We start from the raw sequence: 46,898 nt of genomic DNA, 5'->3' as shown, positions 1-46,898 counted from the left end.
CACGCAGAGCACGCAGGAGGCCGCGCCGGCGTCGGCCGCACCGGCGCCTTCGTCGCCCGGCTCGGCGCCCCACTGCAGGCGCAGATGGCCCGAGGCGCTGCAGACGATCTGCGCGCTGTCCGCCGCCCAGACGCTGCGCGCCATCGGCAGCAGCCAGGCGGCGATCAGCACGAGGCTGAGCCAACGCAGGCTGCGCGGACGGAGGCGCCAGGAACTCATCGGGTGGGGGGCGGTGGTTGCGGCTTGAGGGGCATCAAACCGGTGACGGGATCGTAACGACGGCCTGGCAGAGCCGAAACAATGGCGGAGGGATTCGCTCGGAGCGCCGTACCGCCGTGGCAGCCGGATCAGCGCGCGGCCGGATGGCGCCGGCGCGCGCGCCAGACCCAGGGCGCGACCGGACGGGCGTCGGCCCATAGCCCGGCACGTTCACGCCGCGCCTGCCACTGCAGCGCCGGCAGGTTCAGGTCCGAGGCGTAACCCTCCATCACCCAGGCCAGGCCGGCACGCAGCTGCGCCGCCTGGGCGTCGACACCGCCGCAGCGCACGTGAGCGACAACGCGGCCGTAGCGGTCGTGGCCGGCGGCGCCGGGCAGCGGCCGCAGCTCGGCCTGGCGGCGCAGGCACAGCGCCGCGAGCTGGCGCCGCGACTGCGCTCCGAAGGCCTGGCGCTTCTCGGGTGCGTCGATCTCGGCCAGGCGCACGTGCAAGGGGCTTGGGCTGCCGGCGCAGCGCGCCGTCAGCGTGTCGCCGTCGGCGACGGCGACGACCAGGCAGGACAGGACGATCGCGCTCAGCATCGGGGGAAGAAGCGCCGGCCACGGCCGGCGCGCATCAGACCGGGGTCGGCGGCAGCCCCAGGCGCTCGGCAAAGCTGTAGGCGACGAACTCGTCGCCACGCACGAAACCGGCCAGCAGCAGGTTGCAGGAAAGCGCCAGCTCGACCGCCATCGTCGTCGGTGCCGACACCGCAGCCAGCGCCGAGGCGCCCAGGCGCGCCGTCTTCTGCACCATTTCGAAACTGGCGCGGCTGGTGATGGCGACGAAACCCTCGCCGGGCGCGATGCCGCCGCGCCGCATCGCGCCGACCAGCTTGTCGAGCGCGTTATGGCGGCCGACGTCCTCGCGCACCAGCAGCGCCGCACCGTCGCGGCTGCACCAGGCGGCGGCGTGGGTGGCGCCGGTCAGGCGCTGCAGCGCCTGGCCGGCGCGCAGCTCACGCTGCGCACGCGCCAGCGCCGCGGGCTCGAAGCGACGTGCCGGCAGCAGCGGCAGCGGCTGGCGCACCTGGCTCAGGCTGTCGGTGCCGCACAGGCCGCAGCCGGTGCGCCCGGCCAGCGTGCGCCGGCGTTCGCGCAGCCGCCATTCGCAGGCGGCCGACACCTCCAGCCGCAGCTCGATGCCTTCGGCCACCGCCACCGCCTCGACGGCGCGCAGCTCGCCGGGTTCGGCCAGGCCTTCGGTGAAGCAGAAGCCGTGGGCGAAGTCCTCGAGGTCGGCCGGCGTGGCCATCATCACCGCGTGCGAGATGCCGTTGAGCACCAGCGCCACCGGCAGCTCGTCGGCCAGCCAGTCCTCGCCGGCGCGCGCGACACCGCCACGCAGCGCGACCACGGGCACGCGGCTGGCGCCGGCGGTAGCGGGATCGGGGGCAGTCATCGGTTGGGCGGGACGCGGCGGCAGGGCCGCGATTGTCGTCCAGCGTGACGGAATGCGCCGTCGCCGACCGCGCCGCCGGGACTAGGGCAAGCGCTCTGACGCATCTTGCAACACGCTGCTAGCATCCGCCCCGCTCCCGGTCCATGCAGCATGTTCGCGGGGGCAGCGCCCGGGGCCAGTGGCCGGCTGCCGGGACGCCCCCTCACAACAAGGCCGCAGCCGCCGGGCGTCGTCGACCCACCTCTTCCACAGCCACGGGATTGCGCTCATGAAGCAACTCTCAAGGCGCCAGTTCATGAAAGTGACTGGCTCCACGCTGGCGGGTTCGAGCCTGGCGCTGATGGGCTTCTCGCCCGCCACCGCGCTGGCCGAAGTCCGCCAGTACAAGCTCGCCGCCACCACGGTCACGCGCCAGACCTGCACTTATTGCTCGGTCGGCTGCGGCATCCTGATGTATTCGCTCGGCGACGGCGCCAAGAACGCCAAGCGCTCGGTGATCCACGTCGAGGGCGACCCCGACCACCCGGTCAACCGCGGCACGCTGTGCCCCAAGGGCGCGAGCCTGCTGGACATCATCAACAGCCCGAACCGGCTGCTGCACCCCGAGGTGCGCGAATCCGGCTCCAGCGAGTGGAAACGCATTTCCTGGGACGAGGCCAACACCCGCATCGCCCAGTTGCTGAAGGAAGACCGCGACGCAAACTTCGTCGAGAAGACCGACGACGGCCTGACGGTCAACCGCTGGACCACCACCGGCATGCTCGCGGCTTCGGCCTCCAGCAACGAAGCCGGCTACATCACCCACAAGATTGCCCGTTCGCTCGGGCTGCTCGCATTCGACAACCAAGCCCGTGTCTGACACGGCCCGACGGTGGCAGGTCTTGCCCCGACGTTTGGCCGTGGAGCGATGACGAACCATTGGGTCGACATCAAGAATGCGGACGTCATCCTCATCATGGGCGGCAATGCCGCCGAAGCCCACCCCTGCGGCTTCAAGTGGGTCACCGAGGCCAAGGCGCACAACAAGGCGCACCTCATGGTGGTCGACCCGCGCTTCAACCGCTCGGCTGCGGTAGCGGATTTCTATGCCCCGATCCGTTCGGGCAGCGACATCGTCTTCCTCGGCGGGGTGATCAACTACCTGCTCGAGAACGACAAGATCCACCACGAGTACGTCCGCAACTACACGGACTTCAGCTTCATCGTGCGCGAGGACTTCGCGTTCGAGGACGGCATCTACTCGGGCTACAACGCCGACAAACGCAGCTACGACAAGACGAGCTGGGACTACGAGCTCGGCGCTGACGGTTTCGTCAAGACCGATGCGACGCTGGAGCACCCGCGCTGCGTCTACCAGCTGCTGAAAAAGCACTACAGCCGCTACACGCCGGACAAGGTCGAGAGCATCTGCGGCACGCCCAAGGCGAAGTTCCTGCACGTCTGCGAGAAGCTCGCGTCGACGGCGGTGGCCGGACGCGCGGCGACGATGCTCTACGCGCTGGGCTGGACGCAGCATTCCATCGGCGCGCAGATCCTGCGCACCGGCGCGATGGTGCAGCTGCTGCTGGGCAACATCGGTGTCGCCGGCGGCGGCATGAACGCGCTGCGCGGGCACTCCAACATCCAGGGCCTGACCGACCTGGGGTTGCTGTCGGCCAGCCTGCCGGGCTACCTGACGATGCCGATGCAGGCCGAGCAGGACTACCAGAAGTACGTCGACACCCGCACGCAGAAACCGCTGCGCCCGGGCCAGATGAGCTACTGGCAGAACTACCCGAAGTTCCACGTCAGCCTGATGAAGGCCTGGTACGGGCCGAACGCGACGGCCGAGAACAACTGGGCCTTCGACTACCTGCCCAAGCTCGACAAGCAGTACGACATGCTGCAGGTCTTCGAGCTGATGAACCAGGGCAAGGTCAACGGCTACATCGCCCAGGGCTTCAACCCGCTGGCGGCGCTGTCGAACAAGGACCGCGTGCGCGACGGCCTGGCCAAGCTGAAGTTCCTCGTCGTGATGGACCCGCTGGCCACCGAGACCAGCGAGTTCTGGAAGAACCACGGCGAGTACAACGACGTCGACGCGTCCAAGATCCAGACCACGGTCTTCCGCCTGCCGACGACCTGCTTCGCCGAGGAGGAAGGTGCGGTCGTCAGCTCCAGCCGCGTGCTGCAGTGGCACTGGAAGGCGGCCGAGCCGCCGGGCCAGGCGCGCACCGACATCCACATCATGTCGGGGCTGTTCCTGCGCCTGCGCGAGCTCTACAAGAAGGACGGCGGCACCTTCCCCGACCCGATCCTGAAGCTGTGGTGGCCCTACGCCCAGCCCGAGGAGCCGTCGCCCGAGGAAGTGGCCAAGGAGTACAACGGCCGCGCGCTGGCCGACGTCTTCGACCCCAAGGACCCGACCAAGCTGGTGCGCAAGGCCGGCGAGCAGCTCGGCGGCTTCGGCGAGATGCGCGACGACGGCTCGACGATGGGCGGCTGCTGGATCTTCGCCGGCTGCTGGACCCAGGCCGGCAACCAGATGGGCCGGCGCGACAACGCCGACCCCACCGGCATCGGCAACACGCTGAACTGGGCCTGGGCCTGGCCGGCGAACCGGCGCGTGCTCTACAACCGCGCCTCCTGCGACGTCGACGGCAAGCCCTTCAACCCGCGGCGCAAGCTGATCGGCTGGACCGGCAGCGCCTGGGCCGGCCCCGACGTGCCCGACATGGCGCCGGCGCTGGCGCCCGAGACCGGCGCCGGGCCGTTCATCATGAACCCCGAGGGCGTGGCGCGTTTCTTCGCGCGCAAGGGCCTGGCCGAAGGGCCCTTCCCCGAGCACTACGAACCCTTCGACACGCCGCTGGGCTACAACCCGCTGCACCCGAAGAACCCGCTGGCGACCAACTCGCCGGCGGCGCGTGTGTTCAAGCCGATCTGGGACACCTTCGGCAAGGCCTCGGAGTTCCCGCACGTCGGCACCACCTACCGCCTGACCGAGCACTTCCACTACTGGACCAAACACGCGCTGCTCAACGCGATCACGCAGCCCGAGCAGATCGTCGAGATCGGCGAGACGCTGGCGCAGAGCCTGGGCATCGCCGCCGGCGACATGGTCAAGGTGTCGTCCAAACGCGGCTACATCAAGGCGCGTGCCGTCGTCACCAAGCGCATCAAGGCGATGACGATCGAGGGCAAGCCGGTGCACCACGTCGGCATCCCCATCCACTGGGGCTTCAAGGGCGTCACCAAGCCGGGTTTCCTGGCGAACACGCTGACGCCCTTCGTCGGCGACGGCAACACCAACACGCCCGAGTTCAAGACCTTCCTGGTCAAGGTCGAGAAGGTCTGAGGAGCGCCCATGTCACTGCAATCTCTCGACATCAAGGCGCGCTCGGCCACGACCACGCCCTCGCCGCAGGCGCGCACGCCGGCTTCGGGCGAGGTCGCCAAGCTGATCGACGTCTCCAAGTGCATCGGCTGCAAGGCCTGCCAGACCGCCTGCATGGAGTGGAACGACCTGCGTGAGGAGCCCGGCTCCAACGTCGGCGTCTACGACAACCCGGCGGACCTGACGGCCGCCGCGTGGACGGTGATGCGTTTTGCCGAACACGAGAACACCGAGTCCGGCAACCTGGAGTGGCTGATCCGCAAGGACGGCTGCATGCACTGCACCGACCCGGGCTGCCTGAAGGCCTGCCCGGCGCCGGGCGCGATCGTCCAGTACAGCAACGGCATCGTCGACTTCCACCAGGAAAACTGCATCGGCTGCGGCTACTGCATCACCGGCTGCCCGTTCAACATCCCGCGCATCTCGAAGAAGGACCACAAGGCCTACAAGTGCACGCTGTGCTCGGACCGCGTCGCGGTCGGCCAGGAGCCGGCCTGCGTCAAGACCTGCCCGACCGGCGCGATCATGTTCGGCACCAAGCAGGCGATGAAGGACCAGGCCGAGGAGCGCATCGAGGACCTGAAGGAACGCGGTTTCGAGAAGGCCGGCCTGTACGACCCGGCCGGCGTCGGCGGCACGCACGTGATGTACGTGCTGCAGCACGCCGACCAGGCGCCGCTGTACCAGGGCCTGCCGCAGGACCCGTCGGTGAGCCCGGTGGTCGGTTTCTGGAAGGGTGCGCTCAAGCCGCTGGCGGTGGCGGGGCTGGCGATCGCCGGTTTCGCCTCGCTGTTCCACTACATCACCAAGGGCCCGAACGACGTGTCCAAGGCGCTGGAGGACGAGATGGAACGCAAGGACCGCGAAGCCGAAGCCGCCGAAGCTGACGAGGAGACGCCGCGATGAGACGCAACCCACGCGACATCAAGCGCTACGACGCGTCCGAACGCGCCAACCACTGGGCCGTCGGCTGGCTCTTCCTGGGCGTGATGCTCTCGGGGCTGGCCTTCTTCCACCCGGCGCTGTTCCCGCTGACGATGTTTTTCGGCGGGCCGACCTGGGCGCGCATCCTGCACCCGTACATCGGCGTCGGCATGGCGCTGCTGTTCGCGCTGATGGCCTGGCGCTTCTGGAAGCTCAACGTCATCGGCGCGGCCGACGTCGAGTGGCTGCGCAACGTCGGCAAGATGGTCGACGGCGACGACCACGACATGCCGGCGCAGGGCAAGTACAACGGCGGCCAGAAAGTGCTGTTCTGGGCGCTCGTCGTCTGCATGGCGGTGATGCTGCTGACCGGCATCCCGATGTGGCGCGCCTGGCTGACGCTGCCGGTGGGTGTCGTGCGTGTGGCCTCGCTGCTGCACGCCGTCGCCGGCATCGGCATGATCCTGCTGATCGTCATGCACGCCTACGCCGCGATCTGGACCCGTGGCACGATACGCGCGATGTTCTACGGCACCGTCACGCGTGCCTGGGCCAAGCAGCACCACCGCAACTGGTACCGCAGCGTCACCGGCGACGACAGCTGAAGACGCCGTGACACCAGCCGCCCGCGTGCTGCCACCGGCAGCCGCGGGCTGTTTTTTGACCGAAGAAGGAACCCGCGTGCAGCGCATCCTCCAGCCGGGCGAGATCGAGGCCCTGGACGCCATCGACTTCCCCCGCATCCGCCTGCCCCGGCCGACGGAACTGTTTGCCGAACGCGCCGCGCGCCTGCGCCAGCTGGCACCCGGCAACCCGATCGCCGACTACCTGCTGTTCATCGCCCGCGTCTGCGAGGCCCAGGCCGGCATCGCCGCGACGCTGCAGACCACGGCGCCGGATGCCGCGGTGCTGGAGCGTGCGCTCGAACACGGCATGCCGCCGCTGCCGCTGCAGGACCGGCCCGACCCGGCCTGGCAGGCTGCGCTGGCGCAGTTGCTGGAACGCGTGCTGGCCGGCGCCGCCGATCTGCCGGCGGTGCTGGTCGCCCATGCGCGCCGGCTGCAGGCGCTGGACGCCGCGGCGCTGGACCAGCTGGCCGCCGACCTGCTGAACGAAGACGGCGACGCCGACGCGCTGGCGGTGCAGCCGCTGGTGATGGCGGCGCTGCAGCTCGTCTGGGCCGACCGCGCCAGCCGGCTCGACGCCGCACGCCTGGCACCCGCGGCCGAACCCACCGTCTGCCCGGCCTGCGGCAGCCCGCCGCTGGCCAGCGTGCTGCGCATCGGCGGCAGCGCCGAAGGCCACCGCTACCTGCACTGCGGCCTGTGCGCCACCGAGTGGCACATGGTGCGTGTCAAGTGCAGCCACTGCCAGTCGACACGCGGCGTGCGCTACCTGGGTGTCGACGGCGATGGCAAGGCGGTGCTCGCCGAGACCTGCGACCACTGCCGCAGCTACCGCAAGCAGGTCGACCAGCACGCCGACCCGCTGGCCGAAGCGCTGGCCGACGACCTGGCCACGCTGCGCCTGGACCTGCTGATGGCCGAGACCAACTTCGAGCGCGCCTCGGGCAACCCGCTGCTGGCGCTGCCCGAGCCCACCGACGACGCATGACGGCGCCGAGCGTGCGCCTGCCTGCCGTCGACCGCGTGCTCGGCTGCGCCGAACTGGCGCCGCTGCTGGCCGCACACGGCGCGACCCGCACGACGGCCGCGGTGCGTGCGCGGCTGCAGCAATTGCGCGAACGCCTGCTGGCCGGCGAGGCGCCGGAAGCCGAACTCGCGCTGCCGGCCATCGCCGCGGCGGTGGCCGCCGCACTCGCCGCCGAGGACGTGCCGCGGCTGCGTGCCGTCTTCAACTGCACCGGCACCGTGCTGCACACCAACCTGGGCCGCGCGCTGCTGCCCGACACCGCGGTGCAGGCCGTCGTGCAGGCGCTCACCGCACCGGCCAACCTCGAGTACGACCTGGCCACCGGCGGCCGCGGCGACCGTGACGACGTCGTCGACGAACTGCTGCGTGAACTCACCGGCGCCGAGGCGGCGACGGTGGTCAACAACAACGCCGCCGCGGTGCTGCTGATGTTGTCTTCGCTGGCGCCGCGAAAGGAAGTCATCGTCTCGCGCGGCGAGCTGGTCGAGATCGGCGGCGCCTTCCGCATCCCGGACATCATGGCGCGTGCCGGCGCCAAGCTGGTCGAGGTCGGCACGACCAACCGCACCCACGCGCGCGACTACGAAGGCGCGATCGGCACCCGCACCGCGCTGCTGATGAAGGTGCATTGCAGCAACTATGCGGTCGAGGGCTTCACCGCCAGCGTGGCCGAGGCCGAGGTCGCACGCATCGCCCACGCGCACGGGCTGCCGCTGGCCGTGGACCTGGGCAGCGGCACGCTCGCCGACCTGGCGGCGCACGGCCTGCCGCGCGAGACCACGGTGCGCGAGACGGTGGCCGCCGGTGCCGACGTCGTCAGCTTCAGCGGCGACAAGCTGCTGGGCGGGCCGCAGGCCGGGCTGATCGTCGGCCGCCAGGATCTGATCGCGAAGATCAAGAAGAACCCGCTGAAACGTGCGCTGCGTGTCGGCAAGCTGACGCTGGCCGCGCTGGAGCCGGTGCTGCGCCTGTACCGCGAGCCCGAACACCTGGCCGCACGCCTGCCGACGCTGCGGCTGTTCACGCGGCCGCAGGCCGAGATCCGCGCCGCGGCCGAGCGCCTGCGGGTGCCGCTGCAAGCGGCGCTGGGCGAAGCCGCCGCGGTCGAGGTCGTGGCGCTGAGCAGCCAGATCGGCAGCGGCGCGCTGCCGGTGGACACGCTGCCCAGCGCCGGCCTGCTGCTGCGTCCGGCGGGCAAACGCAGCGGGCGCGCGCTGGCGCGGCTGGAAGAAGCCTTGCGCGGCCTGCCGCGGCCGGTGATCGGCCGCATCGCCGACGGCGCGCTGTGGCTGGACCTGCGCTGCATCGAGGCTGTAGACGAGGCCGTGTTCGCGGCCCAGTTCGGCGCGCTGGCCGAGGCCCTGGGGACGCCGGGATGATCGTCGGCACCGCCGGCCACATCGACCACGGCAAGACCGCGCTGGTGCGCGCGCTGACCGGCGTCGCCACCGACCGGCTGAAGGAAGAGCGCGAGCGCGGCATCTCGATCGAGCTCGGCTACGCCTACGCCCCGCTGGCCGACGGCACGGTGCTGGGCATCGTCGACGTGCCGGGCCACGAACGTTTCGTGCGCACGATGGTCGCCGGCGCGGTGGGCATAGACCACGCGCTGCTCGTCGTCGCCGCCGACGACGGCGTGATGCCGCAGACACGCGAACACCTGGCGATCCTGGACCTGCTGGGCGTGCACCACGGCTCGGTGGCGCTGAACAAGGCCGACCGCGTGCCGCCGGAACGGCTGGCCGAGGTGCGCGCCGAGATCGCCTCACTGCTGGCCGACACGCCGCTGGCCGGCGCGCCGGTGTTCGAGACCGTCGCCACCGCCGACGCCGACCCCGGCGTCGCCGCGCTGCGCGAGCACCTCGAAGCCGTCGCGCGAGAACGTTCCGAACGCAGCGCCGACGGCGGTTTCCGGCTCGCGGTCGACCGCGTCTTCACGCTCGCCGGCCAGGGCACGGCGGTGACAGGCACGGTGTTCGCCGGGCGCGTGCGTGTCGGCGACAGCCTGCAGCACTCGGCCAGCGGCCAGACCGTACGCGTGCGCTCGATCCACGCCCAGAACCAGCCGGCTGAAGAAGGCCGCGCCGGCCAGCGCTGCGCGCTGGTGCTGGCCGGCATCGACCGCGAGACCATCCAGCGCGGCGACTGGATCGCCGCGCCCGCCACGCTGCAGCGCTGCGAACGCCTGGACGCCCGCATCCGCCTGCTGCCCGACGCGCCGGCACTGGCGCACTGGGCACCGGTGCACGTGCACGTCGGCACCAGCCACCATGTCGCGCACCTCGTGCCGCTGGACGCACAGCCGCCGGCCGCGGGCGCCTCGGCGCGCGTGCAACTCGTCTTCGAGACGCCGGTCTGGGCCCTGCCCGGCGACCGGCTGATCCTGCGCAACGCCCAGGCCAGCCGCACGATCGGCGGCGGGCGCATCGTCGACGTCTGGGCGCCCGAGCGCCGGCGCCGCAGCGCCGAACGCCTGGCCTGGCTGGACGCGCTGGAAGCGGCGCAGGCCGAGCCGACGCCGGCCGCCGTCACCCGGCTGCTGGCGCTGGCGCCGGCGGGGCTGGCACGTTCTCGCCTGTTGCTGCTGCTCGGCCAGCCGCTGCCGGCGCTGCCCGACGCGGTGACGCTGGCCCTGGCCGGCGACGACGCGCTGTGCCTGGCCTCCAGCGTCTGGCAGCGCTGGCGCGAACGGGTGCTGGCGGTGCTGGCCGACTTCCACGCACGTTCGCCCGACGAACCCGGCCTGAACGCCGCGCGCCTGCGGCGCATGGTGCAGCCGGGCGCCGACGACGGCGCCCAGGCCTGGTGGCCGGCGCTGCTGGATGCGCTGCTGGCCGACGGCGCGCTGGCACGCCAGGGCGCCTGGCTGCACCTGCCCGGCCACGCGGTGAACCTGAGCGCCGACGAGGAGGCGCTGGCGCAGCGCCTGCGCCCGGCCCTGGCCGCCGGTGGCGCCGACCCGCCCTGGGTACGCGACCTGGCGGCCTCGTGCGCCGCGCCCGAGGCCCAGGTGCGCAGCGTGCTGCGCAAGCTGGCGCGCCGCGGCGAACTCCAGCAGGTGGTGAAAGACCTGTTCTACCCCGAGGCGGCGATAGCCCGCCTGCTGGCGCAGCTGGACGAACTGGCCGCCGCCGCGCCGCGCGGCGAAGTCGGCGCCGCGGCCTTCCGCGACGCCAGCGGCCTGGGCCGCAAACGTGCGATCCAGGTGCTGGAGCATTTCGACCGCGCCGGCTACACACGCCGCGTGCGCGACGCACGTGTGCGCCGCGACCGCCCGGATGCTGCAAAAGACACGGATCCGGGCGCCATGGGAGACGCGGGGCGCTGATACGATCCGGCGCCCTGTCCTGGAGCTATCCGGGATCAAGGAAGGCAAACGCACCCGGTGGTGCGCCCGGGCTTCAAACCCGGTCGGGGGCGTCAGCCGCTCCCGGGTAGGTTCGACTCCTGCTGCCTTCCGCCACGCTCAGCGCAAGGCGCGCGCGTGGTGCTCCAGGTGGTCGGCGACGAAGCTGGCGATGAAGTAGTAGCTGTGGTCGTAACCCGGCTGGCGGCGCAGCGTCAGCGGGTGGCCGGCGGCAGCGCAGGCTTCTTCCAGCCATTCGGGCTTCAGCTGCCCGGCCAGGAACTCGTCGGCCTCGCCCTGGTCGACGAGCAGCGGCAGGCGCTCGCCGGCGCCGGCGATCAGCGCCGTCGCATCGTGCGCGGCCCAGGTGCTCTCGTCGTCGCCCAGGTAGGCGGCAAACGCCTTGCGGCCCCAGGGCACACGCGCCGGCGCGACGATGGGCGAAAACGCCGAGACGCTGGCGTAGCGCCCCGGGTGGCGCAGCGCCAGTGTCAGCGCGCCGTGGCCGCCCATCGAGTGGCCGAAGATGCCGCGCCGGCCGGTCGTCGCGACCTGGCTTTCCACCAGCGCCGGCAGCTCGTGCACGACGTAGCTCTCCATGCGGTAGTGGCGCGCCCAGGGCTCCTGCGTCGCGTCGAGGTAGAAGCCGGCGCCCTGCCCCAGGTCGTAGGCCGGGTCGTCGGCGACACCCAGCGTGCCGCCCGGGTCGCGCGGGCTGGTGTCCGGCACGACGAGGATGAGCCCCAGCCGCGCCGCATGCGCCTGCGCGCCGGCCTTGGTGATGAAGTTCTGCTCGTTGCAGGTCAGCCCGGAGAGCCAGTACAGCACCGGGCAGGCCTGGCCGGCCAGCGCCTGCGGCGGCAGGTACAGGCCCAAGCGCATGGTGCAGCCCAGCGTGGACGATTCGTGGCGCCAGACCTCCTGGCGGCCGCCGAAGCTGGCGTGGTGTTCGACGCGTTCCACGGCCGGCCTCAGAAGTGCACCACGCTGCGGATCGACTCGCCCGCGTGCATCAGCTCGAAGGCTTCGTTGATCCCGGGCAGCGGCATCGTGTGGGTGACGAAAGGCTCCAGGCGGATGCGGCCGGACATCGCGTCCTCGACCATGCCCGGCAGCTCGCTGCGGCCCTTGACGCCGCCGAAAGCCGTGCCCAGCCAGCGCCGGCCGGTGACGAGCTGGAACGGCCGCGTCGAGATCTCCTGGCCCGCGCCGGCGACACCGATCACGACCGACTGGCCCCAGCCGCGGTGCGCGCTCTCCAGCGCCGCACGCATCACGTGCACGTTGCCGATGCACTCGAAGGAATGGTCGACGCCCCAGCCGGTCATCTCGACGATGACCTGCTGGATCGGCTTGTCGTGATCCTTCGGGTTGACGCAGTCGGTCGCGCCGAAAGTGCGTGCCAGGTCGAACTTCGTCGGGTTGGTGTCGACCGCGATGATGCGGCCGGCGCCGGCGAGCTGGGCGCCGTGCACGACGGCCAGGCCGATGCCGCCGAGGCCGAAGACCGCGACGCTGTCGCCCGGCTGCACCTTGGCGGTGTTCTTCACCGCGCCCAGGCCGGTGGTGACGCCGCAGCCCAGCAGGCAGACCTGCTCGGGGTTGGCCTCGGGGTTCACCTTGGCCAGCGAAACCTCGGCGACGACGGTGTACTCGCTGAAGGTCGAACAGCCCATGTAGTGGTAGAGCGGCTGGCCGTTGTAGGAGAAACGGGTCGTGCCGTCGGGCATCACGCCCTTGCCCTGCGTGGCGCGCACCGCGACGCAGAGGTTGGTCTTGCCCGACTTGCAGAACAGGCACTCGCCGCATTCGGCGGTGTAGAGCGGGATCACGTGGTCGCCCGGCGCGACGCTGGTGACGCCTTCGCCGACCTCGACGACGATGCCGGCGCCTTCATGGCCCAGCACCACCGGGAACAGGCCCTCGGGGTCGTCGCCGCTCAGCGTGAAGGCGTCGGTGTGGCAGACGCCGGTGTGGGTGATCCTGACCAGCACCTCGCCCTTCTTCGGCGGGGCGACGTCGATCTCGACGATCTGCAGCGGCTGGCCGGCTGCGAAGGCGACGGCGGCTCGGGACTTGATCATGGGGTCTCCTGGTTGGACGTTGTTCAGCGCGTGAAGGAGCGCACGAGGAGCACGAGGCGGTCGACCTCGGCCTGCGGGTCGGCCGCCGGCAGCGCGCGTTCGGCGTTCGCGCCGAAGGTCTCGCGCAGATGGCCTTCGAGCACGTCGGCCATCAGCCCGTGCGCGGCGCCGCGCAGCGCCGCCAGCTGCTGCAGCAGGTCGCCGCACTCGGTGCCGGCTTCGACCGCACGTTCCAGCGCCTCGGCCTGGCCCTTGATGCGGCGCAGCCGGGTGACGACACGTTTGCGTTCGGCCGGCGAGTGCGGCATCGGGTGGCTCCTTCGTACTGGGGGGGAGTATAGGACGCGAATCGCCGCCGTGCTCAAGCCCTGCCCTGGCCTTCGTTTCGAACACCGCCGGCCGCCGGCAGGCCGATGAAGGCCTTGATCGTGCGCAGCAGGTCCTCCAGCTCGGCCGCAGCGAGCGTGTCGTAGTGGTGATCGTCGGCCACGGCCTGCACCGTGGTCGCCGGTGACAGCCGGTAGCGGCGGCGCGCCTCGTCGGCCGAGCCGTATTCGTCGCGCTCGCCCTGCACGATCAGGAAGGGTTTGCCGACACGCTCGAGCGGCTCGGTACGGCGCGGCTCCGGTGGCCGCCCGGGATGCTGGAACGGGTAGCCGAAGCAGACGTGGCACAGCACCGGCGGCGCGCTCTCGACCAGCGCCCCGGCGATGCCACCGGCCGAATGGGTCAGCAGCACGACCCGCCGGCCCGCGAGGCTGCCGATGAAACGCCGCAATGCCGGCGCCGCGGTGTGATGGCGCTCCTGCCGGCGGGTGAGCACATAGTCCCAGCGGTCCGGGCGGCTCAGCAGCAGGGCGGCCTTGACGAGGCGGGTCAGCAGCCGCCCGGCCACCAATCCGGCCGGCAGCGCCATCAGCACCTGTTCGGCGCGGGCCTCCAGCCAGCGCCGTGTGCGGCTGGTCCGGCTTTCGTAGCGAAGCACGGCCATGCCGGCGCGGCCCAGTTCCTCGACCACACGGTTCAGCGTGCTCGACCCCCGCTTCCAGTTGTTGCGGCCGACGATCAGCAGCACGGTGCTGGCCGGATCGATCGGCGGCGGCGACAGAGAATCACGATGCATTCACGGCCCACTCCGAATCAGTTTGCGCGCGGCGCCGGCGATCGGCGCGGGCCGCCGCCCTGCAACGCGCCCTGCAGCCAGGCTGCACCGTGCCGAGGCTCGGACCCGGGCGCCCGCGCCTGGTCGCGGCACGGGCGATGCTTGCCCGTGAACCATCGAGTATCGGCGGCGGCGCCGCCACAACAGGACATCGTGATGAAGGTTTCCGTGATCGGAATGGGTGCCGTCGGCACCGAAATCGTCGGTCTGCTGGTGCACATGAGCGAGGTGACCGAGATCGTCGCCGTCGACAAGCTGCGCGAACGCGCCGAGGCCGAGATCTGGGACTTCTCCCACACGACGCCGTTCACCTACGCGAAGAACCCGACGCTGGTCGCCGGCGACTACCCCGCGACGGCGGGCAGCGACATCGTCGTCATCACCGCCGGCGCGCAGCTGCAGCAAGGGCAGACACGCGACGACCTGGTGCGTATCAACAGCACGATCCTGCGGGGCATCATCGGCAAGGTCGAACGCCACTCGCCCGGCGCCATCGTCATCAACGTGACCAACCCGGTCGACGTGATGACCCAGGTGATGCTGCGCGCCTCGAGCTACCCGCGCGAGCGCCTGCTGTCGGCCGGCACGCTGATCGACACCGCGCGTTTCCTGCGCATCCTGTCCGAGCACGTGAAGATCGACCCGAAGAACCTATACGGCTACATGCTGGGCGACCACGGCGCGACCGGCTTCATCCCCTGGAGCCTGTGCCGCGTCTGCGGCGCCGAGCTCGACACCTTCTGCCGCCTGAACAGCCTGCCGCCGGTGGACCGCGAAGACATACGCCGACGTACTCTGGACGCGGGTTTCCGCATCTTCGAACGCAAGGGCAACACCAACCACGGCATCGCCGCGAGCGTGTTCCGCATCGTGCGCGCGATCGAGGGCAACGAGCAGTCCATCCTGCCGCTGGGCGTGCTGCTGCAGGGCGAGTACGGCGTAGCCGACCTGGTGATGAGCGTGCCCTGCGTCGTCGGCCGTGGCGGCGTGCAGCGCATCCTGGCGCACGAGTTCACGGCCGAGGAGGACGCCGCGTTCCGGGCGTCGGAGCGGCATCTGCGCCATCTGCTGGCGCTCGTGTAGCGGGGGGCGCATGGCGCCCAGCCGTCATCGGCGACGCAAAAACAAAAACGGCTTGGCGCAATGCCAAGCCGTTTGTAGTTGGTGGGCCCTGAGTGACTCGAACACTCGACCAACGGATTAAGAGTCCGCTGCTCTACCAACTGAGCTAAGAGCCCTGAATTTTCACCGCCGGTTGCGTGGTGGGTCGTGCGTGACTCGAACACGCGACCAACGGATTAAAAGTCCGCTGCTCTACCGACTGAGCTAACGACCCCGTCGTCTAGCGGAGCCTCGCATTGTATGTCGGTCTCAAACGACCTTGCAAGCACTTTTTGCGGCCAGTATCTTTGCCAGAGCCTCGGCCGCGGCGACGAAGCCGAAGGTCGCGGTGACGGTGACGCTGGAACCGTAGCCGGCGCAGTTCAGGCTGCCGTCGGTGGCGCAGGCGGCGTCCACCGGCGCCGCGACCGGCTCGCGCGAAAACACGCAGGTCAGGCGCGCCGGCCCGCTGCGTGCGACGACGCCGTCGCGGCGCAGGCGCTGGCGCAGGCCGGCCAGCAACGGGTCATGCGTCGTTTCAGCCAGGTCGGCCACCTCGACACGCTGCGGCTGGGTCTTGCCGCCGGCGGCACCGACGCAGATCACCGGCACGCCGCTGGCCAGCCCCCAGGCCGCCAGCGCCTGCTTGGCGCGCGTCTGGTCGCAGGCGTCGATCAGCACGTCGACCGGGCACGGCAGCAGCGCCGGCCAGTTGCCGGGTTCGACGAACTCTTCGACGCGCAGCACCTCGCAACCCGGGTGGATGTCGGCGATGCGCGCCGCGAGCGCGTCGACCTTGGCGGCGCCCAGCGTCGCGCCCAGCGCCTGGATCTGGCGGTTGACGTTGGATTCGGCGACCTGGTCCAGGTCGATCAGCACCAGCCGGGCGACGCCGCTGCGCGCCAGCGCCTCGACGGCCCAGGAGCCGACGCCGCCGACACCGACGACGGCGACGCTGGCCTGGCGCAGACGCTCGTAGCCGGCGTCGCCGTACAGGCGGCGCAGGCCGCCGAAACGTCGTTCCAGGTCGGCCGGCGCGTCCGCGGCGACGCTCACTTCAGCGAAGCCAGGCGTTCCTTGCCGGCAGCCGCGGCCTCGGACTGCGGATAAGCCTTCAGCAGTTCCTCGATCGTGCGGCGCGCGGCGCGCGTGTCCTTGGCTTCGGCCTGGCTGTTGGCCAGCGCCAGCAGCGCTTCGGGTGCACGCGGGTGCTGCGGCGCAGCGGCGACGAAGGCGCGGAAGGTCGCGATCGCGCCCTTGTAGTCGCGCCGCCCGTACTGGGCGTTGCCGAGCCAGAAACGCGCCGAGTCGACATACCCGCTGGTCGGATAACGCGCCACGAAGCCCGAAAGCGCGCTGCTGGCCTTGTCGAAGTCGCCGGTGCGCAGCACGCCCATCGCTTCTTCGTAAGCCGCACGCTCGTCGGTGCTGACGGCGAACTCGCGACCGTCGATGCTGACCTTGGTCGGCTCGAGCTTGCGCAGCCGGTCGTCGAGCACCTGGCTCGCGTCCTTCTGGCGGCGCTGCAGGTCGGTGACGTCGCGCACCAGCTGCTCGTCGCTGCCGCGCAGCCGCGCGACCTCGGCGCGCAGCGCCTCGAGTTCATTGTTCAGCGACAGCAGGTTGCGGCGCAGCGACTCGATGGTCTCGTTCTGCTGGGCCGCGGTGGCTGCCGATTGCTCCTCGGTCGCCCGCACACGCTGGCGCAGGTCGAGGATGGCCTTGCGGGCCTCCTCGTCGTCGAACAGCCCGGCTTGCGCCGGGCCGCCGACGACGACGAGTGCCGCCAGCGCCAGCGCCGCAGCGCCGGGCAGGCGGCCCACCACACCCCGCAGGCCCGGCAGTCGGCCCGACGGAGCACTGCGGCCCATCAAGCTGCCGCCATGCCCCGGCTTTGCCGGGGCATCGGCGGCGCCCCCCTGGGGGGGAGCGCCGAAGGCGCTACGGGGGGGGTTCATCACTTGCCCTTCAGCTCGGCGCGGCGGTTCTTGGCCCAGGCCGCTTCGTCATGGCCCGGATCGGCCGGACGTTCCTTGCCGAAGCTGACCGGCTCGAGCTGCTGCTCGCCGGCACCCATCAGGGTCAGCGACTTGACGACGGCTTCGGCACGCTTCTGGCCCAGCGCCAGGTTGTATTCGCGGCCGCCGCGTTCGTCGGTGTGGCCTTCGACGCTCAGGCGCACGGCCTTGTCCAGCGTCAGCAGCTTGGCGTTGGCGTCGATGACGGGCTTGTACTCGTCCTTGACCACATAGCTGTCGAAGTCGAAGTAGACGACGCGCAGCTTGGCCGCAGCAGCGGCGGCGGCATCACGCGGCGAGAGTTCGACGGTCGTCACCTTCGACTGCGGCGTCGCGTTCGCGCCGGCACCGGCGTTCGCGTCGACGGCGGGGCGCGTCTCGACCGGGGCCTTTTGGTCGGCCAGGTCGGTCGTGGTGCCGCAGGCAGCCAGCAGCACGGCCGCGGCGGACAGCGCGGAAACGAGCGGCAGGCGGTGGAATCGGGTCATCGGGATAACTCCTCTATGGGAAACAGTAACAGGAAGAACAACGTCGGCGAGGCGCAACCGGCCGACACGGTCAGCGTTCGAACGGCCCCCAGGCAGGCTCGCGCATGTCGGCGCCGCTGGTCACCAGCCGCGTCTTGAACGAACCGTCGAGCGTGGTCGTCATCAGCACGTCGCGGCCTTGCTGACGCGTCGCATAGACGATCAGCTTGCCGTTGGGCGCGAAACTGGGACTTTCGTCGTCGCGGGTGTCGCTGAGCATGCGCACACCGCCGCCCGCGTCGAGATCGAGTGTCATCAGCTTGAAGCCGTCGCCTTGGCGCGTGACGTAAGCAAGCGTCTTGCCATCCGGGCTGACTGCGGGACTGATGTTGTAGTTGCCGCTGAAGGTGACGCGCTGCGGGCCGCCGCCGTCCAGCGGCAAGCGGTAGACCTGCGGGCCACCGCCTCGGTCGCTGACGAAAAAGATCGAGCGGCCGTCGGGCGCGTACACCGGTTCGGTGTCGATCGACAGGCTCGAGGTCAGCCGGCGCGGCGCACCGCCGGCGCGCGAGATCGTGTAGAGCTGCGAGCCGCCGTCGCGCGACAGCGTGACGGCCAGCTCGCGGCCGTCGGGCGACCAGGCCGGGGCGCTGTTGGAGCCGCGGAAGTCGGCCAGCTTGCGCCGGCTGCCGGTGATCAGGTCCTGCACCCAGACCACCGCCTTCTGCGTCTCGAACGAGACGTAGGCGAGTTCGCGCCCGTCGGGCGCCCAGGCCGGCGAGATGATGGGCTCGGGGCTGGCCAAAGCGATCTGACCACCTTCGCCGTCGGCGTCGGTGACGTTGAGCGTGAAGCGCCGGCCGGCCTTGACGACGTAGACGATGCGCGTCGCGTTGACGCCGCGCTCGCCGGTCAGGGCCTCGTAGATCGCGTCGGAGATGCGGTGCGCGGTCAGGCGCAGGTCGGCGGCCAGCACCAGCTTGCCTTGCGACACCAGCTGCTGGCCCTTGACGATGTCCCAGAGCGCGAAGCGGATGTCCAGGCGGCCGTCGGCCAGCCGCGACACCGAGCCGGCGACGACCGCGTCGACGCCGCGCGCCCGCCACTCGGGCGCGGCAACGACACTGCGTTCGTCCAGCGCGACCGGCGAGCCGTTGACGCGGAACATGCCGCTGCGTGCGAGGTCGGCGCCGACGATGCCGGAGATCGGCGTCGGCAGCTGCGTCTCGTCGCGGAACGGCGCGATGGCGATGGGGATCTGGCGCGCGCCGACGCCGGAGACGTCGATGCGGAACTGTGCGGCAGCCGGGAAGGCTGCACCCGCGGTGGCCAGGGCGGTGAGGAAACGTCGGCGCGGCCACAAGAGGCCGGAGGACCGGTTTTCGAAGGCTATGTTCAAGACAGGATGCGGCTTCGCGTCTGCAACCGGAAACACCGCATTGTAGGCAGGCAGCGCAGTGCCCCCTCGTGACACCGGTTGTAAACGCTGCCGCCGGCGCGGGTCGCCCCGGGTGGCGGCGGCGCGCGGCGGCCGGCAGACTGCCTCGTCGATGCCACTCGCCACGCCGCCCGATGCCGATCTCGCGCTACCCCGTGCCCGAACTCCGCGACCTGCCCGAAGACCTGCGCGCGCGCATCCTCGAGGTGCAGGAGAAGGCCGGTTTCGTGCCCAACGTCTTCCTCGCGCTGGCCCATCGCCCGGCCGAATGGCGCGCCTTCTTCGCCTACCACGACGCGCTGATGCTGAAGGACGGCGGCCTGAGCAAGGGCGAGCGCGAGATGATCGTCGTCGCCACCTCGGCGCGAAACCAGTGCCTGTACTGCGTCGTCGCGCACGGCGCGATCCTGCGCGTCTACGAAAAGCAGCCGCTGCTCGCCGACCAGGTGGCGGTGAACCACGGCAAGGCCGACATCACGCCGCGCCAGCGCGCGATGCTGGACTTCGCGCTCAAGGTCTGCAGTGCCTCGCACGCGGTCGCCGACGCCGACTTCGAAGCCTTGCAGGCACACGGCTTCGACGCCGAGGACATCTGGGACATCGCCGCGATCACCGCCTTCTTCGGCCTGTCCAACCGCATCGCCAACGTCATCGGCATGCGGCCCAACGACGAGTTCTTCCTGATGGGCCGCGTGCCGCGGCCGCCCAAGGCCTGATCAGGGTGCCATCAGCGCACGCAGCGTCGCCAGCGTGTCGGCCTCGTGCAGCGGCTTGTCGGGCCGCAGCCGCAGCATGCGCGGGAAGCGCACGGCGATGCCGCTCTTGTGCCGGTTGCTGCTGTTGAGCCCTTCGAAACCGAGCTCGAACACCAGCGTCGGCCGCACGCTGCGCACCGGGCCGAACTTCTCCAGCGTGGTCTGGCGGATGACACGGTCGACGGCGGCGAACTCGGCGTCGCTGAGTCCGGAATAGGCTTTGGCGAACGCCACCAGGCGCAACGCGTCGGCGTCGTCGTTGCGCTCGCCGGCGGCGATGGCCTCGACGACGGCCTGGGCCTCGGCGGCGTCGCGTGGCGCGCGGTTCCAGACGGCGAAGCTGTAGTCGGTGTAGACGCCGGCACGGCGGCCGTGGCCGGCCTGGGCGTAGATCAGCACGCAATCGACCGCAAACGGTTCGACCTTCCACTTCCACCAGACGCCTTCGAGCTTGGTGCGGCCGCTGCCGTAGGCGCCGTCGCGCTGCTTGAGCATCAGGCCTTCGACGCCGCGCTCGCGCGCGCCGGCACGCAAGGCCGCCAGCGCCGCCCAGCCGCCCGCCACCACCTCGGGCGAGACGCGCAGGGGCCCGCCTTCGAGCAGCGCCAGCAGCCGCGCGCGCCGGGCCTGCAGCGGCTGGCCGCGGCAGTCGGCGCCATCGGCTTCGAGCAGGTCGTAGGCGACGAAGACCACCGGCGTTTCGGCCAGCAACTTCTTCGGCAGCGCCTTGCGCGTGATGCGCTGTTGCAGCAGCGTGAACGGCGCCGGGCGCTCGTCGCCCGCGCGCCAGACCAGCAGTTCGCCATCGAGCACCGTGCCGTCCGGCAGCGTGGCGGCGGCCGCCGCGACCTCCGGGAAACGTTCGGTGATCAGCTCCTCGCCGCGCGACCAGATCCAGCAGCGGCCCGCGCGGCGCACCAGCTGCGCGCGGATGCCGTCGTACTTCCATTCGGCCAGCCAGGCGCCGGGCGCGCCCAGGGTCTCGGGCGGTGCCGGCAGCGGGTGCGCCAGGAAGAAGGGATAAGGCTGGCCGGCCTCGGCCGGCGAGTCGCCGGCGGGGGCGACGAGCGCCAGGTAACGCGCGCCACTCGGTGTCGCACGCGCGTCGGTGTAGCCCATCAGGCGCTGGGCGACGAGCTTGGCGTCCAGGCCGGCGGCTTCGGCCAGCGCGCGCTGCACCAGCAGCCGGCTGACGCCGACACGAAAACCGCCGCCGATCAGCTTGACGTGCAGGAAGCGCCCCTCGGCGTCGAGCCGGCTCCAGTGTTCGGCCAGGTGCGCCGCTTGTTCGGCCGGAGCCAGGCCGCGCAGCGCCAGCAGGCGTTCGACCCAGGTCGCCAGGCCGGCTTCGTCGGCCCCGCCGGCCGGCGGTGGCGGCAGCACGTGGGCGATGGTCTCGGCCAGGTCGCCGGCGGCCTGGTAGCAGGCTTCGAACAGCCAGTCGTCGAGCGCCGCGCACTGCTCGGCGGTGGCGCGCAGCAGCGCGGTCGTCACCACCTGGCGCGGCCGGCCGCCGGCGAGGAAATACACCGCCCAGGCGGCGTCCTCGGGCGGTGCGGCGCCGAAGTAGCGCACCAGCGCCGCCACCTTGTCGCCGGTGGCGGTGCTGGCGTCGAGCTGCTGGTAGAGCGCGGCGAAACGGCGCATCGCGGCGCCGCGGGCCTCAGGCTTGTTCGTCGGCGGGTTCGGCTGCCGCCGGTGCCCGCACCACGGTCACCGGCACCGGGCAGTGTTCGAGCAGCGCCATCGCGACCGGGCCTATGCCCTCGCCTTCTTCCTGGGCGCCCATGACGACGGCGTCGCAGCCATAGGTCTCGACCAGGTCGACGAGCACGTGACCAGGGTCGCCGCCAGCGACCTCGCTCTCCCAGGCCGCACCGGCGCCCTCGAGCAGGGCTTCGGCCGGCGCCAGCAGGTCGGCGCCGGCGGCGCGGCGCATGTCGTCCAGCACCGCCGGGTCGTGCGCGGTGACGACTTCGTACAGCGAGGGCGGGGTCTGGACGTTGGCGAGCACGAAGTTCGCGTCCAGCCCTTCCCGGCGCAGGCGCAACGCGTGCTGCACGGCGTGCAGCGAACTGGGGGTGCCGTCCACGGGCAGCAGGATCTTCATCACCGGACTTTCGGGTTGTGCGTCAACTACGGCGACTAGGTTAACCCTAGACTGGCCGCATGAGCACCCGCCATCTGGATTCGTTGTTCGAACCCCGCTCGGTGGCGGTGTTCGGCGCGTCCGACCGCCCCGGCAGCGTCGGCGCCACCGTCTGGGCCAACCTCGCCGGCGGCGGCTTCGACGGGCCGGTCTGGCCGGTCAATCCGCGCCGCCCCACGCTCGGCACGCACAAGGTCTATGCCCGTGCCTCGCAGCTGCCCGAAGCGCCCGAGCTGGCGGTGATCTGCACGCCGCCGGCCACCGTCGCGCCGCTGGTGGCCGAGCTGGGCGCGCGCGGCACCCGCGCCGCCATCGTCATGAGCGCCACGCTCGACGCGCGCCAGCGCCGGGCGCTCCAGGACGCCGCACGCCCGCATCTGCTGCGTGTGCTGGGCCCGAACTGCCTGGGACTTTTGAACCCGCGGCTCAAGCTCAACGCCAGCTTCGCCCATGTCGCCGCGGCGCCGGGCTCGCTCGCCTTCGTGTCGCAGTCGGGGGCGCTCGTCACCGCGATGCTGGACTGGGCGGCGGCCCGCGGCGTCGGCTTCTCGCTGTTCGCGTCGATCGGCGACCGGCTCGACGTCGACTTCGGCGACATGATCGACTACCTCGCCAGCGACCCGCACACGCGCGCGATCCTGCTCTACGTCGAGGCGGTGGAGTCGGCGCGCAAGTTCATGTCGGCGGCGCGTGCGGCGGCGCGCAACAAGCCGGTGCTGATCGTCAAGGCCGGCCGCACCCCCGCCGGGCAGCGCGCAGCGGCTTCGCACACCGGGGCGCTGGCGAGTTCCGATCTGGTCTTCGACGCCGCGATCCGCCGCGCCGGCATGCTGCGTGTGGGCACGCTGCAGGAGCTGTTCACCGCCGCCGAGATGCTGTCGCACCACCGCGGCCCGGCACGCGCCGTCGGCGCCGGGCCGCACGAGCGCCTGACGGTGCTGACCAACGGCGGCGGCGCCGGCGTGCTGGCGGCCGACGCGGTGCAGGCGGCCGAACTCGCGCTCGCCGAACCCAGCGCCGCGGTGCTGGCCGCCCTGACCCGGGTGCTGCCGGCGGGCTGGTCGCACGCGAACCCGGTGGACATCGTCGGCGACGCGCCGGTCGCACGTTATGTCGCCGCGATCGAGGCGCTGCACACCGATGCCTCGCCGGGCACGCTGCTGTTCATCCACGCACCGACGGCGATCGTGCCTTCGGCCGATGTCGCCCGCGCCGTCGTGCCGCTGCTGCAGCGCTCGCCGCTGCAGCCCATGACCTGCTGGCTCGGCGGCGACGCGGTGCGCGAGGCGCGGGCGGCGAGCCGCGCCGCCGGGCTGCCGACCTACGACACGCCCGAGGAAGCGGTGCGCGCTTTCTCGATGCTGCAGACCTACCGCCGCAACCAGGAGCTGCTGCTGCAGACGCCGCCGGCGGCGCCGGCCGAGCCCTTGTGGCACGCGACCCAGGTGCACGCGCCGATCGAAGCCGCGCTTGCCGAAGGCCGCGAGTGGCTGACCGAGCCCGAGGCCAAGGCGGTGCTCGCCGCGGTCGGCGTGCCGGTGGTCGCGACCCGCGCCGTCGCCGCCGAACCCGAGGCCGCGGTCGCCGCCGCGCAGGCGCTCGGGTTCCCGGTGGCGCTGAAGATCATCGCCGCCGAACTGCAGCACAAGAGCGACGCCGGCGCCGTCGTGCTCGACCTGGACGACGCCGCCTCGGTGCGCGACGCCGCCGGCGCGATGCTGCGCCGCGTGCACGAGCGCCTGCCGGGGCTGGCGGTCAGCGGCTTCTCGGTGCAGACCATGGTGCGGCGCCCGCGCGCGCTGGAGCTGATCGTCGGCGCGACGCTGGACCCGCTGTTCGGCCCGGTGATCCTGTTCGGCAGCGGTGGCACCGAGGTCGAGGTCGTGGCCGACCGCGCGGTCGCGCTGCCGCCGCTGAACCGGCCGCTGGCGCGTGCGCTGGTCGAACGCACCCGCGTCGCCCAGCTGCTGGCCGGCTGGCGCGACGTGCCGCCAGCCGACGTCGACGCCGTCTGCGACGTGCTGGTGCGCGTCTCGCAGCTGCTGGCCGACGAGCCGCGCATCGTCGAACTCGACCTGAACCCGCTGCTGGCCGACGCCCACGGCGTCGTCGCGCTCGACGCCCGCATCCGCGTCGACCGCCAGGCGCCCGGCGGCAGCGCGCGCTTCGCGATCCGCCCCTACCCCGCCGACCTGAGCGAAACCGTCGCCTGGCAGGACCGCTGGCTGACGCTGCGGCCGATCCGCCCCGAGGACGAGGTGCAGCACCTCGAGTTCCTGGCCCGGCTGGACCCGGCCGACATCCGCATGCGCGTCTTCTACAGCCGCCGCAGCATCGAACACAGCGAGCTGGCGCGGCTGACGCAGATCGACTACGAACGCGAGATGGCCTTTCTCGCGACCGCGCCCAAGAGCGACGGCAGCGGCGAGGAAACACTCGGCGTGGTGCGCGCGCTCTGCGACCCCGACAACGTCGAGGCCGAGTTCGGCATCGTCGTGCGCTCGGACCTGAAGGGCGCACGCCTGGGCGAGCGCCTGATGCGCAAGCTGATCGACTACCTGCGTGCGCGCGGCACACGCCGCCTGGTGGCGACGGTGCTGACCGAGAACCGGCGCATGCTCGACCTCGCCGGGCGCCTGGGTTTCGACTACGAGGTCGAGCAGACCGAACCCGGCACGCGCCGCATCGTGCTCGCGCTCTGAGTCAGTCGGCCGCGTCGTCCTGGGCGCCGTAGTCGGTCTCGAAGCTGCCGGCGTCCAGCCCCTGCTGGCACAGCCAGCGCACCATCACCGCCTCGTAGCCGTGGGTGACGATGACGCGCGACGCGCCGGTGGCGGCGATCGCACGCTGCAGCCCGGGCCAGTCGGCGTGGTCGCTGAGCACGAAACCGCGGTCGACGCCGTAGCGCCGGCGCGTGCCGCGCAGCTGCATCCAGCCGCTGGCGAAGGCGTCGCCGTAGTCGCCCAGGCGCCGCGTCCAGGCGCTGCCGACGACGGCCGGCGGCGCGACGACGAGTGCACGCGCCAGGTCCGCCTTGGCAAGCTCGTCCAGCGAGCGTGTCGCCGGCAGCACGACGCCGGCGGCGCGGTAGGCCTCGTTCACCGACTCGACGCTGGCGTGGGTGACGATAGGCCCGATCGAGGCGTCGACCCCGGCCAGCAGGCGCTGCGCCTTGCCGAAGCTGTAGCCCAGCAGCAGGCTGGGGCGGCCGGCGGCGGCGTTGGCCGCCCACCAGGCGTCGATCGCGGCGAAGACCTCGGCCTGCGGCCGCCAGCGGTAGATCGGCAGGCCGAAGGTGCTCTCGGTGATGAAGCAGTGGCAGCGCTGCGGCTCGAAAGCCGGGCCGATCGTGTTGCGCTCGCCGTCGACGCCGCTGGCGTAGTAGTCGCCCGAGACCACCCAGACCTGGCCGCCGTGTTCCAGCCGCACCTGGGCCGAACCGAGCACGTGGCCGGCCGGATGCAGGCTGACGCGCACGCCGTTGATCTCCAGCGCCTCGCCCCAGGCCAGCGTCTGCAGATTGATGTCGCCCAGGCGCGCGCGCAGCACGCCGGCGCCGTCGGCCTGCGCCAGATAGGCGCCGTGGCCGCGGCGCGCGTGGTCGGCGTGGGCGTGCGTGATCACCGCGCGTGCCACCGGGCGCCAGGGGTCGACGTGGAAGTCGCCCGGCGGGCAGTACAGGCCCTCGGGGCGGCGCACGATCAGGTCATCGCTCATCGTGTGCAACATTCCCCCGCGAGCGTGGTGTGGCGGTGTTGCGCCGGCGCCCGCAGCGCCGGAGGCAGGGCCCGGCCCGATGACAATGCAGCCATGACCGGCACCCGTGAACTTCGTCTGCTGGACGACGACGACAGCAGCAACCCGCTGCGTGTGTTCCTCGACCCCCGCGGCCGCCTCTCGCGCCGCGGCTTCTGGCTGTACGGCATCGTCGCGCTCGGCGGCCTGGGGCTGATGGGGCGTGCGCTGCTGGACATCGCGCGCGTCGATGCCGAACACCGCGACGCCATGCTGAATGCGCTGCTGGTCTGGCCGGGCATCGCGGTCTCGGCCAAACGCTGGCACGACCGCGACCGTTCGGCCTGGTGGGTCGCGATCGGCCTGATCCCGGTGATCGGCCAGATCTGGATGCTGCTGGACAACGGCTTCAAACGCGGCACGGGCGGCCCCAACCGTTTCGGCCCGCCGCCGGCAAGCTGATTCAGCGCCCCTGCTGGCGCAGCCAGCAGGCGACCTGGCGCCCTGCCACCGGCGCGAGCAGCGGCCGCTCGCTGCGGCATTGCGGCTCGGCGATCGGGCAGCGGGTGTGGAAGGCGCAGCCCGAAGGCGGCGCCAGCGGCGACGGCATCTCGCCGGCGAGCACGATGCGCTGGCGCCGCGCCGCCGGGTCCACGGTGGGCGTCGCCGACAGCAGTGCCTGCGTGTACGGGTGCTGCGGCGCCTCGAACAGCGCCTCGCGCGCACCCTGCTCGACCGCGCGGCCGAGGTACATCACCAGCACCTCGTCGGCCATGTGGCGCACCACGCCCAGGTCGTGCGACACGAACACGTAGGCGACACCGAGTTCGGCCTGCAGGTCGGCCAGCAGGTTGAGCACCTGGGCGCGCACCGAGACGTCGAGCGCCGACACCGGCTCGTCGAGCACGAGCACACGCGGGCGCAGCATCAGCGCGCGCGCAATCGCGATGCGCTGGCGCTGGCCGCCGCTGAACATGTGCGGCCAGCGGCCGAAGTGTTCGTCGCGCAGGCCGACGCGGCGCAGCATCTCGCGCGCCGCCGCCTCGCGCGCACCGGCGTCGCCTTCGCCGTTGACCTGCAGCGGCTCCATCAGCGCGGCGCCGACGGTCTGGCGCGGGTTGAGCGAGCCGTAGGGGTTCTGGAACACGATCTGCACCGCACGCCGCAGCGCGCGCCGGCGCGCGGCGTCGGCAGCGGCAACGTCCTGGCCGTCGAGCAGCAGCCGGCCGCCCGAGGGCGGCTCGATCATCGTCAGCACTCGCGCCAGCGTGCTCTTTCCGCAGCCGGATTCGCCGACCACCGCCAGCGTGCGCCCGGCCTCGACCTCGAAAGACACGCCGGCGAGCGCGTGCACCAACGCCGGCCGGGCAAACAGCCCGCGGCGCAGCTCGTAGCGGCGCTGCAGGTCCTCGGCGACGAGTACGGCACTCACAGGGGCACCCTTCGGCCTGCGGCCGGTCCCGCCGAGCGGGAATGAGCCCCGGACAAGTCCTGAGGGCTCACTGGAGCACCCTCCGGCCTGGCGGCCGGTCCCGCCAGGCGGGAATGAGCCCCGGACAAGTCCTGAGGGCTCATGTCGGCCTCCCGTGCACCAGCGGGAAGTGGCACAGCGCACGCCCGAGCGCCGCGTCGGCGGGCGCGGGCGGCGTCGCGCAGCGCGGCTGGACGAAGGCGCAGCGCGGTGCGAACAGGCAGCCGCCCGGCCGGTCGAACTGCCCCGGCACCAGGCCGGGGATCGCCGCCAGCCGCGCCCCGGCCGCGGCGCGTTCGGGCAGCGCCGCCAGCAGCGCGGCGGTGTAGGGGTGGTGCGGGTCGGCGAACAGCGCGTCCACCGCCGCGGTCTCGACCTGGCGCCCGGCGTACTGCACGACGACGCGGTCGGCGGTCTCGGCGACGACGCCCAGGTCGTGCGTGATCAGCACCAGCGCCATGCCGGTCTCGCGCTGCAGGCCCAGCAGCAGGTCCAGGATCTGGGCCTGGATCGTCACGTCCAGCGCCGTCGTCGGCTCGTCGGCGATCATGAGCCGCGGCTTGCAGGCCAGGGCCATCGCGATCATCACGCGCTGGCACATGCCGCCCGAGAGCTGGTGCGGGAACGCCTGGGCGCGGCGTGCGGCGTCGGGGATGCCGACCAGTTCGAGCAGTTCGACGACCCGCCGGTGCCGCGCGGCACGGTCCAGCCCGAGGTGGATGGCCAGCGCCTCGCCGATCTGCCAGCCGACGCTGAAGCAGGGGTTGAGCGAAGACATCGGCTCCTGGAACACCATCGCGACGTCGCGGCCGACGAGCGCGCGGCGCTGACGCGCCGACAGCGTGCGCAGGTCCTGGCCGTCGAAGTCCATGCGCTCGGCGCTGACGCTGGCCGTCCACGGCAGCAGGCCCATGATGGCCAGCATCGCCACCGACTTGCCCGAGCCCGATTCGCCGACGATGGCCAGCACCTCGTCGCGCTCGACGACGAGGTCGATGCCGTCGACCGCGGTGAAGGCGCCGTGGCGCGTCGCGAAGCTGACGCGCAGGTTGCGGATGTCGAGCAGGCTCATGCGGCGGACCAATCGAAGAACGCGGACCACCGCGTAGGCGGCGGCAGCGGCGGGCGGAGCGTGCGGCAGCCGCCGGGGATTCCTCCTCGGCGGTCGGCATGCCTCCTGGTGGCATACCTGGACGATGTCGGGCGCGGCGGGCGGCGGCCGTCGGGGGTGACTGTCGGCGGCGAGCAGCGCAGGCTTCGCGGTCGGCGCGCGTCAGCGCGCATCGTGATCTGACTCGCGGCCGACTGTTTGAGCGGAGCGAACGCAGTGAGCGCAGCGAGTTGGGCCGCGCGACCGCGAAGCCGAGCAGCGCAGCGCAGTCGGCCCGCAGGGCCGACCGCCGAGGAGGAACCCCCGGCGGCCGCCGCCCGCCGCGCCTGCGCCAGTCGCTCGCACGCGTGTTCCACGAAACTAACGGCGCCGCCCATCACGACCGCCTCATCTTCGGGTCGAGCGCGTCGCGCAGCCCGTCGCCCATCAGGTTGATCGAGACCACGGTGACCAGGATCGCCAGCCCCGGCAGCGTCACCAGCCAGGGGTCGGAGCGGATGAACTCGCGGGCGTCGGCCAGCATCGTGCCCCACTCGGCCGTCGGCGGCTGCGCGCCCAGGCCGAGGAAACCGAGCGCGGCGGCTTCGAGGATGGCGTCGCTGATGCCGAGCGCCGCCTGCACGATCAGCGGCGACAGGCAGTTGGGCAGCACGGTCACGAACATCAGCCGCAGCGGGCCGACGCCGGCCACGCGCGCGGCGACGACGTAGTCCCGGCCGAGCTCGGCCAGCGCCGAGGCACGCACCAGGCGCACGTAACGCGGCAGGTAGACGATGGTCACCGCGACGATGGTATTGACCAGGTTGGGCCCGAGAACCGCGACGACCAGGATCGCCAGCACCAGGCTGGGCACGGCCATGATCAGGTCCATCAGCCGCGTCACCGCGGTGTCGATGGCGGTGCCGAGCGCGCCGCGGAAGGACACGCAGGCCAGCCCCAGCAGCACGCCGACGACGAAGGACACGCCCATCACCGCGACGCCGATGAACAGCGACACGCGCGCGCCGTGGATCAGGCGCGACAGCATGTCGCGGCCCAGGCTGTCGGTGCCGAACACGAAACGCGAGCTGCCGCCGTCGGCCCACACCGGCGCGGCGCGCACCGCGTCGCGGAACTGTTCCGTCGGCGAATAGGGCGCGATGACGTCGGCCAGCAGCGCCAGCAGCACGACGAAGGCGACGACGGCGAGGCCGGCGACGGCGCCGCGGTTCTCGCGGAACGCGGCCCAGAAGGCGCGCAGCGGCGAGAGTTCGGCGGCGCCGGCCGCGCGCGCGTCGGCTGCTGCCTCAGCCATGCCGGATCCTCGGATTCAGCAGCCCGTAGGCCAGATCGACGAGCAGGTTGACGCCGATGACGATGGACGAGATCAGCATCACCCCGCCCTGCAGCGCCGGGTAGTCGCGGCGCGAGATCGACTCGATCAGCCACTTGCCGACGCCGGGCCAGGAGAAGATGGTCTCGGTCAGCACCGCGCCGGCCATCAGCGTGCCGACCTGCAGGCCGATGATCGTCACCACCGGGATCATCGCGTTGCGCAGCGCGTGCAGGCCGACGACGCGCCACGGCGGCAGGCCCTTGGCGCGTGCGGTGCGCACGTAGTCCTCGCCCAGCACCTCGAGCATCGCCGAGCGTGTCATGCGCGCGATCACCGCCAGCGGGATCGTGCCCAGCACGATGGCCGGCAGCACCAGGTGGTGCAGCGCGTCCTTCACCGCGCCCGCCTGCCCCGAGAGCCAGGCGTCGATGACCATGAAGCCGGTCACCGGCTCGAAATAGAACTGGATCAGGTCGATGCGGCCGGACACCGGGGTCAGGCCCCAGCGCTCGGCGACGAACATGATCAGCAGCAGGCCCCACCAGAAGATCGGCATCGAGTAGCCGGTGACCGACAGGCCCATCAGCACCTGGTCGTAGACGCTGCCGCGGCGCGCCGCGGCGATCGTCCCGGCCGGGATGCCCAGCAGCACCGCCAGCACCATGCCGGCGGCGGCCAGTTCCAGCGTCGCCGGGAACAGCGCCGCGAACTCGGCGAGCACCTTCTGGTTGGTCGCCAGCGAGGTGCCGAAGTCGCCGTGCAGCAGCTGGCCGCAGTAGTCGAGGAACTGCTTCCAGACCGGCTGGTCCAGGCCCAGCTCGTGGCGGAACATCGCCAGCCGCTCGGGGCTGATGCCGCGCTCGCCGACACGCACCTCGACCGGATCGCCCGGCACCAGACGGATCGCGACGAAGGTCACGAACATCAGCGCGACAAAGGTCGGCAGCGTCAGCGCCAGGCGGCGCAGCAGGAAGCGGAACATGGGGGAATGAAGTCGCGGGGAGAGGCCTGTTGCTCCCTCTCCCGCTGGCGGGAGAGGGTCGGGGTGAGGGTGGCGGCAGGACCGCAGCCCTCACCCCCCGCCCTCTCCCGCGTTGCGGGAGAGGGAGCCTCGTGGCTCAGGCAAGCAGCATCACTTCAGGCCCACGCCGGTGAACTCATGGGAGAAGAACGGGCTCTGCTTGTAGCCCGTCACTTCCTTGCGCATCACCTCGTAGACCACCGAGTGCGCGATCTTCATGTCGGGCACCTCGGCGGCCTCGATGGCCTGCATCTCCTGGTAGAGCTTCAGGCGCGCCTTCTGGTCGGCGATCGTGCGCGCCTTCTCCATGCGTTCGTCGAAGGCCTTGTTGCACCACTTCGACAGGTTCTGCCCGCCGGCGCGCGCGGCGTCGCAGCCGTGCAGGAAGAAGAAGTTGTCGGGGTCGCCGTTGTCGCCGTTCCAGCCCAGCATGCCGGTCATGTGCTCGCCCTGCTGCATGCGCTTCCTGTACTCGCCCCACTCGAAGGTGACGAGCTTGGCGTTGACGCCGATCTTGGCCAGGTCGGCCTGCATCATCTCGGCGATGCGCTTGGAGTTCGGGTTGTAGGGGCGCTGCACCGGCATGTACCAGAGGTCGATCTCCAGCGGCGTCTTCACGCCCGCCTTGGCCAGCAGTTCCCTGGCCTTGGCCGGGTCGTAGGGGATCGGCTTGATCTTGTCGTCGTAGGCCCACATCGTCGGCGGGATCAGGTTCTTGGCCGCGGTGCCGGCGCCGAGGTAGACGTCGCGGATGATCGTGGCCTTGTCGATCGCCAGGTTGAAGGCCAGGCGCACGTCCTTCTTGTCGAACGGCGGCTTCTGGTTGTTGAAGGCCCAGTAGGCGACGTTCAGGCCCGGCTTGCTGATGACCTGCAGCTTCGGGTCCTTCTGCATCTCGGGCAGGTCGGCCGGCCGCGGCGCGACGACGAAGTGGCACTCACCGGCCTTCAGCTTGCTGTAGCGCGCCGTCGGGTCGGGCGTGATCGCGTAGACCAGGCCGTCGACCAGCGCCTTCTCGGCGCCCCAGTAGGCCGGATTCGCCTTGTAGCGGATCACGGCGTCCTTCTGGTAGGCGACGAAGCTGAAAGGCCCGGTGCCCACCGGCACCTGGTCGAACTGCTCCTTGCGGTTGGACTTGGCCAGGAAGTCGGCGTACTCGGCCGAGTGGATCGCGGCGAAGTCCATCGCCAGGTTGGCGATCATCGTCACGTTGGCGCGCTTGAGCGTCAGCCGCACCGTGTACGGGTCGAGCTTCTCCAGCGCCTCCAGGTCCTGCGCCAGGCCCATGTCGGCGAAGTAGTCGTACTTGCCGCCCGAGACCTTGGCGTAGGGGTGCTCGGCCTTCCACTGGCGCTCGAACGAGAACAGCACGTCGTCGGCGTTGAACTCGCGCGTCGGCTTGAAGCCGTTGACGCCCGAGTGGAACTTCACGCCCTTGCGCAGCTTGAAGGTGAAGACCCGGCCGTCGGGCGACACCGTCCAGCTCTCGGCCAGGCCGGGCTGGACCTCGGTGCTGCCGCGCACGAAGTGGGTCAGCTTGTCGTACACCGGGCGCGCGGCGTCGAAGCTGGTGCCGGTGGTGTTGAGCGCCGGCGTGAAATTCTCCGGCGAGCCTTCGGAACAGTAGACCAGGGTCTTGGCCTGGGCCGCGGCGGCGAGCGCGAACAGCGCGGCGGCGACGGTGGCGAGACGGACGCACGGGTATCGGGTCATCGCAAGTCCTCCTGTGTAGTGCGGGCGATGCTAATCACTCGGCGGCGCGCCGCGACCGCGACGCCCCCGTTCGTGCACGCCCATCGCGCCGGCCGTACCGCCGCCGCGACAGGCGCCACCTAGTAGCGCCCGCCGATGCCCGCCAGCCGCAGGTAGGCGCTGGCACACCAGGCGACGAAACCCCGGTGCAGCCAGCTGCGCCAGCCGCGTGCGGCCGGCTGGCTGCGCACCTCGCGCGAGGCCTCGACGGCGGTGTCGAAGCGGTCGGCCAGCGCGCGTGCGAACAGCGGGTCACGCACGACGACGTTGGCCTCCAGGTTCAGCAGCAGCGACAGCGGGTCGATGTTGGAGCTGCCCACCGTCGCCCAGTCGTCGTCGACGACCGCCACCTTGGCGTGCAGGAAGGCCGGCGTGTACTCGTAGATCTGCACGCCGTGGGCGCGCAGCTCGTCGTAGAGCGCACGCGCGGCGAGCGCGGCGATGCGGTAGTCGATCTTGCCCTGCAGCAGCAGCCGCACCTGCACGCCGCGGCCGGCGGCGTGGCGCAGCGCGCGGCGGAAGGTCTGGCCCGGGTAGAAGTAGGGCACGGCGATGTAGACGCGCTGCTGCGCGCCGCGGATCGCCTCGACGTAGCTGCGCTCGATGGCGCGCCGCTGGCGGATGTTGTCGCGCACGACGAAGGCGGTGCGCACCGGCGCCAACGACTCCTCGCCCACCGGCGGCTGCGGCCGCGCGCGCAGCTGGCGCAGCAGCTGCACCGTCTGCTCGACCGGCGCCGCGCTGCGCGCCAGCGAACGCAGCTCCTCGCCCCAGAAGTGGCCGAGGTGGGCGCGGGCCCACATCGCACGCGCGGTGTCGCGCACCTGCTGCGCGATCGGGCCGTGCAGCTCGACGGCGTAGTCCAGCCGCGGCGCGTCGCTCCAGCCGTGGTGCAGGTCGTGGCGGTCGTCGATGACGTTGATGCCGCCGACGTAGGCCAGCGCCTCGTCGACGACGCACAGCTTCTGGTGCAGCCGCCGCAACTGCCCCGGCTGCAGCCAGGCCCACCAGCGGTCCAGCGGCCGGAACACCTCCAGCCGCACGCCAGCCGGCCTGAGCCACTGGCGCAGCGTGGCCATGGTCTGCAGCGAGCCGAAGCCGTCGACGACGACGTGCACCGCGACACCGCGGTGCGCGGCCGCGGCCAGCGCCTCGGCGATCTCGCGCGAGGCCTCGTCGGTGTGGAAGATGTAGGTCGCGAGCCAGACCTCGGTCTGCGCCGCGGCGATGGCCGCGCGCATGCTCGGGAAGAGTTCGTCGCCGCCCTGCAGCAGGCGCACGTCATTGCCGCCGACGAAACGGGGCCGGGGCACCCCCGACCAGGCCCAGGCCGAGGGGTCGTCCAGCGGCACCGGCATCAGTCCGGCTCCAGTTCCGCGACCAGAGGCAGGTGGTCCGACATGCGCGCCCAGGCCATGCCGCGCGGCACCATCGTCGAGACGCAGCGCAGGCCGCGCAGGTAGAAGCGGTCGAGCGCGAACACCGGCGCCAGCGACGGGAAGGTCAGGCGCTGCAGCCGTGTCGCGCGCGGTGCGACCGCTCGCTGCAGGCCGATCGCCGCCATCGGCGGATCCAGGCGTTCGTTCCAGTCGTTGAAGTCGCCGGCGACGATCAGCATCTCGCCCGCCGGCACGGTGGCCTCGATGAAGGCCGCCAGGCGCGCGACCTGGCGCACCCGGCTCGAATGCACCAGGCCGAGGTGGGCGACGACGGCATGCACCGTCAGCCCCTGCCAGCGCACCGGCACGTGCAGCAGCCCGCGCTGCTCGAAGCGGTGGTCGCTGACGTCGTGGTGGCCGATGTCGCCGATCGGCCAGCGCGACAGCAGCGCGTTGCCGTGTTCGCCGTGGCGCGTGACCGCGTTCGTGCGGTAGGCGACGTCGTAGCCCTCGGGCGCGAGGAACTCGGCCTGGCCCTGCTCGGGCCAGCCGAACGAGGTGCGCTGGAAGTGGCGCGACTCGCGCGTGTTGAACAGCCGCACTTCCTGCAGGAAGACCATGTCGGCGTCGAAGGACTCGACCGCCAGGCCCAGGTTGTGGATCTCCAGCCGCTTGCTGCGGCCGACGCCGCGAACACCTTTGTGGATGTTGTAGGTCGCGACGCGCAGGGCCTCCAGGCCGGTGGCCGGGGGCATCTGGGTGGACTGCAGCGGGTTCAGCCGGTTCACACGAAGTTCACGAAGCGGGGCAGTTGCAGTATGGCCTCGGCATTGCTGGGCGAGAAGCAGCGGTCTGCGGCCTCGCGCCAGGGCAGCCAGCACCAGGCGCCGTGTTCGCGCGGGCACAGCGTCACCGCCGTGTCGGCCGGCACCGTCAGCCCGAAGACGTGCTCGGTGTTGCGCGTGACACCGGGCGCGTAGCGGTGCTGCCACATCGGGTAGAGCTCGTAGACGTTGGACAGCTTCCAGTCGACGAGCTCGCCGCCGGTGATGCCGGTCTCCTCGGCGACCTCGCGCCGCGCCGCCGCCTCCAGCGGCTCGTCGTCGTAGTCGATCGCGCCGGTGACGCTCTGCCAGAAACCGGCGGGCCGGGTGCGCTCGATCAGCAGCACCTGGCCGTCGAGCCGGTGGATGACCACCAGCACCGAAACCGGGATCTTGTAGGGCCGCGTCATCGCGCGCGGCGCGCGCGCACGGCCTCGGCGAGGCCGCGCAACAACGGCTCGGTGTCGTTCCATCCCAGGCAGGCGTCGGTGATGGAGACACCGTGGGCGAGCGGCGTGCCCGGCTTCTGGTCCTGGCGCCCCTCGTGCAGATGGCTTTCGACCATGACGCCGACGATGCGGGCGTCGCCGCCGGCGATCTGGCGGCCGACGTCGGCGGCAACCTCGATCTGGCGCCGCGGCTGCTTGGCCGAGTTGGCGTGCGAGCAGTCGATCATCACCTGCTCGCGCAGCCCGGCGCGGCGCAGCACGGCGCAGGCGGCCTGCACGGCGTCGGCGTCGTAGTTGGGCACCTTGCCGCCGCGCAGGATGACGTGGCCGTCGGGGTTGCCGCGGGTCTCGAAGATCGCGGCCACGCCCATCTTGGTCATGCCCATGAAGCTGTGCGGCGCGGCCGCGGCCATCAGCGCGTCGGCGGCGACCTGCACGCCGCCGTCGGTGCCGTTCTTGAAGCCGACCGGGCAGGACAGGCCGCTGGCGAGCTGGCGGTGGCTCTGGCTCTCGGTCGTGCGCGCGCCGATCGCGCCCCAGGCGATCAGGTCGGCCAGGTACTGCGGCGACAACAGGTCCAGGAACTCGGTCGCCGCCGGCAGGCCGATGGTACTGACCTCGAGCAGCAGCTCGCGCGCGCGGCGCAGGCCTTCGTTGATGCGGAAGCTGTCGTCCAGGCGCGGGTCGTTGATGAAACCCTTCCAGCCCACCGTCGTGCGCGGCTTCTCGAAGTAGACGCGCATCACGGTGACGAGCTCGCCCGAGAGCTCGTCGGCCAGGGTCTTCAAGCGCCGCGCGTATTCGATCGCGGCGTCGAAGTCGTGGATGGAGCACGGGCCCACGACGGCGACGAGGCGGTCGTCGTGGCCGCGCAGCACCGCGCCGATCGCACGGCGCGCGGAGTCGACGACGGTCTGCACCGGGTCGGTGGCCGGCAGTTCGTCCAGCAGCACCGCCGGCGAGACCAGGGCGCGCACCGCGGCGATGCGGGTGTCGTCGGTGCGGGTGCTGTCCTGGGTCGCGTCGTCGCGGCGCCCGGCTTCGTGGTCGTGGCCGGCGGGGGTCTTCGGGGGTGTCATGGGCGGCGCTCTGTTGAACCGCGGCAGGCGGCTGGACCGCCCACCGGAGGGCGAAGCAGTATAGCCAGCGCCCCCCCGTAGCCCGGCGGCGTTCACGCCGCGGACACCGGCCGGTCATCGGCGGCCACGAGCATGCGCGCGGCATCCCGTCGTCGGCGGGGCCACCCTATCGGAGGAACGATGCACAAGTCCCTGATTGCCGCGGCCGTCACCGCGCTCGCCGCCGCCCTCGCCCCCGCCGCCCAGGCACAGACGCTCACCGGCTGGGCGCTGCTGCCGGCCGCGACCTTCGCCGACGGCCCGACGTCGGGCCAGTTCGCGTCGCCCAACCCCTACGGCACGAACCTGCCGCCGTTCGCCGGCCAGCCGGTGCAGGGCTTCTCGGCCGTGCTGCCGGGGCCGGTGCCGGGCAGCTTCCGCGTCATGCCCGACAACGGCTTCGGCGCCCAGAACAACTCCGCCGACGCGCTGCTGCGCATCTACACCGTGCTGCCCGAGTGGCGCACCAGGTTCGGCGGCCGCGGCATCGTGCATCCGGCCGACTGGAGCACCGGCCGGGTGCGCCGCAGCTTCGACACCGCCACCCACATCGGCCTGTCCGACCCGGACCACCACATCGGCTGGACGATCCAGGCCGACCTGACGCACTACTACGGCGTCGAAACCAACCCCGCGGTCGATGCCTCGATCCGCACGAACCGGCTGCTGACCGGCGCCGACTTCGACATCGAGTCGGTGCGCCGCACGGCCGACGGCCACTACTGGTTCGGCGACGAGTTCGGCCCCTTCCTGCTCGAGACCGACGCCAGCGGCCGGCTGCTGGGCGCGCCGATCCCGCTGCCGGGCGTGCGCTCGCCGCAGAACCCCGAGGTGCTGGCCGGCAGCGCCAGCGCCAACCTCGGCAGCTCGGGCGGCTTCGAGGGCATGGCGCTGTCGCGCGACGGCAAGAAGCTCTACGCGCTGCTCGAGAAGACCGTCGCCGGCGACGCCGACAAGACGCTGCGCATCAACGAGTTCGACCTCGCCACGCGCGCCTACACCGGCGTGCGCTACGTCTACCCGCTGGCGCCCGACGGCACTGCCATCGGCGACATGACCGCGGTCGACGAGCACCGCTTCATCGTCATCGAACGCAACGGCTCGACGGCCACCAGCGGCACGCCGTTCAAGAAGCTCTACCTGATCGACATCGAGGGTGTGCAAGCCGGCGGCACGGTGAAGAAGACCGAACTCGTCGACCTGATGGCGATCGCCGACCCCGACGACCTGAACAGCGACGGCAGCAGCACCTTCTCGCTGCCGTACACGACGATCGAGGACGTGCTGCCGCTGGACGCGCGCACGCTGCTGGTCATCAACGACAACAACTTCCCCTATGGCGGCGGGCGCGCGCTGGCCTCGGACGACACCGAGTTCATCCGCATCCGGCTGCCCGAGGGGCTGAAGGTCTGCGTGCGCTGCGACGGCACGCGCTGAGACACCGCGGCAACGAAAAAAGGCGGCCCCGAGGGGCCGCCTTTTCGTTCATGCCGGCGCTTCAGGCCTGGCCGGGGTTGCGCAGCCGGATGTGCAGCTCGCGCAGCTGGGCTTCGTCGACGTTGCTCGGCGCGCCGGTCAGCAGGCACTGGGCGCGCTGCGTCTTCGGGAAGGCGATGACGTCGCGGATCGACTCGGCCTTGGCCATCAGCGTGATCAGCCGGTCCAGGCCGAAGGCCAGGCCACCGTGCGGCGGCGCGCCGTACTGCAGCGCGTCGAGCAGGAAGCCGAACTTCACCTGCGCGTCCTCGGCGTTGATGTTCAGCGCCTTGAAGACCTTGCTCTGCACCTCTGCGCGGTGGATACGCACCGAGCCGCCGCCGAGCTCCCAGCCGTTGAGCACCATGTCGTAGGCCTTGGCGATGCAGGCACCGGGGTCGGTGTCCATCAGGTCCTCGTGCCCGTCCTTGGGCGCGGTGAACGGGTGGTGCACCGCGTTCCAGCGGCCAGCTTCGTCGTCGTGCTCGAACATCGGGAAGTCGACGACCCACAGCGGCGCCCACTTGTCCTCGAACAGGCCGTGGTTGCGGCCAAACTCGCTGTGGCCGATCTTCACGCGCAAAGCGCCCAGCGCGTCGTTGACCACCTTGGCCTTGTCGGCGCCGAAGAAGATCAGGTCGCCGTTGCAGGCGCCGGTGCGGGCGATGATCTCGGCCAGCGCGGCGTCGTGCAGGTTCTTCACGACCGGGCTCTGCAGGCCTTCACGGCCCTTGGCGGCGTCGTTGACCTTGATCCACGCCAGGCCCTTGGCGCCGTAGATCTTGACGAACTCGGTGTAGGCGTCGATCTCGCCGCGGCTCATCTCGCCGCCGCCGGGCACGCGCAGCGCCGCGACGCGGCCGCCCTTCATCGTCGCCGGGCCGGCGAAGACCTTGAAGTCGACCGTCTTCATCACGTCGGTGAGTTCGGTGAACTCGAGCTTGACGCGCAGGTCGGGCTTGTCCGAGCCGTACTTGTGCATCGCCTCGGCGTAGGTCAGCTGGCCGTACACCGGCAGCTCGACACCCAGCGCCTTGCGGAAGACGGTGCGCACCATGCCTTCGGTGATCGCGCGGATCTCGGCCTCGTCCAGGAACGAGGTCTCGATGTCGATCTGCGTGAACTCGGGCTGGCGGTCGGCGCGCAGGTCCTCGTCGCGGAAGCACTTGGTGATCTGGTAGTAGCGGTCGAAGCCCGCGACCATCAGCAACTGCTTGAAGAGCTGGGGCGACTGCGGCAGCGCGAAGAACATGCCGTCGTGCACGCGGCTGGGCACGAGGTAGTCGCGTGCGCCTTCGGGCGTGCTCTTGGTCAGCATCGGCGTCTCGATGTCGACGAAGCCCTGGTCGTCGAGGTACTTGCGCACCTCCATCGCCACGCGGTAACGCAGCATCAGGTTCTTCTGCATCATCGGCCGGCGCAGGTCGAGCACGCGGTGCGTCAGGCGCACCGTCTCCGACAGGTTGTCGTCGTCGAGCTGGAACGGCGGCGTGACGCTGGGGTTCAGCACTTCCAGCTCGTAGGCCAGGACCTCGATCTTGCCGCTGGTGAGGTTGGTGTTCTCGGTGCCGGCCGGACGCGCGCGCACCTTGCCGACGATCTTCAGGCAGAACTCGTTGCGCACGGCTTCGGCGGCCTTGAACATCTCGGCGCGGTCGGGGTCGCAGACGATCTGCACCAGGCCTTCGCGGTCGCGCAGGTCGATGAAGATCACGCCGCCGTGGTCGCGGCGGCGGTGGGCCCAACCCATCAGGGTCACGGTCTGGTCCATCAGCTTCTCGCTGACCAGGCCGCAGTACGTCGTTCTCATCGGATCACTCCAGGTATTCGGGGGGATGTCTGTATTCAGGTGGCTTGGAGGCGGGCTCGTTCGAGCCTCAGGACCGGCCGCGTGCCGTGGGGGCCGGCCCCGTCAATTTCGCAACGCGGGCGGCTCGGCACCCGGCGGGGCGACGACGCCCATCGAGATCACGTACTTCAGCGCCTCGTCCACGCTCATCGTGAGCACGTGCACGTCCGAGCGCGGCATCATCAGGAAGAAGCCCGAGGTCGGGTTCGGCGTCGTCGGCACGTAGACGCTGACGTAGTCGCCCGGCAGGTAGTGTGCGACCTCGCCGCCGGGTTTGCCGGTGACGAAGGCGATGGTCCACGAACCCTGGCGCGGGTACTGCACCAGCACCGCCTCGCGGAAGGCGTTGCCGCTGGACGAGAACAGCGTGTCCGAGACCTGCTTGACCGAGCTGTAGATCGACTTGACGATGGGGATGCGCGCCATCAGCGCGTCCCACTGCCGCAGCCACCACTGGCCGACGAAGTTGGCGGCGAACACGCCCGACAGCAGCAGCACGAGCAGCACCACCGCCACGCCCAGCCCGGGCACGCCGCGCAGGTATTCGACGGTCTGGTGCGTGGACTGCGGCAGGACGAACTGGGTCGCCGACAGCAGGCTGGCGAAGACGCCGTCGAGCACGCCCAGCAACCAGGACAGGACCCAGATCGTGACGGCCAGCGGCAGCCAGACCAGCAGCCCGGCAACGAAGTACTTTTTCACGGGTGGCTTTCGGCTTGCGCGCCTCAGGTGCTGCTGCCCGGCGTCGGGGTCGACGCCGGCGCGGCTGCGGCAGGCGCGGCCTCGGCGGGTTTGTCCGCCTTCGGGGCGGGCGTTTCGGTCTTGACGTCTTCGCTCTTGGCCGTGTCGGTCTTGGCGGCGGCGCTCTTGCCGCTGTCGCCACCGCGGAAATCGGTGACGTACCAGCCCGAACCCTTGAGCTGGAATCCGGCGGCGGTGACCTGTTTCTCGAAGGCCTCGGCACCGCAGACCGGACAGACCGTCAGGCGCGGATCGGAGATCTTCTGCAGCACGTCCCGGGCGTGCCCGCAGGCAGCGCAGCGGTACGCATAGATCGGCATGGCTAAACCCTTGATTTGAAAAGCGTAAATTCTAGTCGTTCGAGCCGGCGGCTCAGACGCCGGCGGCGTGCAGCATGACGCGGGTGACGAGCAGGCCGCCGATGAAGCCGATCGCGGCCCAGATCAGCGCCTGCAACAGCCGGTTCGTGCGCCGCTGCTCGGTCAGCAGCGCCAGCAGCGCCGCCGAGGGCCCCGGGTCCGGGCGCCGCTGCAGCGCCGCATGCACCAGCCGCGGCAGCTCGGGGATGATCTGCGCGTAGTGCGGCGCTTCGTGCTGCAGCCGGTCGAGCAGGCCGCGCCAGCCGATCTGCTCGTTCATCCAGCGCTCGAGGAAGGGCTTGGCGGTGGTCCACAGGTCGAGCTCGGGGTCGAGCTGGCGCCCCAGGCCCTCGATGTTCAGCAGCGTTTTCTGCAGCAGCACCAGCTGCGGCTGGATCTCGACATTGAAGCGGCGCGAAGCCTGGAACAGCCGCATCAGCACCTGCCCCAGCGACAGATCCTTCAGCGGCCGGTCGAAATGCGGCTCGCAAACCGCACGGATCGCCCCTTCCAGCGCGTCGACCCGCGTATTCGCCGGCACCCAGCCACTTTCCACGTGTAACTCGGCCACTCGCTTGTAATCCCGGCGGAAGAAAGCCAGGAAGTTGTAAGCGAGGTATTCCTTGTCGGTCTCGGTCAGCGTGCCGATGATCCCGAAGTCCAGCGCGATGTAGCGGCCGAAGGTCTCGGGCGCCAGGCTCACCTGGATGTTGCCCGGGTGCATGTCGGCGTGGAAGAAGCCGTCGCGGAAGACCTGGGTGAAGAAGATCGTGACGCCGTCGCGCGCCAGCTTCTTGAAGTCGACACCGGCTTCGCGCAGGCGCTCGACCTGGCTGATCTGCACGCCGTACATGCGCTCCATCACGATGACCGAGGACGTGCAGTAGTCCCAGATCATCTCGGGCACCAGCAGCAGCTCGAGCCCGTCCATGTTGCGCCGCAGCTGGGCCGCGTTGCTGGCTTCGCGCACCAGGTCGAGTTCGTCGTGCAGGTAGATGTCGAACTCGGCGACGACCTCGCGCGGGCGCAGCCGCTTGCCGTCGGCAGACAGGCGCTCGACCCAGCGCGCCAGCGTGTGCAGCAGCGTCAGGTCGTCGTCGATGACGTCGAGCATGCCCGGGCGCAGCACCTTGACCGCGACCTCGCGCCCGTCCTTGAGCGTCGCGAAGTGCACCTGCGCGATCGACGCGCTGGCGACCGGGTCGGTCTCGAAGTGGCTGAAGATCTGGTCGATCGAGCGGCCGAAGGCGCGTTCCACGAGCGCACGTGCGACCGCCGGCGGGAACGGCGGCACGCGGTCCTGCAGCCGCGCCAGTTCGTCGGCGATGTCCAGCGGCAGCAGGTCGCGGCGCGTGGACAGCACCTGGCCGAACTTGACGAAGATCGGCCCCAGGCGCTCGAAGGCGCGGCGCAGGCGCACGCCGCGCGGCGCGTCCAGGCGCCGGCCGACCGTGACCAGGCGCACCAGCACCCGCACCCAGGGCTGGCGGAAGGCCGACATCGCGACTTCGTCCAGGCCGAAGCGCAGGACGGTGAAGACGATGAAGATCAGGCGGGCGACTCGCCGCATCGTGGGTCCGGGAGACTGAAGTTCAGCGCGGACGCGCGCGGCCCAGGCCCTGCACGGCGCTGCGCAGCGCGTGCGCGAGCGCCGAACCCAGGCGATGCAGTTGCTGCGCGACGACCGGGCCGAAGAAACGCTCCAGGTCGGCGGCGACGTCCCAGCGCAGGTTCTGCAGCAGCCAGTTGACGTCGCCGGCGAGCTGGGCGTCGCCGTCTATCGCCACCGGCGGCAGTTCGCCGCCGAGCGAACGCGCCAGCAGCAGCGCCGGGTTGGCGGCGTCGACACGCAGCGCCAGGTCGCAGGCGGCCGGGCGGTCCAGGCCGCACCATTCGAGCAGCCCGGCCGGGGTGATGCGGAAGGCCAGCACCGGCGGCGGCGGCAGCAGCGAGGGCCAGGCGCTCGCGGCGAGCTCCAGCGTGCGGCCGGCGTGCGGCTTGAGCCGCTCGGTGGCCACCGGCTCGCCGGAGAGCACGTGGTTGATGACCAGCGTCAGCCGTTCGAGCACGGCTGGCGCGAGCAAGCTGTTGAGGGTTTGCAGCATTGCCGCATTGTAGGCAGCCGCCACCGGGCATCGATCTTGCGCGGTTGCAGCTTGCGACGCGTTCCAAGGCCTGGCCCGGGTAAAAGATGCCGGTCGGGACGTTGCTGCCCGTCGCCTCCGCCACTTTTAGACGGCAAGGCCTTCCGGCCCCTCCATGTTCGAAGACCGCAGCACCAAACGCATTTTCTACAGCGCTCCGCAGTCCGTGACGTCGCTGGTCGCGGCCTTCATCGAGCCCACGATCACCGTCGGCGTCTACGTCCTGGCGGCGAGCTGGTTCGACGAGCCGATCCTGCGCGCCGACCTGACGCTGTGCCTGCTGGTGTTCGCGCTCACCTTCCCCGGGCGCAACCGCTTCGGCGACCGGCCGCTGAACGCCGCGGTCGACATCTCGACCTCGTGGCTCAGCCTGCTGGCCATCCTCGCGCTGTGCGGCTACGCGACGCGCAGCCTGTCGTTCTTCGACCCGGCCGTCATCGCCTGGTGGGCGCTGCTGACGCCGACGCTGCAGTGGCTGGCCTTCTACGGCGGGCGCCAGCTGCTGCGCCAGGCCGCGGCCCGGCCGCAGAACCGGCGCCATGCGCTCGTCGTCGGCGCCGGGCCGCTGGGCGTCAAGGTCTCGACCGCGTTCCGCGCGCGCGGCGACATCGGCCTTTCGTTCCTGGGGTATTTCGACGACCGCATCGACGAACGCATAGACGCCGAGGCGGCGGCACAGCGCCTGGGCGGCCTGGCCGACGTCGCGCGCCACGTGCGCGAGCACCGCGTCGACGAGGTCTACATCACGCTGCCGCTGGGCTCGCAGCCGCGCATCGTCGCGCTGCTCGAGCAGCTGCAGGGCACGACGGCCTCGCTGTTCTACGTGCCCGACGTCTTCGGCATCAGCATCATCCAGGGCCGGCTGATGGACATGAACGGGGTGCCGGTCGTCGGCATCTGCGAGACCCCGTTCACCGGCAGCAACATGGTGGCCAAGCGCATCAGCGACATCGTGCTGGCCTCGCTCATCCTGCTGCTGATCTCCCCGATCCTGCTGCTGCTGGCGCTGGGCGTGAAGCTCAGCTCGCCCGGGCCGGTGATCTTCCGCCAGCGCCGCAACGGCCTGGCCGGCGAGGAGATCGAGGTCTACAAGTTCCGCTCGATGCGCTCGATGGACAACGGCGCGGTCATCAAGCAGGCGACCAAGGGCGACCCGCGCATCACGCCCTTCGGCGCCTTCATCCGCCGCACCTCGCTGGACGAGCTGCCGCAGTTCGTCAACGTGCTGCAGGGGCGCATGAGCATCGTCGGACCCCGCCCACATGCGGTGGCGCACAACGAGCAGTACCGCGAGATCATCAAGGCCTACATGGTGCGGCACAAGGTCAAGCCCGGCATCACCGGCTGGGCGCAGGTCAACGGCCATCGCGGCGAGACCGACACCGTCGAGAAGATGCGGGCCCGCGTCGAGTACGACCTCGAGTACCTGCGCAACTGGTCGATCGGGCTGGATCTGCAGATCATCGCGCGCACCGTGAAGCTGGTGTTCTTCGACCGCAATGCCTACTGAGCCAGGAGAACCCTCGATGGCCCGATGGTTGACGACCTGCCTGCTCGCCACCCTGGCCGGCAGCCCCGCATGGGCCCAGACCAGCCCGTACTACGTCGGCGGCATCGCCTCGGTGACGCGCGAGGACAACCTGCTGCGGCTGGGCGACGGCCAGGCCGCGCCGAGTGGGCTCAGCAAGTCCGACACGATCAGCTCGCTGGCGCTCACCGGCGGCGTCGACCAGCCGATCGGGCGCCAGCGCGTGTTCGGCAACGTCACGCTGCGCGAGAGCCGCTTCGCCGAGAACGATGTCTACGACAACCGCAGCTACGCACTGAACGCCGGGCTGGACTTCGCCACCGTCGAGCGCGTCTCCGGCAACCTGCGTCTGGGCGCCACCCGGCGGCTGGCGCAGTTCAACACCGACACGCTGGGTCTGGTCACCGAGAAGAACGAGGAGAGCACGCGCCGCATCGACGCGACCGTGCGCGTGGGTGTCGTCACGCGCTGGAGCTTCGAAGCCGGCGCCGGCCACCGCAGCATCGACTACAGCTCCGACGCCTATGCCTCGCGCGTCTTCAACCAGGACCACGCGTCGTTGGGCATCCGCTACCGCCCGCAGGCCGCCAGCAGCTTCGCGCTGACGCTGCGCGACGCGCGCGGCCGTTATCCGCGCTCGCGCATCGACCCCGTCAACGGCGGCTATGACGAAGAACGCTTCGACCGCCGCGACCTCGACCTGGAGGCGACGCTGCAGCCCTCGGCCGCCAGCCGGCTGCTGGCGCGGCTCAGCTACGGCGACATCGACTACGAGCTGCTCGACGCGCGCGACTTCCGCGGCGTCACCGGCCTGCTGAGCTGGGACTGGCGACCGACGGCCAAGCTGGCGTTCGACACCCGGCTGACACGCGACCCGAGCCAGGACGCGTACTTCGCCGACAGTGAGCTCGAGCCTGAGCGGACCGTCGAGTACAGCCGCATCACCGATGCGCTGCGGCTCGGCGTCAACTACCTGGCCACCAGCAAGGTCTCGTTGTCGGCCCGGCTCGCCCTGTGGCGGCGCTCGACCATCGCCAACGATGCCGGCGTCACGCTCCGTGATACCGAGCGCGGCAACGCGGCGACGCTGGGCCTGTCATGGTCGCCCACCCGAACCCTGCTGGTCGGCTGCGAGATCTCGCGCGAGCGCCGCCGCGGCGACGGCGTGCTGTCGCAGGACATGACGGCCAAGAGCGCGAGCTGCCAGACCCGCCTGACCTTGCAATAAGCTCTCGGTATGCCTTCCATCCTGCTCACCGGTGCGACCGGCTACATCGCCTCGCACACCTGGCTGGCGCTGCAAAGCGCCGGCTTCGACGTCGTCGGCGTCGACGACTTCTCCAACAGCTCGCCCCGGGTGCTCGAGCGCCTGCGCACGATCAGCGGCCGCGAGCCGGTCTTCGAACGTGCCGACGTGCGCGACGCCGCGGCGATGCAGTCGCTGTTCCAGCGCCACCGCATCGACGCCGCAGTGCACTTCGCCGCCTTCAAGGCGGTGGGCGAGTCGACGCAAAAACCGCTGGAGTACTACACCAACAACATCGGCGGCCTGCTCAACGTCTGCCAGGCGATGCGCCGCCACGGCGTCTCGCGTTTCGTCTTCAGCTCCAGCGCCACCGTCTACGGCGACCCGGAGTCGCTGCCGATCCGGGAAGACGCACGCCTCACCGCGACCAACCCCTATGGCCAGACCAAGCTGATCAGCGAGCAGATCCTGCGCGACCTGGGCGCCGCCGACGCCGGCTGGCAGACCGCCTGCCTGCGCTACTTCAACCCGGTCGGCGCACACGAGAGCGGCCTCATCGGCGAGGACCCGCGCGGCATCCCGAACAACCTGATGCCCTACGTCACCCAGGTCGCGGTCGGCCGACGCGAGTTCCTGCAGGTCTTCGGCGACGACTACCCGACACCCGACGGCACCGGCGTGCGCGACTACATCCACGTGATGGACCTCGCCGAAGGCCACGTCGCCGCACTGCGCCACCTGCTCGACCAGCCGGGCTCGCTGACCGTCAACCTCGGCACCGGCCGCGGCTACTCGGTGCTCGAGGTCGTCGCCGCCTTCGCGCGCGCCAGCGGCCGCGACCTGCCCTACCGCGTCATGCCGCGCCGGGCCGGCGACGTCGCCGCCTGTTATGCGGACCCGTCGCGTGCACACGAGCTGCTCGGCTGGCGCGCGCGCCACGACCTGGACCGCATGTGCACCGACAGCTGGCGCTGGCAGCAACACAACCCCGGGGGTTTCGAAGCATGAGCATCGCCGTCCAGCCGGTCGTCATGGCCGGGGGCTCGGGCACGCGGCTGTGGCCGCTGTCGCGCGCCGCCTATCCGAAGCAGTTCCTCGTGCTGTCGGGCAACAGCAGCCTGTTCCAGCAGGCGGTGCAGCGTTTGCAGGCGCTGGCCGGCGGCACGACCGCCGCGCCGCTGGTCGTCGGCAACGAGGAGCACCGCTTCCTGGTGCTGGACCAGCTGCGCGAGATCGGCGTCGACCCGG

Annotated in this window: 42 protein-coding genes, 3 tRNA genes and 1 pseudogene; 16 read left to right on the top strand and 30 right to left on the bottom strand. The window is 71.1% G+C overall.

Translation table 11 applies throughout. From position 1 onward, the window contains the following. The 3 genes and pseudogenes from CKO43_RS11445 to fdhD all read right to left on the bottom strand — a co-directional run. Positions 1 to 219: pseudogene (locus CKO43_RS11445) on the bottom strand (hypothetical protein); the annotation flags it as partial. A 128-nt stretch (positions 220 to 347) separates the two neighbouring features. Then, positions 348 to 800 (bottom strand): thermonuclease family protein, encoded by a 453-nt coding sequence (locus CKO43_RS11440; protein ID WP_200378711.1) that lies wholly within the window; start codon positions 798 to 800, stop codon positions 348 to 350. 34 nt (positions 801 to 834) lie between these two features. Beyond that, positions 835 to 1,659, bottom strand: coding sequence for a formate dehydrogenase accessory sulfurtransferase FdhD (gene fdhD / locus CKO43_RS11435; protein ID WP_200378710.1), 825 nt, complete (start codon positions 1,657 to 1,659; stop codon positions 835 to 837). A 268-nt stretch (positions 1,660 to 1,927) separates the two neighbouring features. Here fdhD and fdnG point away from each other — a divergent pair, with 268 nt between their 5' ends. From fdnG to CKO43_RS11400, 7 genes are all read left to right on the top strand, one after another. Further along, the gene (fdnG, locus tag CKO43_RS11430; protein WP_200227692.1) at positions 1,928 to 4,996 is read left to right on the top strand and encodes a formate dehydrogenase-N subunit alpha; all 3,069 of its coding nucleotides are present in this window, start codon (positions 1,928 to 1,930) and stop codon (positions 4,994 to 4,996) included. A 9-nt stretch (positions 4,997 to 5,005) separates the two neighbouring features. After that, on the top strand, positions 5,006 to 5,941 hold the full coding sequence (fdxH, locus tag CKO43_RS11425) for a formate dehydrogenase subunit beta (RefSeq protein WP_200227694.1): 936 nt from the start codon (positions 5,006 to 5,008) through the stop codon (positions 5,939 to 5,941). Next, positions 5,938 to 6,564, top strand: coding sequence for a formate dehydrogenase subunit gamma (locus tag CKO43_RS11420; protein WP_200227696.1), 627 nt, complete (start codon positions 5,938 to 5,940; stop codon positions 6,562 to 6,564). The genes fdxH and CKO43_RS11420 overlap by 4 nt, the downstream gene beginning before the upstream one ends. A 76-nt stretch (positions 6,565 to 6,640) precedes the next feature. Then, entirely contained in the window at positions 6,641 to 7,573 is a 933-nt protein-coding gene (fdhE, locus tag CKO43_RS11415) for a formate dehydrogenase accessory protein FdhE (protein WP_200378709.1), read from the top strand. Beyond that, positions 7,570 to 8,991: an L-seryl-tRNA(Sec) selenium transferase gene (gene selA, locus CKO43_RS11410; RefSeq protein WP_200378708.1), complete on the top strand. Its 1,422-nt coding sequence runs from the start codon at positions 7,570 to 7,572 to the stop codon at positions 8,989 to 8,991. The genes fdhE and selA overlap by 4 nt, the downstream gene beginning before the upstream one ends. Beyond that, entirely contained in the window at positions 8,988 to 10,940 is a 1,953-nt protein-coding gene (selB, locus tag CKO43_RS11405; protein ID WP_200378707.1) for a selenocysteine-specific translation elongation factor, read from the top strand. The genes selA and selB overlap by 4 nt, the downstream gene beginning before the upstream one ends. 39 nt (positions 10,941 to 10,979) lie before the next feature. Further along, positions 10,980 to 11,075, top strand: a tRNA-Sec gene (locus CKO43_RS11400). Between the two features lie 3 nt (positions 11,076 to 11,078). On the opposite strand, the gene fghA is transcribed toward CKO43_RS11400, so the two are convergent. The 4 genes from fghA to CKO43_RS11380 are packed head-to-tail and all read right to left on the bottom strand — an operon-like array spanning position 11,079 to position 14,165. Further along, a complete protein-coding gene (gene fghA / locus CKO43_RS11395; RefSeq protein ID WP_200378706.1) occupies positions 11,079 to 11,921 on the bottom strand; it encodes an S-formylglutathione hydrolase in 843 nt (280 codons plus the stop codon). 8 nt (positions 11,922 to 11,929) lie between these two features. Further along, on the bottom strand, positions 11,930 to 13,039 hold the full coding sequence (locus CKO43_RS11390; protein ID WP_200378712.1) for an S-(hydroxymethyl)glutathione dehydrogenase/class III alcohol dehydrogenase: 1,110 nt from the start codon (positions 13,037 to 13,039) through the stop codon (positions 11,930 to 11,932). 26 nt (positions 13,040 to 13,065) lie between these two features. Continuing rightward, positions 13,066 to 13,350 carry a metal/formaldehyde-sensitive transcriptional repressor gene (locus tag CKO43_RS11385; RefSeq protein ID WP_200227706.1) on the bottom strand — a complete coding sequence of 95 codons (285 nt, stop codon included), beginning with the start codon at positions 13,348 to 13,350 and terminating at the stop codon, positions 13,066 to 13,068. 53 nt (positions 13,351 to 13,403) lie between these two features. Beyond that, positions 13,404 to 14,165 carry an alpha/beta family hydrolase gene (locus tag CKO43_RS11380; RefSeq protein WP_200378705.1) on the bottom strand — a complete coding sequence of 254 codons (762 nt, stop codon included), beginning with the start codon at positions 14,163 to 14,165 and terminating at the stop codon, positions 13,404 to 13,406. 195 nt (positions 14,166 to 14,360) lie between these two features. Here CKO43_RS11380 and CKO43_RS11375 point away from each other — a divergent pair, with 195 nt between their 5' ends. Further along, positions 14,361 to 15,287 (top strand): malate dehydrogenase, encoded by a 927-nt coding sequence (locus tag CKO43_RS11375; protein WP_200378704.1) that lies wholly within the window; start codon positions 14,361 to 14,363, stop codon positions 15,285 to 15,287. A 79-nt stretch (positions 15,288 to 15,366) separates the two neighbouring features. On the opposite strand, the gene CKO43_RS11370 is transcribed toward CKO43_RS11375, so the two are convergent. From CKO43_RS11370 to tolB, 6 genes are all read right to left on the bottom strand, one after another. Next, a tRNA-Lys gene (locus tag CKO43_RS11370) sits at positions 15,367 to 15,442 on the bottom strand. Between the two features lie 22 nt (positions 15,443 to 15,464). Next, positions 15,465 to 15,540, bottom strand: a tRNA-Lys gene (locus CKO43_RS11365). A gap of 35 nt (positions 15,541 to 15,575) precedes the next feature. Further along, the gene (locus CKO43_RS11360) at positions 15,576 to 16,361 is read right to left on the bottom strand and encodes a ThiF family adenylyltransferase (protein ID WP_200227711.1); all 786 of its coding nucleotides are present in this window, start codon (positions 16,359 to 16,361) and stop codon (positions 15,576 to 15,578) included. Beyond that, entirely contained in the window at positions 16,358 to 17,101 is a 744-nt protein-coding gene (gene ybgF / locus CKO43_RS11355) for a tol-pal system protein YbgF (protein WP_200227771.1), read from the bottom strand. Before ybgF ends, CKO43_RS11360 begins: the two co-directional genes overlap by 4 nt. A 161-nt stretch (positions 17,102 to 17,262) precedes the next feature. Continuing rightward, a complete protein-coding gene (pal, locus tag CKO43_RS11350; RefSeq protein WP_200227713.1) occupies positions 17,263 to 17,811 on the bottom strand; it encodes a peptidoglycan-associated lipoprotein Pal in 549 nt (182 codons plus the stop codon). A 70-nt stretch (positions 17,812 to 17,881) separates the two neighbouring features. Continuing rightward, a complete protein-coding gene (gene tolB, locus CKO43_RS11345; RefSeq protein WP_200227715.1) occupies positions 17,882 to 19,189 on the bottom strand; it encodes a Tol-Pal system beta propeller repeat protein TolB in 1,308 nt (435 codons plus the stop codon). A 173-nt stretch (positions 19,190 to 19,362) separates the two neighbouring features. Here tolB and CKO43_RS11340 point away from each other — a divergent pair, with 173 nt between their 5' ends. After that, entirely contained in the window at positions 19,363 to 19,944 is a 582-nt protein-coding gene (locus CKO43_RS11340; RefSeq protein WP_200378703.1) for a peroxidase-related enzyme, read from the top strand. Here CKO43_RS11340 and CKO43_RS11335 read toward each other — a convergent pair whose 3' ends face one another. Then, positions 19,945 to 21,630: an ATP-dependent DNA ligase gene (locus CKO43_RS11335; RefSeq protein ID WP_200378702.1), complete on the bottom strand. Its 1,686-nt coding sequence runs from the start codon at positions 21,628 to 21,630 to the stop codon at positions 19,945 to 19,947. Positions 21,631 to 21,646: 16 nt separating this feature from the next. Next, positions 21,647 to 22,093, bottom strand: a complete 447-nt coding sequence (locus tag CKO43_RS11330) for a universal stress protein (RefSeq protein WP_200378701.1) — start codon at positions 22,091 to 22,093, stop codon at positions 21,647 to 21,649. Positions 22,094 to 22,152: 59 nt separating this feature from the next. Between CKO43_RS11330 and CKO43_RS11325 the strand changes: the two genes are divergently transcribed. After that, on the top strand, positions 22,153 to 24,834 hold the full coding sequence (locus tag CKO43_RS11325) for a bifunctional acetate--CoA ligase family protein/GNAT family N-acetyltransferase (protein ID WP_200378700.1): 2,682 nt from the start codon (positions 22,153 to 22,155) through the stop codon (positions 24,832 to 24,834). Between the two features lies 1 nt (position 24,835). Here the strand turns inward: CKO43_RS11325 and CKO43_RS11320 are convergent, their stop codons facing one another. Continuing rightward, positions 24,836 to 25,849, bottom strand: a complete 1,014-nt coding sequence (locus CKO43_RS11320) for a ligase-associated DNA damage response exonuclease (RefSeq protein WP_200378699.1) — start codon at positions 25,847 to 25,849, stop codon at positions 24,836 to 24,838. A 93-nt stretch (positions 25,850 to 25,942) separates the two neighbouring features. Between CKO43_RS11320 and CKO43_RS11315 the strand changes: the two genes are divergently transcribed. Next, positions 25,943 to 26,329, top strand: coding sequence for a DUF805 domain-containing protein (locus CKO43_RS11315; RefSeq protein ID WP_200227727.1), 387 nt, complete (start codon positions 25,943 to 25,945; stop codon positions 26,327 to 26,329). A 1-nt stretch (position 26,330) separates the two neighbouring features. Here CKO43_RS11315 and CKO43_RS11310 read toward each other — a convergent pair whose 3' ends face one another. The 9 genes from CKO43_RS11310 to CKO43_RS11270 all read right to left on the bottom strand — a co-directional run bounded on the left by CKO43_RS11310 (position 26,331) and on the right by CKO43_RS11270 (position 36,268). Next, the gene (locus CKO43_RS11310) at positions 26,331 to 27,299 is read right to left on the bottom strand and encodes a dipeptide ABC transporter ATP-binding protein (RefSeq protein WP_200378698.1); all 969 of its coding nucleotides are present in this window, start codon (positions 27,297 to 27,299) and stop codon (positions 26,331 to 26,333) included. Positions 27,300 to 27,438: 139 nt separating this feature from the next. Further along, positions 27,439 to 28,410 (bottom strand): ABC transporter ATP-binding protein, encoded by a 972-nt coding sequence (locus CKO43_RS11305; RefSeq protein ID WP_200378697.1) that lies wholly within the window; start codon positions 28,408 to 28,410, stop codon positions 27,439 to 27,441. Between the two features lie 415 nt (positions 28,411 to 28,825). Continuing rightward, on the bottom strand, positions 28,826 to 29,743 hold the full coding sequence (locus CKO43_RS11300; protein WP_200378696.1) for an ABC transporter permease subunit: 918 nt from the start codon (positions 29,741 to 29,743) through the stop codon (positions 28,826 to 28,828). Next, on the bottom strand, positions 29,736 to 30,746 hold the full coding sequence (locus tag CKO43_RS11295) for an ABC transporter permease subunit (RefSeq protein ID WP_200378695.1): 1,011 nt from the start codon (positions 30,744 to 30,746) through the stop codon (positions 29,736 to 29,738). The genes CKO43_RS11300 and CKO43_RS11295 overlap by 8 nt, the downstream gene beginning before the upstream one ends. Before the next feature lie 150 nt (positions 30,747 to 30,896). After that, positions 30,897 to 32,498, bottom strand: coding sequence for an ABC transporter substrate-binding protein (locus tag CKO43_RS11290; protein ID WP_200378694.1), 1,602 nt, complete (start codon positions 32,496 to 32,498; stop codon positions 30,897 to 30,899). 119 nt (positions 32,499 to 32,617) lie between these two features. Continuing rightward, positions 32,618 to 33,895: a cardiolipin synthase ClsB gene (gene clsB, locus CKO43_RS11285; RefSeq protein ID WP_200227736.1), complete on the bottom strand. Its 1,278-nt coding sequence runs from the start codon at positions 33,893 to 33,895 to the stop codon at positions 32,618 to 32,620. Next, positions 33,895 to 34,704, bottom strand: a complete 810-nt coding sequence (locus tag CKO43_RS11280) for an endonuclease/exonuclease/phosphatase family protein (RefSeq protein ID WP_200227738.1) — start codon at positions 34,702 to 34,704, stop codon at positions 33,895 to 33,897. The genes clsB and CKO43_RS11280 overlap by 1 nt, the downstream gene beginning before the upstream one ends. After that, positions 34,701 to 35,150, bottom strand: coding sequence for a dihydroneopterin triphosphate diphosphatase (nudB, locus tag CKO43_RS11275; protein ID WP_200378693.1), 450 nt, complete (start codon positions 35,148 to 35,150; stop codon positions 34,701 to 34,703). Before nudB ends, CKO43_RS11280 begins: the two co-directional genes overlap by 4 nt. Next, complete coding sequence (locus CKO43_RS11270; RefSeq protein WP_200227742.1) at positions 35,147 to 36,268, bottom strand: 3-deoxy-7-phosphoheptulonate synthase; 1,122 nt, start codon at positions 36,266 to 36,268, stop codon at positions 35,147 to 35,149. The genes nudB and CKO43_RS11270 overlap by 4 nt, the downstream gene beginning before the upstream one ends. Before the next feature lie 180 nt (positions 36,269 to 36,448). Here CKO43_RS11270 and CKO43_RS11265 point away from each other — a divergent pair, with 180 nt between their 5' ends. After that, entirely contained in the window at positions 36,449 to 37,744 is a 1,296-nt protein-coding gene (locus tag CKO43_RS11265) for an esterase-like activity of phytase family protein (RefSeq protein ID WP_200227744.1), read from the top strand. A 61-nt stretch (positions 37,745 to 37,805) separates the two neighbouring features. Here CKO43_RS11265 and aspS read toward each other — a convergent pair whose 3' ends face one another. The 5 genes from aspS to CKO43_RS11240 form a co-directional block, all read right to left on the bottom strand. Beyond that, the gene (aspS, locus tag CKO43_RS11260) at positions 37,806 to 39,593 is read right to left on the bottom strand and encodes an aspartate--tRNA ligase (protein ID WP_200227746.1); all 1,788 of its coding nucleotides are present in this window, start codon (positions 39,591 to 39,593) and stop codon (positions 37,806 to 37,808) included. 102 nt (positions 39,594 to 39,695) lie between these two features. Beyond that, positions 39,696 to 40,334 carry a DUF502 domain-containing protein gene (locus tag CKO43_RS11255; RefSeq protein ID WP_200227748.1) on the bottom strand — a complete coding sequence of 213 codons (639 nt, stop codon included), beginning with the start codon at positions 40,332 to 40,334 and terminating at the stop codon, positions 39,696 to 39,698. Between the two features lie 23 nt (positions 40,335 to 40,357). Next, entirely contained in the window at positions 40,358 to 40,693 is a 336-nt protein-coding gene (locus CKO43_RS11250) for an FmdB family zinc ribbon protein (protein ID WP_200378692.1), read from the bottom strand. Between the two features lie 52 nt (positions 40,694 to 40,745). Further along, positions 40,746 to 42,302 (bottom strand): ubiquinone biosynthesis regulatory protein kinase UbiB, encoded by a 1,557-nt coding sequence (ubiB, locus tag CKO43_RS11245; protein ID WP_200227752.1) that lies wholly within the window; start codon positions 42,300 to 42,302, stop codon positions 40,746 to 40,748. A 22-nt stretch (positions 42,303 to 42,324) separates the two neighbouring features. Beyond that, a complete protein-coding gene (locus CKO43_RS11240; protein ID WP_200227754.1) occupies positions 42,325 to 42,837 on the bottom strand; it encodes a hypothetical protein in 513 nt (170 codons plus the stop codon). 154 nt (positions 42,838 to 42,991) lie between these two features. Between CKO43_RS11240 and CKO43_RS11235 the strand changes: the two genes are divergently transcribed. The 4 genes from CKO43_RS11235 to CKO43_RS11220 all read left to right on the top strand — a co-directional run. Next, complete coding sequence (locus CKO43_RS11235; protein ID WP_242477882.1) at positions 42,992 to 44,386, top strand: undecaprenyl-phosphate glucose phosphotransferase; 1,395 nt, start codon at positions 42,992 to 42,994, stop codon at positions 44,384 to 44,386. A gap of 16 nt (positions 44,387 to 44,402) precedes the next feature. Further along, on the top strand, positions 44,403 to 45,632 hold the full coding sequence (locus tag CKO43_RS11230; RefSeq protein WP_200227756.1) for a hypothetical protein: 1,230 nt from the start codon (positions 44,403 to 44,405) through the stop codon (positions 45,630 to 45,632). Between the two features lie 9 nt (positions 45,633 to 45,641). Continuing rightward, a complete protein-coding gene (gene galE / locus CKO43_RS11225) occupies positions 45,642 to 46,658 on the top strand; it encodes a UDP-glucose 4-epimerase GalE (RefSeq protein WP_200378691.1) in 1,017 nt (338 codons plus the stop codon). Next, a partial coding sequence (locus CKO43_RS11220) for a sugar phosphate nucleotidyltransferase (RefSeq protein WP_259375308.1) occupies positions 46,655 to 46,898 on the top strand: 244 nt, incomplete at its 3' end. The genes galE and CKO43_RS11220, both read left to right, overlap by 4 nt.

This window comes from Rubrivivax gelatinosus, from assembly GCF_016583785.1.
Lineage (GTDB): Bacteria > Pseudomonadota > Gammaproteobacteria > Burkholderiales > Burkholderiaceae_C > Rubrivivax > Rubrivivax gelatinosus_B.
Note: the sequence above shows the minus strand (reverse complement) of the source record. Positions and strands in the feature narration are given on the sequence as shown.

What these genes read in the sequence shown, in the direction of transcription:
- CKO43_RS11230 (WP_200227756.1), top strand. Translation starts at nt 44,403, where the DNA reads ATGGCCCGATGGTTGACGACCTGCCTGCTCGCCACCCTGGCCGGCAGC.
- selA (WP_200378708.1), top strand. Translation starts at nt 7,570, where the DNA reads ATGACGGCGCCGAGCGTGCGCCTGCCTGCCGTCGACCGCGTGCTCGGC.
- selB (WP_200378707.1), top strand. Translation starts at nt 8,988, where the DNA reads ATGATCGTCGGCACCGCCGGCCACATCGACCACGGCAAGACCGCGCTG.
- CKO43_RS11295 (WP_200378695.1), bottom strand. Translation starts at nt 30,746, where the DNA reads ATGTTCCGCTTCCTGCTGCGCCGCCTGGCGCTGACGCTGCCGACCTTT.
- ubiB (WP_200227752.1), bottom strand. Translation starts at nt 42,302, where the DNA reads ATGCGGCGAGTCGCCCGCCTGATCTTCATCGTCTTCACCGTCCTGCGC.
- CKO43_RS11315 (WP_200227727.1), top strand. Translation starts at nt 25,943, where the DNA reads ATGACCGGCACCCGTGAACTTCGTCTGCTGGACGACGACGACAGCAGC.
- CKO43_RS11375 (WP_200378704.1), top strand. Translation starts at nt 14,361, where the DNA reads ATGAAGGTTTCCGTGATCGGAATGGGTGCCGTCGGCACCGAAATCGTC.
- aspS (WP_200227746.1), bottom strand. Translation starts at nt 39,593, where the DNA reads ATGAGAACGACGTACTGCGGCCTGGTCAGCGAGAAGCTGATGGACCAG.
- CKO43_RS11250 (WP_200378692.1), bottom strand. Translation starts at nt 40,693, where the DNA reads ATGCCGATCTATGCGTACCGCTGCGCTGCCTGCGGGCACGCCCGGGAC.
- clsB (WP_200227736.1), bottom strand. Translation starts at nt 33,895, where the DNA reads ATGCCGGTGCCGCTGGACGACCCCTCGGCCTGGGCCTGGTCGGGGGTG.
- CKO43_RS11330 (WP_200378701.1), bottom strand. Translation starts at nt 22,093, where the DNA reads ATGAAGATCCTGCTGCCCGTGGACGGCACCCCCAGTTCGCTGCACGCC.
- CKO43_RS11300 (WP_200378696.1), bottom strand. Translation starts at nt 29,743, where the DNA reads ATGGCTGAGGCAGCAGCCGACGCGCGCGCGGCCGGCGCCGCCGAACTC.
- pal (WP_200227713.1), bottom strand. Translation starts at nt 17,811, where the DNA reads ATGACCCGATTCCACCGCCTGCCGCTCGTTTCCGCGCTGTCCGCCGCG.
- CKO43_RS11335 (WP_200378702.1), bottom strand. Translation starts at nt 21,630, where the DNA reads ATGCGCCGTTTCGCCGCGCTCTACCAGCAGCTCGACGCCAGCACCGCC.
- CKO43_RS11440 (WP_200378711.1), bottom strand. Translation starts at nt 800, where the DNA reads ATGCTGAGCGCGATCGTCCTGTCCTGCCTGGTCGTCGCCGTCGCCGAC.
- CKO43_RS11270 (WP_200227742.1), bottom strand. Translation starts at nt 36,268, where the DNA reads ATGACACCCCCGAAGACCCCCGCCGGCCACGACCACGAAGCCGGGCGC.
- CKO43_RS11385 (WP_200227706.1), bottom strand. Translation starts at nt 13,350, where the DNA reads ATGCCGCACTCGCCGGCCGAACGCAAACGTGTCGTCACCCGGCTGCGC.
- CKO43_RS11325 (WP_200378700.1), top strand. Translation starts at nt 22,153, where the DNA reads ATGAGCACCCGCCATCTGGATTCGTTGTTCGAACCCCGCTCGGTGGCG.
- nudB (WP_200378693.1), bottom strand. Translation starts at nt 35,150, where the DNA reads ATGACGCGGCCCTACAAGATCCCGGTTTCGGTGCTGGTGGTCATCCAC.
- CKO43_RS11290 (WP_200378694.1), bottom strand. Translation starts at nt 32,498, where the DNA reads ATGACCCGATACCCGTGCGTCCGTCTCGCCACCGTCGCCGCCGCGCTG.
- fdxH (WP_200227694.1), top strand. Translation starts at nt 5,006, where the DNA reads ATGTCACTGCAATCTCTCGACATCAAGGCGCGCTCGGCCACGACCACG.
- CKO43_RS11240 (WP_200227754.1), bottom strand. Translation starts at nt 42,837, where the DNA reads ATGCTGCAAACCCTCAACAGCTTGCTCGCGCCAGCCGTGCTCGAACGG.
- fdhD (WP_200378710.1), bottom strand. Translation starts at nt 1,659, where the DNA reads ATGACTGCCCCCGATCCCGCTACCGCCGGCGCCAGCCGCGTGCCCGTG.
- CKO43_RS11235 (WP_242477882.1), top strand. Translation starts at nt 42,992, where the DNA reads ATGTTCGAAGACCGCAGCACCAAACGCATTTTCTACAGCGCTCCGCAG.
- galE (WP_200378691.1), top strand. Translation starts at nt 45,642, where the DNA reads ATGCCTTCCATCCTGCTCACCGGTGCGACCGGCTACATCGCCTCGCAC.
- CKO43_RS11380 (WP_200378705.1), bottom strand. Translation starts at nt 14,165, where the DNA reads ATGCATCGTGATTCTCTGTCGCCGCCGCCGATCGATCCGGCCAGCACC.
- CKO43_RS11320 (WP_200378699.1), bottom strand. Translation starts at nt 25,849, where the DNA reads ATGAGCGATGACCTGATCGTGCGCCGCCCCGAGGGCCTGTACTGCCCG.
- CKO43_RS11340 (WP_200378703.1), top strand. Translation starts at nt 19,363, where the DNA reads ATGCCGATCTCGCGCTACCCCGTGCCCGAACTCCGCGACCTGCCCGAA.
- CKO43_RS11265 (WP_200227744.1), top strand. Translation starts at nt 36,449, where the DNA reads ATGCACAAGTCCCTGATTGCCGCGGCCGTCACCGCGCTCGCCGCCGCC.
- CKO43_RS11420 (WP_200227696.1), top strand. Translation starts at nt 5,938, where the DNA reads ATGAGACGCAACCCACGCGACATCAAGCGCTACGACGCGTCCGAACGC.
- CKO43_RS11305 (WP_200378697.1), bottom strand. Translation starts at nt 28,410, where the DNA reads ATGAGCCTGCTCGACATCCGCAACCTGCGCGTCAGCTTCGCGACGCGC.